The sequence below is a fragment of the Granulicella aggregans genome (assembly GCF_025685565.1).
In the GTDB taxonomy this organism is placed as follows: Bacteria; Acidobacteriota; Terriglobia; order Terriglobales; family Acidobacteriaceae; genus Edaphobacter; species Edaphobacter aggregans_B.
The window spans coordinates 1,207,903-1,265,573 of sequence record NZ_JAGSYE010000001.1; the positions used below are offsets into that span (position 1 = coordinate 1,207,903).

Here is a 57,671-nt window from a genome sequence, read left to right on the forward strand (position 1 = left end):
TGGGTGTCCAGGCTAAGAAGGGCACAGGGTCTCACCTGCCCCATTGCAGCTCACAAGCCCTTATGCATCTGATGGCACTTGAGGACAGGAGAGACCGCTCTCGTCCTTACTCTGACCCCTCCGCCCTCGTATGCTTTGAAGGCTTCACATGCGGACAAGGCTGCGATTCAACTTATGGCAAAGATGGGCGGACCTAGTCATGAAACGGCGGAAGAGCGCGTGGCCGACGACATGGATTGCGTGAACAGAATCGGCATGTAGTGTTTCTATAGACGAGGGCTTCCGTGCTCAGGACAACTTCGACGAAACGGTCTTTCAGGCAGACGATCTTTAAGATCCGGATACTTGGTCCTTCTGATCCCTCACAGACCATCGTCATTTGCCGAGTTGCCTCGGGCGCCTTCGACGTCAATATCGTCCCTGAGGTTCGTACCTGCAAGTCTTGAACCGGGACTCTTCAACCTGCAGCACGGAACATCCAGCTATAGACCTTCGTGTATCGCGGCTGGGCAGCGGCGACCGAGCTGGGCATGAATGCGAGCCTCGAAGAAGAGGCCCCGTAGAATCATTCGATCGCGAGGCAAGCTGTTCTGCTGAGATGGACATAAGACCCCGCTCCTTGCTTGAGATCGCTAGGGGCATCAACCCGTCTTCGGGCGACCAGGATCACTGCGTCAGCCTGCCTGATCTCCGTGTAAGAGTGTTAGTAGTCTCCATGGAAGCCGGATGCAGCCCAAATAAAGCGCCCGGAGCGCAAGCGATGGAGAGTCCATCGTTCGCGCCCCGGGCGTTGTGGCGAGTCTTTCGGGAAGGCTAGTTTACGGTGACCGTAATGGTTGTGTTCGCCGTCGTCGATCCGGTTGTGCCGGTTACGGTCAGGGTGTAGGCACCAGGGGTCGTTCCACCGCTAGGAGGAGGAGTGCCCGAACCTGAGCTCCCGCTGCCGCATCCGATCACAGCGCCTGCAGCCAGAGCGAACAGAAACGCCAGCGACAGCATCCGCAGTGCCCGCAGCGACTTGATCTGCTCTCTGCGACGGCGGGTGAACGGAACTCCGAAGAGTAGCAACGCTCCCAGAACCACTCCTCCGCCCGCGGTGAAGATGCCCTTACCGTTCGGCTTGAACGCGGGAAGCTCGAGCTTCGCGGTCTGCGCGGTTGTGTTGATGGTAAGGGTCGCCGTCGCTGCGGAGGTTCCGGTTATGCTCGCCGAGGCCGCCGAGCAGGTTGGGTTGTCCGCGGTCAACGCTCCACTAGGTCCTGAGGTGACCGAGCAGGTCAGGGCGACGGTGCCGGTGAAGGCGTTCGCCGGGGTAACGGTGATGGTGGAGGTTCCGGTCGCTCCTTGCGAGGCGATCGTCACGTTGGTGCCCGCCAGAGTGAAGCTGGGCGCGGCCGGGGTGCCTACGACGAGTGAGAACGGTGCGATGGCCTCTATGCTTCCAGAGGCTCCATTTACGGCTGCGGTGTAGGTTCCAGGAGTGGTTGAGGCGTCCGTGTTGATGGTGATGGTTGTGGTGACGGTGCTGGTTCCGGTGACGTTGGCCGAGGCTGCTGCACAGGTCGGATTCACACTCGTGGTCGGAGCAGAGGCGACTCCAGAGATGGTGCAGGTTAGCGCGACCGTGCCAGTGAAGCCGTTTGACGGCGTGACCGTGACCGTTGAGTTTGCGGAGGCTCCTGGTGCGGCAATGGTGACCCCGGTGGCCGTGAGGGTGAATCTTGGTATTGGCGCTGTCTGCGTCGTGATGGCCGTTAAGCCGAGGGTGTGGATGACGGTACCGGCGGCGTTCTTTCCGGTCACGACCACGTTATAGCTTCCAGGAGCGGTTACGGAGCCCGTGTCGATGAGGAGAGTTGCGGAAGCGCTTCCGCCGCTTGTAAGCGTGGCCGAGGCGGAGCCGAACGAGCACAGCACTCCTCCCGAGGCTGAGCAGGAGAGAGAGACCGCACCGGCGAAGCCGTTCGTGGAGGTCAGGTTGATGACGTCGGTCTGGATTCCAGCACCCGCTCCGGTTGCCGGCACGCTCAGGATGGTCGATACGGGCACCATCGCAAAGTCGCTCAGCGGGTTCGCAATCATCACCGTCGCCGCTGAGCTCTTGAACGCTGAATTGCTGGTAGGAATGTACTGGACCGTGATGAGGTTGGTTCCCTGGTACAGGGTTGCACTATTAAAAGTGACGGTTGCTGTGGAGTTGGTGCTGGATGTGCTCGTAAGGTTGGCGGAGCCGACAACGTATTCCGAAGCAACCAGATAAACCGTGCCCGTTGGTGCTGAGCCTGACGCAGAGACGTTCACTGTGACCGTGACCAGGCTGGTGGGCGAGGTTGAGGCTGCTGAGGCGGTCGCAGCCGTTGTCGTCGTCAAGGACCCGGCGGGAGCCACAAAATCGAAGCCGTACTGTGTTGAGGCCGCAGTGTAGTTCGCGTCGCCATTGGTGCCGGTGCCAACGTAGTTGAATATCGGCTGGTATACCCCCGATGCGCTTGCGGGTATCGTAAGAATTGCTGTGCCTTGCGGGGATTGGTTGTATGGGTCCACTCCGGCGACAAGGGTTGCCGAGGTCGTCGAGCCCGAGGGCGCCCCAGTCATGGTGACTGTTCCGGTCGGTGCCGCTGCAAGTCCGTTTGTGCTTGCCGAGTTTTCAACCTGCACGAGCAGATAGGTTACCTGGCCATTTGCCACATAGACGTTGCCATTTGGATCCGTCTGGTTATATTCATTCGGAGCGGTCACCAGGATGGTTGGCTTGTTTTGGGTGACCGTAAAGGTTGCGCTGGATGATGTGGAAGGTCCGTAGCTGCCATCCCCGGAGTACTTCGCCGTGATCGAGTGTGATCCAACCGCGAAGGGGCCGTTGTACTGCGCGTATCCGTTTGCGGTGACTACCGCCGTGTTGATTGCGGAGCTGCCATCGAGGAAGATGACGCTTCCGGTTGGGTAAGTCGTTAAGTTGCTGGCAGTTGTGGGGCCGGGAACGGCATTCAGGATCGTTGGAGCGCCGTACTGAACGGTCCCGCCTGACGAGAGCGAGGTCGGAGGATAGTTCAGCGAGTTGTAGACGCTCAAGACGGTGGCGCTGCTCTCGGGGGTGACCGTTATAGCTACTGGAGTGGAAGAGCTGGGGCCGTTCACTCCATCGCCGGAGTAGTACCCGTAGATGTTGTAGCTGCCGCCAGGAAGGAAGTTGACGCTCTGGCTGTAGGTGCCCTTACTCAGGGTGAAGAAGTCCTCGCCCTGGTTGTTCGGCTCGGTCGAGGTCGTTACCAGGGCCACATCGCCGGTTGGCGTGGAGGTGCCTGTCACCGATCCCGACATCGTCACCGCTGTGCCGTGGGTGAAGCTCGTAACCGACGGCGTCAGCGTGGTGGAGGTGGGAGCGAGCGTGATCTTGCCCCAGTTGGTGATCAGGTTGTTGGCGTCGATGGTGCCGATGCCGGTCGCAAAGTCGTAACCGATTGCGGCGTTGTACGCGGGGTTGGTGCCGTCGACGCTGATCTCTCCCTCGACGGTTTGCCCGTAGGTACTGTCGGTCACGGTGGCCGGCGAAGACACGGCGATGCACTGTTTGGGAGCGTAGGTGCCCGTGACATTCCCGTTGCTGTCGGTGGTGTAGACAGTCGTGGTGTTGCAGGGCACGGTGTTGTTGCCGACGGCGATGTCATGGAAGCTATTTGGGAACTGCGCCGCGAGCGGATAGAGGACGTAGTCCGCCTGACCCTGGCGACCGTACTTCTCGTTCACCAGCGCCATGATGCCCGCGAACGCGGGGGTCGAGGCAGAGGTCCCACCGATGCCGGTAATCTGCACCTGCTGGTCACTGGCCACCGGCTGGCAGTCAGCATCTTCCGCGCAGATGGGGTAGTAGGAGGCGTTCAAGCCGTTGGCGGCAAACAGGGACACGTCTGGAATATCGCGGACGCTATCGCCCGACCCAGTCTGCCAGGATGGTTTGGGGTAGCCACCGGTACACGTGGCCCATCCGCCGTCGGACGAGGTGCCGGTTCCAAAGGCGCAGCTGCTGGGGCCTCCACTGCCAGCATTGATGGAGCTGTACCCGTATGGGATGAAGCTGGCGAGGTCCAAACCGTACTGGCTGTTGTTCCAGGGCTGTTCGGGCGCGGGAGTCTTCAGCGAGACAGTCGGCGTGTTGTTGCTTTGGGTCAGATTCCAGTAGTTGCCCACGCTGGCACCGCCGGAGGCGTAGTCAGAGTAGTAAAAGTCGGTGCCGCCGACGGCGACGTTGTACGGAGTGGAGGCGAAGCCGCTGACTGCCTGTCCGTTTACAGCGAAGTCGGTATCGTGATCGCAGCCTGCCGATCCGCTGTCGCCGGTCGAGACCAGGACCGTCTGGCCCTGGGCCGCTGCTTGTTCCCACAAACCGCTGAGAAATGTATTAAAGCTACCCTCGATCGCCTCGCAGTCGCCGAAGCTCAAACTGACGATCGGAGCGACGTTCGTGTAAACGGCATGCTCCATGGCCAGCGTCAGGCCGCTATCCACTGCCGTGTCGTTCGCAATGACAAGGTCGATCTGCGCGTTGGGTGCCACCGATCCGGCTATCTCTACGTCCAGGTAGGCTTCGTCAGAAGCGCCGTTCGGCCCAAACGGGCTGTTGATTCCGTCCACTCCCGGATCACTGCCGTCGATGATGACCTGCGGAGGATTCGCAGGCAGGCCGAAGAGTGTCCGGTAGTTGCTGACGAGCGCCACGTTAATGTTCGATTCGTTGACGATCGCGATGGTCTGGCCATCGCCCTTGGTGCCAGCCGCGTAGACGGGATTGAGGTCGTACTGCACCGCGAAGTCGCCGGGCGCGAAGACCAGGTCAGAGCCGCTTCCGTCCGCAATCGTCCATTCTGCTTTCGCTTCGTGCGTGGTGGCGTTCATCTGCGCCTTGCCCATGACCTTCGCGTGGCTCTTGAAGCGGAAGTTGTTCAGCGAGACGAATCCACCAAAGACAGGCGTGAGAGCGGTTGGAACATCAGGCGCATTCGCGTTGGCATAGCGAGTTACTCCCTGCACGGAGTACTGGTGCATCTCAGTATGGAAGGTGCTCTTCAACTGCCCCGCAGTGCCGGCGATCTCCAGTACCTGACGGCCGGGAGTCAGGCTTGTGATAGTGAATCCCTTTGACTGGAGCCAGCTTTCGAGCTTGGCGACGTCATCGTCCGACGGCCCGAACTGCTTGCCAAACTGCTCCGGCGTCAGCCACTTGTGATAGCTCGGAGATCCGGCGGAGTGCATATCGTTCAGCAGTCTCTTTAGGGAGCTCTCCTGCTCGTCGCTCCGCTTCAGGACGATCTGCATCCGCTCCAGCTTCGTGCCGTCCGGGAGCGCTCCGCGGTCGTTCGCCTTGTTCGCCAGGGGATTGACGGCACCCTGAAGGGTGACCCGCGAGCCTTCGACGATGGGTGAGGTCAGACGGCTGGCAACACCCGTGGCCAGGTGCGCTGCGTCCGTAGTCGCAGTTTGGGCCTGCGCGGCAGCTGCAAAGGCCAGACCGGAGAACAAAATCGCGGATGCGAAGAGTTTCCGTGAGGAAACTCGAAACGAAGAAGCAGCGGCGGAGACGAGGTTCTTAAGCAGCATGAGTCATCCTGATGGGTGGAGGGGAGAATAGAAAGAGACTGCCGTCCGATCAGGTCAGTCTCCGCACGCAGGGCCGAATGGTGAAAGCAGACTATCACCGGGGCGCGGAACGAAGCATCCTAATTCGCTTGCCTCATTCAACTTAGTGTTCGCGAGATTGTATTGAGGAAGGGGAGCCCTGGCGTCTCGGAGCCACGTGATCGGCGCGCCCTTGCTGAGCAGGCCTCAGTCTGCTGGCAATCCCGCGGAATGTCGTGAACCAGGGCCACGTACCAGACATTTGTTGACCCTCTTGTTCGATAGGTCTTCGTTGGATCTTCTGGTGCGTCGAGGATAAATTCTTCAACTATTCTCTGCACTCATTGCGCGGCTTACGGAGCCTGCTTGCGTTAGGGAAGAGTTGCCAAGATGGGGAAATTATTTCCCGTTGTGGAATGTGTGTGCAGCCGATAGCCTTCAGGAACAGACCAATCACCTAACCCCGATCGTTGGTGGGAAAAACGCTGGACGCAAGTCGTCCGGTTTGCGCGAAGTTGCGTCTCGCGTCGCTCTTCCCGCCACAACGCCTGCCGTATCCCGAATCAGGCTAACAATTACTCGGAAGTTGTAGAGGTATACCGCAAGGTAGGATGTCGGCGGTTGCCGTCCATCTGTAGAACTTGGGTACGGGCTGCCAGGTAGAGAGCACCGGAAGAGCTGGATGCACGCGATCAGCCCTGTACCACTAAGTTTCAAACCTTAACTTTTTTTGATCTCGATTTTTTGGAGATACAGATGATTGCTACGCTGAATCGCTTTTCTTTTTCTTTTTTCTTTGGGCTCGTTGTGTTGTTGGGCTGTGGCAGTGGGGTTCTACAGGCAAGCGGGGCATCACCCGCAGCGGTACAGACTAGTGGCGCATCGTCCGCGATCGCTATCTCTGTAGCTGGATCCGCGGTAGCGGCCATCGGAACGCCCGTGCAGTACGCGGCTTCCTTGACCGGAACGACCAATACTGGGGTGAGCTGGTCGATCCGAGGCACCTCCACCAGCGAGAACTACGGCACAATTTCGGCTTCAGGTGTGTATACGCCGCCTGCTACGGTGCCAATCCATAACATCATCTCCATTGTCGCGACGAGCACGGTCGACCCGACCAAGAGCACAGCGACAACTGTCACCATCATGAACCCGGTCCCGGTCGTCTCCACAGTGACCGCGACACCCGGATATCACAGCACCTTTCTGGTGAATGTGATGGGCAGCAACTTCCTGCCATCGTCCGTGATTCTGTATGGAAGCTACGGTGTCCCGACGACTTACGTAAGTTCAACGAATCTCCAGTTCACACTGTCGAGCCCACCGGCCGCGGGCACGCTTGTGTCCATCGCTGTCGCGACCCCGGCCCCTGGTAAGACCGTATCCGGCAATTACAGCTTCGCCGTTCCCGCGACCGTAGGCGTTACAGTAACCGGCCCGGCTCAATCGACAGTCAATGTGTCGTCCCAGTTCAAGGCTGCCGTGACTGGAACGGACAATCAGGCTGTTACCTGGGCGGTTGCGAGCGCCGCCCCCAGCGAAAACTACGGCACGATCAGCGCCTCGGGTGTGTACACGCCTCCGGCCATCGTTCCCGCGCACAACATCATCGCGGTGATTGCCACCAGCGTGGTCGATACGACCAAGACCTCCACGATGACAACGACGCTTTCTACTGCGGTGCCTACCATCTCTTCGGCGACGCTTACGGCAGCCGCGAAGAGCACCTTTCTGGTAGACATCAAAGGCTCGAACTTCATTCCGACCTCCTATGTTCAGTACCTCGGCTACGGTGTCCCAACGACGGTCGTCAGCGCGAACGAATTGCAATTTACGCTGACCTCTCCGCCGGCTGCCGGAAGCTCGATCTCTTTGATCGTGGTCAGCCCAGGAACGGGAAAGACGCAGTCTACCGCTTACAGCGCTGTCGTTCCCTCTGCAGTCGCCGTACAGGCCACTGGAAACGCGACGGTAACGACGGGCCAGCCCTCCCAGTACACAGCGACGGTGACGGGTACCACGAACACCGCCGTGACCTGGAGCATCGCCGGGGCATCGACGAGCGAGAACTACGGAACCATCTCCTCGGCCGGTCTCTACACGCCTCCGGCGACTGTACCGGTACACAATGCCATCTGGATCAACGCTACCAGCCAGCTCGATCCGACCAAGACATCCGCAGTCGCTGTGACCATCTCCAACCCGGTCCCGGCGATCACGGCAGCGAACCTTACCCTCACCAGCAAAGGTGGCTATCTGGTCGATGTTCTGGGCAGCAACTTCACCTCGGCGTCGACGGTCATCGACGGTTCAGGCGTTCCGACGACCTATCTGAGCTCTTCGCATCTTCAGTTCTCGATCGCCACCCCGCCAGCTGCGGGAACCCTGGTGCCGATCTCGGTTATCACTCCCGCTCCGGGAAGAACTCAGTCCGCAACGTACAGCTTTGCGATACCCGGTGCCGTGGCCGTATCTGTAACAGGGTCGTCGACAGTGGCTACCGGAACACCCGCGCAGTTCACCGCCGCTGTGACCGGCACGACGAATACCGCAGTCACCTGGCAGATCACGGGTGCCTCAACCGCCGAGAACTACGGGACGATCTCCGCCGCGGGGCTCTACACGCCTCCGCCAGCAGTGCCAGTCCACGGTCAGATCTGGATTACTGCAACCAGCAAGGCTGACACGACCAAGAACAACGCGATCAGCGTAACGATCAGCAACCCGGTTCCGGCCATCACCTCCGCAACCTTGACAGCCGGCAACAAGAGCACCTTCCTGGTGGATGTGTTCGGTACGAACTTCATGTCCGCTTCAACAGTTCTCTACGGCGGATACGGTGCGACGACGACTTATGTGAACTCCGGCCATCTGCAGTTCACCATCACGAACAATCCCGCTGCCGGCTCGGTTGCCGTCCTTGGCGTCATCAACCCGGCCCCCGGCAGAACGCAGTCGGCAAACTTCAACGTGACGATTCCGGGAGCGGTCGCCGTCGCGGTCACCGGGAATACGACAGCCTATCTCGGTACCCCGGTTCAATACACGGCAACCGTGACCGGATCCTCGAATATAGCTGTGACCTGGTCGCTCACGGGAGCCTCGGCGACCGAGAACTACGGGACAATCTCTGCGACCGGTCTGTATACACCGCCTGCCACGGAGCCTGTCCATACCGGCGTGACGATCATCGCGACCAGCCAGGCCGACACGACCAAGAAGGCGTCGATCGGGGTCGGGCTGCTCAATGCCGTTCCGCTCATCACCTCAGCCACCGCAGCCACCAGCGGTAAGAACATCGCCCTCACGGTGAACGGCAGCCACTTCATTCCCACGACGTTCCTGCAGTTCGAGGGTGTGAACCTTGTGACCACGTTCGTGAGTTCGACCCAGCTGACCGCTACGGTCACCACCACGCAGACTGCGGGTGGAACGGCACCTGTCATGGCGATCACGCCGAATCCCGGTATGACGCAATCTGCCACCTACACCGTGCAACTGCCTGGCCAGGTTGGCGTCACCGTCATCGGGGCAAGCCAGGTGGCCGCCGGCGAGACGGCTCAATATGCCGCCACGCTTACGGGAACGACCAATACCGCAGTGACGTGGTCGGTGACGGCTGCCAACGGAGCCAACCCGGGCACCATCTCATCGACCGGCCTCTATACACCTCCGACGACAGTAGGGTCTAACCTTCCCGTGACCATCACGGCAACCAGCCAGATCCAGCCAAGCAGCTCGGGCTCGGCGACAGTGAACGTGGTCGGTGTCTCGGTCGTGGCTGCGGGACGCCTGCTCGATCAGAGCACCTTTGGTCCGACTGAGGACCTGGTCGCGCACGTCCAGACCATCGGCCTGAGCAACTTCATCGATGAGCAGATCGCTATGCCGGCGAGCTATCTCCCGCTGCAAAGCCAGATGCCGGCAGCCTGCGCAAGCAATCCTTACATCTGCATCGACGAATACTGGTGGCAGGATGCGATCACCGGACCGGACCAGCTTCGTCAGCGCGTCTCGATGACGCTGACAGAGATGCTGGTAGTGAGCTATGAAGAGGCGAACACCGCCATGGTTGGTGCCTACTCGAACCTTATGACGAAGGATGCCTTCGCCAACTGGTCGACCATCCTGAAGGACATGACGCTGTCGCCTGCCATGGGACGTTACCTGAACATGGCCAACAGCGGTAAGCCGGCAGCGGGGGCCATTGCGAACGAGAACTTCGCTCGCGAGAACATGCAGCTCTTCAACCTCGGGCTGTACATGCTAAACCAAGACGGTACGCTGCAGACCGACAGCAGCGGCAACCCGATTCCGAGCTACACCGAGGCTCAGGTCGAAGCCTTCGCCCGCGTCTTTACGGGATGGACCTATGACATGGGAGCGGGACAGACGACCTTCCCCAACTGGAGCGGAAGTCTCTACAACCCGATGGTGGCCGTCGAATCGGCGCACGACACTACGGCCAAAGTGCTCCTGAACACCACGCTTCCGGCAGGACAGACTGCGGAGCAGGACCTCGATGCGGCGATCCAGGATGTCTTCAATCATCCCAACGTAGGACCGTTCGTCACCAAGCAATTGATCCAGCACCTGGTCAAGAGCAATCCTTCGCCGGAGTACGTGGGTCGCATTGCAGCAGTCTTCGCAAACGATGGCAACGGAGTGCGCGGAAATATGGCGGCGGTGGTCAAAGCGCTGCTGCTCGATCCGGAGGCCCGCGCGGGTGACACGACAGAGTCGGCGACCGACGGCTATCTTCGCGAACCGATTATCTGGACGGCAAACATCCTGCGCGCTCTGAATGCGGTGCCGAAGGCGGCTTACAACGACTACACCGCCTATACCTCGATTGACAGCTTTGCCAACAGCCAGGGGCAGCGGGTCTTCAACTCTCCGACCGTCTTCAACTTCTACCCCGCCGAATGGACGCTGATGAACACGGGGCTGAATGGTCCTCAATTCGCTCTCGAGGACACGGCCACGATCATGCAGAAGCTGACCCTCTCGAGCAACGTAGTGAACAACCAGCTCGGCAGGCTGACGATCGACCTGACAGCGACGGGCCGGTTGGGCACGATGGCCGCGGCCAGCAACGATGTTCTCCTGCAGGAGCTGAGCAACCTCTTCCTGCATGGAAATATGTCGACGCAGATGCGCACGACCATCATGAACGCGATCTCCAGTACGACCGATCCTGCACAACGAGTGCGTACCGCTGTCTACCTGATCATCAGCTCGCCGCAGTACAGAGTCATCCACTAGAAACGCGTTGCCACAACTTGCAGCTTACTTGTCCGTAGTTTTATCGGGAGGATCTGAATCATGAACATCCAGCGCAGGAGCTTCTTACGTTACATCTCACTTGCCGCCGCCGGCTCAGCGGCAGGAATCGGGCCATTCGGCGCACTCAACGCGTTCGCGCAGTCCGGCTCGTCGGACTACAAGGCGCTGGTCTGCATCCAGCTCGATGGCGGCAATGACGGCAACAATCTGATCGTACCGTCCGATAGCGCTGGATATCAGAACTACGCAAAGCTGCGCGGTCCCTTGAGCCTGGCGCAGGGCAGTCTGCTTCCGCTCAACGGTCTGAGCTACGGACTGAACGGAAATCTTCCCGGCATTCAATCCCTCTTCAACAGCGGCCACGCCGCGGTGCTCGCGAACGTTGGAACGCTCGTTGCTCCCACGACGAGACAGCAGTATCTCAGCGGGACCGCAGTGACTCCGCACAATCTGTTCTCGCATATCGACCAGGAGACGCTCTGGCAGAACTCCGCCCAGGATGTCACTGGAAGCACGGGATGGGGCGGTCGCATCGCGGACCTGCTTCAGGGCGGCAACTCCCCGGCGCAGTATCCCGTGGTCACCTCCGTGACCGGGTCGCACATCTTCTGCAACGGCTACAACACCTCCTATGCTTCTGTCATCCCCGGCAACACCGGCAGCGTGTTGTGCACCGAAAAGTCCGGCTGCGATACGCGGCTTCAGGCAGCTCAGGACCTGCTGACCTTCAACAGCGGTCTGACGCTGGTGCAGGCGGATGACACGCTGACGCAGAATGCGTACAGCTACTCCAAGGTGCTGCAGGACGCAGTCTCCTCAGCGCAACCCATCTCCACCGTATTCCCGACAGGCCCCGTGACCTCCCTCGCCGCTCAGCTCCAGCAGATCGCCCAGATCATCCAGGTGCGTTCGGCTTTGGGAACGGGCCGGCAGATCTTCTTCGCGACCCAAACCGGATACGATCTTCACGCCGACCAGGTCTCGCTGCACCCAAGCCTGCTGCAGGACATGAACGCCGCCATCAGCGCGTTCTATCAGGCAACTGTGGAACTCGGCGTCAGCCAGCAGGTGACGACCTTCACCACCTCGGACTTCGGTCGCGCGTTGCAGCCGAACTCTGCTACCGGCAGCGATCATGCCTGGGGCGGTCACCACATCATCGTTGGCGGAGCAGTCAAGGGCGGCAAGCTCTACGGGACCTATCCCACGCTTGCTCTCGGTGGTCCGGACGACGCTGGAGTCAACGGCCGCTGGATTCCAACCACGTCGGTTGCCCAATATGCGGCGACTCTCGCCAGCTGGTTCGGTGTCGCTGATGCAAACCTCAACAGCGTGCTTCCCACGCTCCCGAACTTTGAAACCCGGAATCTCGGGTTCATCTAGACGTAGGCCCCTCCCCCGTACCAAATCAAAGGCCGCATTGATTGCGAGAGTTTCGCAATCCTTGCGGCCTTCAGCCTTTAAGTCGCTGGACATCTCCCCATTGCTGAAGGAGAACGCTTTGAGAACTTGTCAAAACTTCGACGTTGGATTTCTCCAGCTTCAGAAAGACAGCAAAGACAAGAACAAGAACGAAATGCGGGGGTCTCTCCACTGCGCATCGCGATAAAGCTGCGATGCTCCGGTCGAGATGACGAATTCAAAGGGAGCTTCGATCAAGATGACGAGTTCAAAGGGAGCTTTGATTGTGAGGACGAGTTTTTAGAAGGTTTCCGGGGCTTTAGTGGAACGGGCAGTCCGTCCGATAGAGCGAGGTGGCCGTCACAGGCACTACGATCAGCTTGTCCGGATACTTCGCCGCAACGTCCCCGCGCATGAACAGCGCCCGGTCGAGATCGCCATACGGAGCGTTCTTTACGAAGACGTAGTCCTTCTGGAAGATAGGGTCGGCCTTCATCTCGTCGATCATCTGTGAGCGGTCGTTGTTTTCGAGAGGACACTGCCCGTCGACGATCTTCTGGCCGCTGATATAGCCATCGATGAACTGCGGATGCCGTGACATCACGTAGCCCATGTCGGACTTTGAGTCCACGATGCCGCTGGTCAGCTGCAGGTGGCCGTGTTTCGCGATGTAGGAGTCGTTCAGGCCAAGGTTATCGATGTAATTTCCTGGCACGTAGAAGGGCCACTGTCCGGCCAGGGCTACTGAAGACAACGCATCGGGTGCAGCGAACTGCCTTAGCCACGCGTAGAAAGGGCTGGGTGGCTCCAGCTTGAACGGCCCATACTCAGTGAGCAGCTTCTCCTGCCGGGGGAACAAGAGCGCATGTCGCGTCGCGATCGTCTCCAGGTCGGTCAGCGCGATCAGGCCGACCGCGAAGATCAGCGCCTTGCGCTGGTCGGGAACCAGGAGCGCGAGGGTCACGGTGAGGTAGAGAATCCAGATCGGCGCAATGTGTGCGAACTGCCGCGAAAAAGGAAACGCAGTCTCCGGATCTCCACCTACCTTCAGGATGTAGAAGGCGTACAGCGCGAAGAACCCGAGCAGAAAGACATGGAGGCTCAAAGTGAACTTGCGTCGTGCTGCTGCTACCAGGCCTAGAGCGAAGACGATTGTGAATGGAGCCACCGCGATAAAGAAGTGCCGCACGTATCGCATCCCGAGCAGAAGCCGGTGCGAGAGCGTGCCGCCGGTCGCCTTGGCGAAGTAGGTATTCGGCACCAGCTCACCGAAGTGATGGAGCCGGTAGGCGGTCATTGCAGCCAGCATAGCCACAGCGCTCGCAATGGCGAACGCGGGCCAGCGGCTCTTACGGCGGAAGGCGTACAGCCAGTAGCCGTTGACCAGAACCGCGATCACGATCCCCTCTGGCCGAGTGAATACGAGTGACAACGCCAGCAACGACGACCAGATTGCTCGAATTCCATTGCTGCGCCAGAGAAAGGGCGTCAGCAGCGTGGCGGCAACTTGTACGCAGACGAAGGTCACCTCCATGCCGGTCATGGAGTAGTAGAGCAGCGGGATGTAGAGGGCGGAGATGATCGCAGCGAGAAAGAGCGGCTGTTCGAAGTTTTCGGCGAGAGCGCTTTCGTTGCGCTCACGAAGCGAGGCGACCAGGAAGAGCAGGGAAGTAAGCGCGTAGCTGAGATATCCCGCCAGCTTCGAGACGAAGAACGGCGACAGCCCAACCTTCTCCCCGAAGCCAATCAGGAACATCCAAAGGCTGCTGCTGAATCCTTCCACTGGCGGCTGGCCGACGTTCCAGGTGCCAATGCCGTCACCCACGGCGAAGGCATGAGAGTAGTGGAACGTGATGTAAGCGTCCTCGAGCGTAATCGGATAGAAGAAGATCACCGCGAGCGTGCCTGCCAGCAGGCAGGCGAAGTAGAGCAACAGGGGATTGGCGCGGGGGCGTTCTACAGCTTCCATCGGGGTCTCCTGCAATTTTAGGATGTCTTTTGCGCCCTTCTTTTGGGCAATCGGTTGGTTGTGTTAAGCGTATCGCAACGGAGCAGAACGAAAGCAGAAGCGGACAGGTCTAAGGGTCTGTGAACTGCTTCACTGAGCGATCGATGCTGCTTCCATCGATTCGCGAGGGCGCTTGTCGAAGCTCGCGAGGATCCACCGGCGCAGCGGCGCCTCGACGAAGTAAAAGCTGAGGACGCTCAATGTGATGGTGAGCGCCAGGTACAGGGCATACGCCCACGGCTGCGCGATCGAATGGATCGATTCGAAGATGTGCAGCATGGGGATGTGAAGAAGATAGAGCCCGAAGCTGGCCTCGCCCAGCACCACGAGCCAGGGGACGCTTAGAAGCCGCGCGAATACGGTGGAGCTGCTCGATAGCGCCCAGATCAGCAGCATGAAGATCGGAGCGAGAATGCCGTCGCCCAGATTGTGCAACGGTACCCAGGGCGAGATCTCGACGACCGCAACCGTTGCAATGGCCGCAGCTGCCAGCGCCGTGTAAGCCTGCCAGGACTGCGGACTCTTACTTTGCGAATCAAACTGCCAGCTCGCAAGAAGAATGCCGAGAGCGAAGGTTGAGAGATGCAATAGCGGAATAGGTTGAAAGGGGGAGAGATCAAAGAAGGTCGACCAGGCGAAGACGATCGCCTGTCCCCCAACAAACAGCAGTACCACCGCCGTCCAGCGCGCGGTTCCTCGAAGCCGCCACAAAGCCGGCCCGATGAAGGGGAAACTCAGGTAAAACAAGGTCTCGGCTGAGAGCGACCAGTTGGGAAAGTTGATGCCTGCAAACTTCACCAGCCACGCGTGCAACATCAGAGTCTCCACCACGAAGTTGAGCGGAACCTTCAACAGGGCGTGATGCACGCTGGAGAGCCGCGCCAGGCCACGGAAGGCGAAGGGAAGATCCATCAGGAGGGTGATGAAGAAGAGCGGATACACCCGGGCGAAGCGCGCTATGAAGAACTTGCGCCGGTCGATCGGCTTTTCTCTTCGCAGATAGACGATGGCGAGGATGTACCCGGAGAGCAGGAAGAAGAAGCTGACGGAGACGAATCCGAGAGAGAGAAACCGGCTGCCGAAGTTCGGCAGCGCATCCGCAGGGTGCGGGGTGTCGATGTTTCCCGGGAGGAACTGGCCACGCACCAGGTTTCCGAGCGTGTGGTAGATGACGACGAAGAAGGCCGCGAAGAAGCGAAGCGAGGTGAGCGGATGAATCTTTTCGGCACTGGAGTTCGGCGCGGCGCTCATACGGATTCCTCTGGGCTCCCAAGGAGTGCGCGTTAGTAGCTTGCGCTGCGAAGTTCGGCGCGTCACCCTGTGATCGAGCGACGCGCCGGTAAGCCTTATTTCACCGATTTGAGCGCCTTGAGAACGATCGGGGGTAGAAGATCCTTCGCGAGGCGGCGACCGAGCGGCTCTTTTTGCTGATAGAAGGTGGGAGCGTAGATCGAGCTGTGCGCCTTGAAGTCCTTCTCGCCGACCGTGTGATAGTAGGTGGCGAAGGACATCCGCGAGCGTGTGTCGGAGAGGACCGGTCGAACGGCATGGAAGTTCTTGTCGCCAATCTCCATGATGAGCGTCCGGTTGAAGATCGGCTCCACGACCTTCTCGCACTTCGTCGCATCGTCGTTGTAGAGCTCAAGCTGTCCGCCGAGCGCGGGGTCCCAGTCGTGGTTCAGGTAGGTCAGCATGGCCAGACGCCGGAAGAGTCCGGTATTCATATCGGTGTTGCGGTCCGCGTGAATCTCGAACTTGCCACCTGCCGGAACGACGTGGTATCCCGCGCCTCCCAGGTAAGGATCGCCCAAGAGCCCCCAGATGCCGGTCATCTCCGAGAGAAGGTAGAGAAATCCGGCAGAGTTCAGGAAGGCCGCAAACTGATATCCCTTCGGTCCCAGGTCGACGGCGGAACGAAAGTTCGATTTGACCGACTGGGCGTTCCGATCGTGGACCCACTTATCGTCGGTCAGAGGTGGCAGCTCTTCGAGCATGTCCTCGAGGGTCTCCGTCGGGAAGAGGTTGTCGATGACCAAGTGGGGGAAGGGAACCGCGTTCTTGTACCGCGAGTACATCTCAGAGGTCGGTGCGGGGAGACTGACTCGATCGGTAAGCATCGATGCAATCCCTTCAATATGACCAATGTGCGTTGTTTTTACAGCGGTCTCTGTCTGCATGAGTCACCCCCGGTCGAATCTATGTTGCCAAAGGATTCCCGGAGCGATTTCGGCCTTCCGCTCGGTCCGGCACCCGCTAACTAATTGTAATTGCAGAAGATGTTGGATCTCACCAACGGTTGGCCGCACTCTCATTCTAGCAATTGGGAAAAACTTTGACAATCTGATGAGGCATGCTTCAATCCATGTCGAGATCGTCCGAGATCCTTGGAAAGCAAAGATTGGAAGCGAGTAGAACGGCGAAGAGAAGATTGAGCCAGAGATGCCTGTAGAGGAGCCGGACCGGATAGGTCAAGCGCATCTCCAGGGTATGTTCGTCCGAGGGGCGCTCGGGCTCAGGGGTGGAGAAGATGGACATAGGGTAAGGAAAAGGTAGTCGAAACGCTCTTCAAAGGAAGCAGGAAACTTCGATTTCCCATCTTTCATCTTGTAGAGTCCGCCGGATCCGCGTTCTTTCAACCGGCATACATAGAGGTGTGCGGTGAAGGGAAGAGCGGCTAAACCGAGTCCATTGCCGCAGTTGCCCCGGAGTGTATTGCCTTTCTCCTGAAGAATCGTTGCCGCTCCATCCAGAGCGCGGCACCGATCGCATCCTGTCGCTCAATGGAGTACTTGACGATGGAGGCGGCGGCGTTTGCGGCCGCTTCGAAGAAGCGTGCCCGCCAGGTCGGTGCGCAAAGAATGCGTTGCAGAGTCAGATCATCCGAGTGCTTCTCAAACCGGGGAGTGGTCATTAAAACTCCGAAAGTGATGCAGGATTCAAATTGATATAAGTCGTTCTCGTTGGTAGCCTGAAACAGACGACGTCTGGGTCGCACTATTCGTCAGGCTTCCTGATCTTAGATGCCAGCGCATGGCTGAGTACATGGCGCGTTGGTTGTACCGGATTTGATGCAAATGTCTCGCTCGCCGCGCCCTTCCCCTCTCGGAAAGATTCGCGTGGCGCGCATAATCTCCAATCGAACGCCTGGAGCAACCGTAAGGGGTGAAAGGCACCCGCACTCGATTGCCACGCCAAGAAGAGTAGACACGCTGGACCGAAGAGTCCAAACAGTGATCTGGACTGAAAGACCTGGGTGACAGCCCGGAACAAGGAGAGTCTTCTGCCTACGATCAAACGCATCATGGATATAAAGCCTGGAGAGCTGTTCCACAGGCTTTGGCTGAAACTTGCCTCTGAGGATGTAGGAAGATCAAGGTTCCTGCTGAGGCGGCTCGAAAATCGCAATGCAGCGTCGCGCGAGCCGCTCATCGCCGCCGGAGGACCGGTCGTATCCCTCACCACCTACGGAAAGCGAGTGGATACGGTCTATCTGACCCTGGAATCCATCGCATTGGGCTCTCTTCTCCCCAGCCGCTTGATCCTCTGGCTCGATGAGATCGACAGGCTGGAGAACCTCCCTGAAACGCTTCGCAGGCTCCAGGCGCGGGGGCTTGAGGTCCGCCAGACTCCGAATTATGGGCCACACAAAAAATACTATCCCTACCTCGAGTCCAGTACCTTGCTCGATGCTCCTTTAGCGACTGCGGACGACGACGTAGTCTATCCTCATGGCTGGCTCAAAGGACTCGCAGATAGCTACGCAGAGTTCCCTTCGCTGGTTAGTTGCTATCGCGCCCATGTCGTCCGTTTTGAGGGGGGGCGATTTGCCCCCTATGTCACCTGGAAGCGATGCCGGTCGACTCAGCCCAGCTTCCTGCACTTCGCAACGGGAGTTTCAGGCACCATCTACCCGCCGGAGTTGCAAGAGAGGATCAAGGCGGCCGGGCGGGGATTTGAAGACCTTTGCCCTCGCGCAGACGATGTCTGGCTTCACCAGCAGGCTTTGCGCGGAGGATATCGCATCAGGCAGTTAAAGGCGTGGGAGCAGAGCTTTCCAGAGTTACCAGGAACCCAGGACATCGGGCTCGTTGTAGAGAACGTACATGGATCACAAAATGACCTTCAGATTGAAAAGACATACAGCGCTGAGGACATTGCGCTGCTTAAGTCGCAGATTCAGCCGGAATAGATGACGTCTTCATTCCAGAAGCGGTGTTTTGCGCCTGCATACTCGCGAAATCCGAATCCAAAGCGTCCATGAAGAGTCAACCACAACATCCTTGGGTTGAAGGCTTAAAACGAGCTGAGAAGGAAGGGGGGCCTACTGCCGTATCGCGATGCAAATCCGGGGCTTAGCCCAGGCGCGGTCTCCCACCGGCTCTGGCTCGAACTGGCCGGTCTGGACCTCCGCAGCACCGGCTTCTGCCTGCGACGCCTCAAACGTCGCAACCGCATCGAGACTGCATCGGTTATCTCAGCAGAAGGCCCGGTCGTCTCCATGACCAGCCACGGGAGCCGGGTTGAGACGGTCTATCTCACCCTGGAGTCGATTGGCAGGGGAATCCTGCTTCCAAGGCGGCTGATCCTCTGGCTGGACGACGAGGTGGCCTTCAGGAATCGTCCGGAATCGCTGCGAAGACTTGAGGCCCGGGGTCTTGAAGTAAGGCTCGCCGGCAGCTACGGCCCGCACACAAAGTACTATCCCTACATCGAAACCCAGACTGCGCTGAACGCTCCTCTGGTCACAGCCGACGACGACACGCTCTACCCAGCCGGATGGCTCAAGGGGCTTGCCGACGCATTCATGCGTCATCCCACGCTGGTCTCTTGCTGTCGCGCCCACAAGATCCTGCTCGAGGGCCCTGGATTCGCCCCCTACGTGACCTGGGAGAGGTGCGGCTCGACTGCTCCGAGTATTCTCAACTTTGCCACTGGCGTCTCCGGCGTCATCTATCCACCGGCGCTGCAGCGACAGCTAAAGGCCGCCGGTCTGGACTTTGCGGAGCTCTGTCCCAAGGCCGACGACGTATGGCTGCATCTGCAAGCTTTGCGCGGAGGATTCCAGGTGCGCCAGATCAAACCCTGGGAACAAAGCTTCCCAACACTGCCTGGCACCCAGGGAACAGGCCTTATCCAGGGTAATGTGCATGGCTCTCAGAACGATGTCCAGATCCGCAGAACCTATACGGCTGCGGACATCGCCTTGCTCCAGGCGGCCTACGCAGTCCAGGATTCCGCGGCTGCATCCTGGGTAGACTAAAGCCGATTCAAAAGCAAAATGCGGAACCGAAGTTCCACATTTTGCTTTTGATCTGTAAGTAGGCCGGAAAGACAGGTTGCTTATACGTCGTCAGCGTCAACCAGCAAGCGACGCTTTTCAATTGCGCTGAAGTCGCCGATCAGAGCTGCCTTCATGTATCCACGGGTCAGGCCGCGCGCATGGGCGAAGACGATCGAAGCGTCGTGCATGCGACCGCGGCAGGCAACCAGAGCCGCGCGGAGAAGGTCGTAGGCCAGCAGGGCGACCCATAGCACGATGGTCGCGTGACGCCGAACCAGCACTCCCATGCCGCTGCCATACTTCACGGCGCGGTCGGCGGTGACGGTGCCACTCAGCATGTCGCGCACCGGGTGATAAATGTTCATCTTCGAATCGAGCCTGCCCTTGACGCCCGTCTTCAACTGGCGAAGGCAGAAATCAGTGTCCTCGCCGTAGTTGAGCGACTCGTCAAAGAAGACTGCGCGCATCTCTTCGGTGCAATCGAAGAACATGGTGGGGCACATCGTGGTGCGCAGGGAGTTAGATACCTTGAGGTCGCACTCTTCCTGGAACCACCGGTTGCCGCTGCGAACACCGTCTTGATCGGTGCAACCGACAGCCAGAATCTTATAGTCGGAGTGGTCATTGAACCAGGCCTCAACGTCCCGCACCAGCGTGGACGGATACCAGCAGTCGTCATCGGGAAAACTCACGATACGGCCGCGTGCAGCGCGGAAACCGGCGTTGCGGGCTGCGGAGACTCCACGCGGCTCCATGCGTAGATGGTTTATGTCGAGACGGTCGCGAACCGCTTCGATGATCGGCACCAGGCGATCATCCTGGTTCTGATCAACGATAATTACCTCCATCGACGCATGTTTCTGCGCGACGAGGGAGTCCAGCAACTGCTCCACTTCTCCGGTCCGTCCTTTGGTAGCGCACACCAAGCTAATGATCGGCATATTTGGATTAGATCACGAATTCATGCAAGAGGTTTACGCTAACGCATCAAAAAAAATATCTGCGGGAGGATTTTTAGTGCTGGAAGATGAAAAAGATGGGGCCAAGTATTTGATAAAGCAGCCAAGAGTGTTGCTGATCGACCTGGGAGCGCACTTTGGAGGCGTGGAAAACTACCTGGTGAGCCTCACGGCTCTTCTCACTGGCAAGGTGGAGTTGCATGCCCTCTGCGTTTTGCCCGAGCTGGCAAGGCGCCTGGAAGCGGCGGGAGCGAAGACTACCCTTCTGCCCACTCTAGGAGGATCCCTGAAGCCGCTCCGTTTTCTGTTGACCGCATTGATTCTCCCCATCATTCTTCTTCGGGACCGAATCGACATCATCCAGGTAAACGGATTTCTTGAGGCGACTCTCATGCTCGAGGCCCGGCTCCTGGGCCGCCGTGCCGTCTACACCCGGCATGGCCCGTTTGAGATGGAGCTCTTCCCCTGGTATCGCGCCCCGCTCAAGTTTCTTCCTCGCGCGCTGGCGCGAATCAGCGTCCACCTGGCCACTCAAGTGGTCTGCGTCTCCGAGACAGTCGGAATCGGCGTGAAAAAGATCAGGCCTGCGGTGCCGACCGTGGTTATCCCGAACTGGCTGGCCGGGCAGGGTTCTCCGCAACTGGTCCGCTGCGAGCCCGGACGCGAGATCACGATCGTATGCGCGAGCCGCCTCGAACGATACAAGGGAATACAGCTGGCCATTGCCGCCATCCGCGGGGTTCCCGGCGCGAAGCTGGTTGTCGTGGGAGATGGCCCTTACCGGGGTGCGCTCGAGGAGATGTCGACCGACCTGATCGCCTCGGGAAAGGTCGAGTTCGCCGGCTTCCAGAAAAATATGCAACCTTATTATGAGTTGGCGGACATCTTCTGCATGCCATCGCTCGGCCCGGAGGGCCTGCCGATGTCGAGCCTGGAGGCGATGGGCCGGGGTCTACCGTGCATCCTGAGCGACCTGCCGGTGCATCGGGAGATTACAGACGACGGCGTGGGCGCGGTGCTCTTCGCGTCGGGGGATGAGAGTTCGCTGCAGCAAGCCATGATACGAGTAGCAACAGATGTCGCAGTGCGAGCGAAGTTCGCCAGGGAATGCTATCGCATCATCGGCGAAAGATACACCGCAGAGCGGGTGAGAGTGGCGTATCTGAAGGTCTTTGCCTGAAGCCATGTAAGCGTGGCTTTGGAAGTGGCCGCACGACCTTTTCCGTAACGAATTAAAAGGAGAGAGCTTGGAGAGCCGCGATAAGAAGGTGCTGGTCTTTGCAGAGCGTATGCTGCCCTCGACGCAGACGTTCATTCCCTTGCAGGTGAATGCACTTACGCGATATCAACCCCAGTACATTGGGCTGATTCCCGCGGAGAAAAACTACCCGATGGAAGATCCGCCGATCATGTTGACATCGGAGCGAACGCGGGTGGCGCGCGTCCGGCGCGAGGCGTACCGCTGGACCGGGGTGGCTCCGGGATTCCACTCCCAGGCGCGGGCGGTGAAGGCGGACATCCTTCACGGACATTTTGCCGAAGGAGGGCCGGCGGCGGTATTCCTGGCGGAGGCGACGAAGCTTCCGCTGATGCTGCATCTTCGTGGCGGGGCAGAGCTTATGGCTGACGAAGACCTGCAGAAGCAGCTCTTTCAGCGACCCTTTCTGGCCTGGCGGGAGCGCCTCTGGAAGCGCGCCTCCATGTTCCTATGCGTCTCCGAGTTCATCAAGGGCAAAGCCATCAAGTCCGGATTTCCCGAGGCGAAGCTGCGCGTCCACTACACCGGGATGGATCTGAGGAAGTTCACCCCCGTGCTTCCGATCGTGGAGATGGATCCCAAGCTCGTGCTCTACGTTGGCCGGCTCGTGCCTTATAAAGGGTGCGATTACCTGCTGCGGGCGATGGCGCAGGTTCAGCAGCGCCAGGCGGAGGCCCATCTCGTAGTTATCGGAGATGGCACCTTCCGGTCGGAGTTGGAACGTCTGGCGGGAGAACTCGGCGTACGGTGCAAGTTCCTCGGAGAGCAGCCGCAGGCGGAGATTCACAAGTGGCTGGATAAGGCCCGCGTCTTCTGCGCGCCCAGCGTTACTCTTTCCGATGGCATGAGTGAGGCCTTCGGCAACGTCTTCTCCGAGGCCCAGGCGATGGGTGTGCCTGTCGTTAGTAACCGGCACGGTGGTATCCCGGAGACGATGATGGAGGGTGTGACCGGCTTGCTCGCCGAAGAGCGCAACGTCGAGATGTTGGCGGCGCACCTGCTGCGCTACCTCGAAGACGACGGTTTCTGGGCAGCCTCGCGGGAAGAAGGACTGCGGTGGGTCCGGTCACGATTCGACGTACACACGCAGACGGCTCGCCTGGAAGAGATCTACGACGCCGTGCGGGCAAACTTCCGGCCCGGAAAGGCATCACAGAATAGTGTTGCCTTCGAAACCAACTAAATTAATTGGGTAGGCCCCGAGCCGGTTCGAACCGGCGGGTCTGCCTCTTCCAGCGGTCGTAGAGCGCAGCTCCTCCATGCGTGGTGTGCAACCCGCGTTGCGATGGTAAGTTGCTGTAGATTCAAAGGTTCCTTCTGCTTCCGAGACGTACCACGAAAGTGTTAGACGGTAGTTTCTAAGTGGGTGCACAGGGCTTGATTTTCTTGACACTCAAAACCCCGAATGGTAACTTTCGGTCAAGTTCGCTTTTGCTGAGAAGAGAGAATCCTTACCCGAGAAGTTGCATCGGGCAGGGCTAGGGGTGTCTCCATTCGCGCGGTTTTCAACCAGGCAAACCGAAAGTTCGAGGGATTTCCCTCCGAGCGAACAACCATCCGAACGTCCAGACACAAAAGAGGCGAGTCCAAGCTAGATAGTCCGATCCCACGGATCTTCAGACACATCGCACTGACCCAAGTGTCGTAATGAAAGAGGAAAATGGCAAACTACGCGCTCGACACACCGCAGGCAGTTGAAGCGGGACTTACTGTAAACGATCTTGTCCGGGTGCTTCGCAGGCGCCGGAATGTTGGGCTGATCATTCTTGGGGCATGCTTTCTTTTGGCCCTGCTGTACTGCATCACCGCGACCAAGCGGTATGCGGCTGTCGCTCTCGTTCAGGTTCAGAAGGAAGGCGCAACCCCTATCGATCTCACTGATCTGGGTGCCCCTGCAGCGGGCCTTGGTGCAGACGCGGCGGCGACGAGCATCAATCTCGAGACGCAGACTCAAATCCTGCAGTCGGACACGCTTGCCCTGGCCGTCATTCGCGACCTGAACCTGGAGGCAACCCCCGACTTCAAGTCTCACTGGAACCCTATCAGCGCGGTCATTGGCCTCTTCACTCCCTCCGGGAAGCCCGATCCTCAAGGTGCTTCGCTCGAAGATTCGCCCGCCCGGCGAACCCGTGCTATCCACAAGTTCGAGAAGAATCTTACCGTTAAGGTTCTTACCGGGACCCGCTTGCTCCAGGTCAGCTACGCTGATCCCGACCCCAAGCTCTCAGCCGCGGTTGTGAACAAGCTCGTCCAGAGCCTGACCGACTTCTCTTTCGAGTCGAAGACCGCGTCGTCCTCCGAGGCGAGCGACTTCCTCCAGAGCCAGCTCGCCGACCTCCGCAAGCAGAGTGAGGAGGACCAGGCCAAGCTCGCGGCGCTACAAAAAGGGACTGACATGTTCAGCCTCGGTACCGACAGCAACGGCCACGAGCAGCTCTATTCGAGCGTTCTCGATAAGTTGCAGCAGTCAACCGCCGCGCTCTCCGCCGCCAATCAGAACCGGATCGTCAAGGAAGCTGTCTACAAGGCGGTCAGAACCGGAAACGCTGAATTGATCTCCGAGCTTAGCGGTACGGCAGGCGCAGCAGGTGGAGCTCCTGTCGCCAACTCGCTCGTATTGATTCAGAACCTTCGGCTGCAGCAGTCGACCCTGCAGCAGCAGATCGCGGACGGCGAACTAAAGTACGGCACTGCTTACCCGAGGATGGCCGAGCTTCATGCGCAGCTGGACCATGTGAACACAGCGCTGAACGACGAAATCGCGCGTGTGGCCACCAGGGCGAAGAACGACTACGACATTGCCGTGTCGAACGAGAACCAGATTCGTGTCGAGAATGAAGCAAACCATCGTGCGGCTGACGCCCTGAAGGACAAGGCTGTCGACTACACCATTCAACGCGACGAGGCCAACCAAAGCCGGACCCTCTACGAGGACCTGCTGAAGAAGTTGAAGGAGACGGGCGTTCTCAAGGGGCTGAAGGGCGGCGACCTTTCGATCGTTGACCCGGCGCGCGTTCCCGCCGCTCCCTCCAAGCCGGACACCCTGCTTGTGTTAGCTGGATCTATCGCTGTCGGACTGCTCTTTGCGTTTGGCGGAATGCTGATCGCGGAAGGGCTCGATCGCAGCATCCATACGACGTCCCAGATCGAACAGATGGGGCTTCCATTGATCGGCATCCTTCCCGAGTATGGGAACGGACAACCCGCGATCGAAGGTATGCGCGGACTGCGTACGCTGGCGGCTCCCCGGTCGGCATACAGCGAAGCGGTTCGTAGCATTCGTAGCTCGCTTGTCACGGTCGGCGTGGCCCAGCACCGGGTCATCGTCGTGACCAGCGCCAACGCCCATGAAGGAAAGAGTGTTACCGCCAGAAACCTGGCGGTCAGCGTCGCCCAGCAGGGCAAGCGCGTCGTGCTGGTGGATGCGGACTTCCGCAGTACGGCAGATGCGGGCCCCGAGTTTACTGCGAAGGAGGGCCTCTCGACCCTGCTTGCCGGACCTCCAGTGGCTCCCACTCTTTTGCAGGTGCCGAAGCAACCCAATCTGTTCATCCTTCCCGGAGGCGCTACGCCGCCAAACCCTGCCGAGCTGCTGAGCTCGCCGCGGATGAATCTCCTTATCGATGAACTGAAGCAGCAGTTTGAACTCGTTCTGATCGACTCTCCCCCGGTGCTTCCGGTCGTCGACGCAGCAATTCTGAGCGCGATGGCTGACTCCACTGTCCTGGTTGCGCATCAAGGGGTCACGGAAGAGGCGTCCCTCGCTCGTGCCTATCAGATTCTGGCATCGCGAGCCAAGCCAGACAGTATCGCTGTGGTCTTGAACGGTGTCAGCACCAACTCCGATCTTTACCATAGCTACTTCGGCAAGACGACCGCCAACTACTACCAGGAGGACGCGCATGAGACTGCTTAAGACTTTTTCCTTGGCGAAGATTGTGGCGATCTTCCTGTTCCTGTTTGCAGTGATCGGCGCCCGTGCCCAGGAGAGCCTGCTCATCGGCCCTGGAGACCTGGTCCATGTCGTCTACTTCGACGCCGGCGAATTGAACCAGCAGAGCCGGGTCACCGACGCCGGTGATTTCCCCTTGTTGATGGGCGGCAATATCCGTATCGCTGGCCTGACCCCTGAGCAGGCCGCGGCAAAGATCGCCGCTTTCATGTCGAGCTCGCATTACCTCGTGAATCCTCGTGTCGTGGTGACCGTCGATAGCTATGCCACGCAGTCCGTCTCCGTGCTGGGTGCGGTTCATCTCCCCGGCGCTTATCCGATCGCGACCGGCAAGACGATCTCCGAGGTCCTTGCACTCGCGGGAGGGCTGTTGCCTGATGCTGATAGGACCGTCGTGGTACAGCGACGGGTTACCGGGGAGCTGTTGACCTTCTATAACGCGAACTCTCCTCTGACCACGCCTGACTCTAGCGCGCCGGGAGTGAAGCGCACCGGGACGACGCTGCTCACCCGCGAAGTAATGGTGTATCCCGGAGACACGGTTCGGGTCGCCCACGCGGAGCTGGTCTATGTCCTGGGCGACGTCGGCAGGCCTGGCGGATTCCCCATCGTGAACAACGATGCTCCGCTGACGGTGCTTCAGCTGATCTCCTTGGCGGGCGCAACGAACAAGACGGCAAATCCGAACAGCGCCAGACTGATCCGTAAGCTGCCGGATGGCAAATTCGAAGATATCCACCTCCCTCTCTCTTCCATGCAGAAGGGCAAACAGGCAGACCGGCCACTGCAGGCGGGCGACATCATCTATGTGCCGTTCAGCTATCTGAAGAACGCTCTGCTCGGTGTCGGCAACATAGCCAGCGCCGCAGGCAGCGCCACCATCTATCGCTACTAAACGCCTGACGAGGACCGATTGGATCATCCGGTCCTCTTCAGGATGTAGTTCTCATTTGGCTTTGTTCCGCCTCTCTGACAGATAGGGCAGGCTTCGGCTCCTGGGAGCGCACCAACGGCAAACGTCTCCCCGGCGTTTGCAGGGAAGAGGAAGAATGAGCACACTGGCTGCGCCTCAGGGCGTCTTACCAAGGACCGCACCCCGGGCGGTTGAGCGGGCCAGACCCTCCGATTCCGTCTTCCGGCTGATCGTTACCTATGTGCTTCTCGGGCCGCTTCTCTTTATCGCTGCCCGCGGAGCATTTTCCGTTCAGGGTATGGGTTACAACAGCAAGATGGGCGCGGCCCTCACGCCGGAGAGCGGTCAGGGATCGACGCTACACTCCGCTGAGTTGATCGGCTTTTACGGCATCATGTTGTTGGTCATGTACCCGGTCCTGAAGCAATTGATCCGGACTTGCCGCAATCACTGGCCGCTCTTCATGCTTCCTTTCTGGGCAATCGCCTCGACCACGTGGTCATCTGAACCGAAGCGAACCCTGTCGTTTGCGATCCTTTCCCTGATCCTCACCGTCTTCGGAATCTATCTGGCCGTCCGTTTCAATCCGCGCCAGCAGATGCAGCTCTTTCTCGCGACCGGACTGGTAGCCGTCCTGGCCAGTTTTGTCCTGGTCGTCGCTCTGCCAAGGGCCGGGATCGACTATAAAAATGTGACGGTCGGCGCGGAGGGAATCTATCCCAGTAAGAATGCTTGTTCCGGTATTACCATCCTCTTGCTGTTGCCCGCCTTCTTCTACACCTTCCCCGGAAAGTGGGGCGGAGTAAAGCGCGCGATTTACATCTTCCTGAACCTGGCATTGATCGTCGCCGCCCTTGCGAGAACCGGCTGGGGCGTGTTGATTATCCTCCTGTCCTTTATCCTGCTGCTGCGCTTCATGCATCGCCTCAGGCCGATCGAGCGGATCTTTGTGGCGGGATTCACCCCGGCCCTCATCGCGTTGGTTCTATGGCTGGTATATGTAAACAGCGGGCCAATCCTGAAGTTCATCGGCAAGGATCCCACGCTGAGCGGGCGAACAGTCATCTGGGCGGTCGCCCCACTGGCCATCGTGAAGTCGCCGATCATAGGCTTCGGCTACGACGCATTCTGGACGATCACGAACCCTGAAGCTCATCGGCTCGCCCTGGCCGCCGGAGATCCCTTCCTCAACAACGCCGAGAACGGCGTATTGGGAATGCTGCTTGAACTTGGGGCCGTAGGTATGCTTGTTCTCTCCTGGGCGCTGGTGAAAGGGGTCGTGAATTCCTTCCGCAGCTTTCGGAGTAATACGCCAGATTACGTTCTCTGGTACATCGTGCTGATGTTCTTCACCCTGCTCTCCCTGGTCGATGGAAATAAATTTATGGTTCCCAATGCCATTGAATGGCCGGTATTCATGATGGCTTACGTGGGCCTCGCCGAGGAAGCGCGCAGGATCAAGTCACTCGGGGTCGCATGAACCTGAAAGCGGAGATTGCAAGACTTAAGGAAAGCCGGCTGGCCCGGAACGCCGGTTGGATGTTCCTGGGGCAGGGTCTCGGACTCATCTTTCAGACGACCTACTTTATCGTTCTGGCCCGGCTGCTGGGCAGCCGCGAGTACGGAATCTATGCGGGTACGTTCGCGCTGGTTTCGATGGCAAGCCAGTACAGCACCATCGGATCCGGAACGGTCTTCCTTCGTTATGTCAGCCCGGACAAGAGTAAGTTCCCCGTCTACTGGGGCAACATTCTTTTGATTACCTGCACCGTCAGCATCCTGGTCTCGGCGGTACTCTACTTCACTGCGCGTTTCATCCTCAATCCGCTAAGCGCCGCGTTGATCTTTCCAGCGGCCGTCAGCGTCTGCTTCTGCACCCAGATCGCAGTCGCCGCGGGACAAGTCTTCCAGGCCTTCGAGCAGCTTCGCGTCACCGCGATGATGAACCTGCTGACGAACATCATGCGCGCCATCGCAGCCGTCGCGATGCTGGTGCTGCTGCATCATGCGACGGCGTGGAACTGGGTTGTCGTCTCCCTCTTCGTCTCGCTCGCCGGCGCGATTATCGCGGTCATCACTGTGACCGTCCGGCTAGGGCTCCCGAAGTTCGACTTCAGCCTGATGCGACGGCATTGGGCTGAGGGTCTGCAATACTCCTTCTCGCAGTCGACCTCCTCCGCCTACAACGATGTCGATAAGACCATGCTCAGCCACTACGGGATGAACGTGCAGAACGGCATTTACTCCATGGCTTACCGCGTCGTCGAGATCGCCAGCATCCCGGTCTTCTCGGTGCGCGACGCGGCCACCCCGAAGTTCTTCCAGCAGGGCGCCAAGGGAGTCACGCACTCGGCCGCGCTGGCAAACTCGTTGCTCAAGCGGGCGATGCTGCTGGGAGTCTTCTCGGCTGCCTGCATCTTCCTCTTTGCTCCGATTATTCCGCACATCATTGGCAAGGACTACGCGGAGAGCGTCTATGCCCTGCGCTGGCTCAGCCTCATCCCCTTCTTCCGCAGCATCCACCAAATGACGGGAACCGCTCTGATGGGCGCAGGTTTACAGAGATATCGCACGTCAACGCAGATCGTTGCGGCCGCCGTGAACTTCCTGCTGAACCTATGGCTTATTCCGGCCCACGGCTGGCAAGGTGCCGCCTGGTCGAGCCTTCTGACCGACGCTGGCCTGGGCGCGATGAACTGGTTCATGTTGAAGTATGCCTGCCGTAAGGCGGAGCAGAAAGCTCTCGCCTCAGGCGTACTGCTGGGCGAGCAGTAGCCCTCTTACCGTTTGAACGGAGTGTGGACTTCTCGAACCTTCAACCTTGCGCCTGCAACTTTAACAAGGCCCGTGGGTTTCCTCAAACATTGCGCCGCCATCTTACAGATACCGGCGGCACTTTACTGGGCTGCGTTCCAGTCAACCGCTAAGTTAGAGCGATCGATATCCAGAACGAGGAGCTACCTTGAAGAAGAGCTTGAGTCGCAGATCCATGATGAAGACCGCAGCCGCGACAGCCGCTGCTCTGGCCGCAAGCACTCAAACATGGGCGCAGCCTTTCGCCGCATATGGCGGGCAATCAGGGCTCATCTTCGATCCACGTCGCTACGGTGCGAAAGGCGATGGCGTAACGCTCGACACTCAACCCATCCAGCAGGCGATTGACGATTGCACAGCGGCGGGCGGTGGCACGGTCCTGCTCGGCCCGGGAACATACGTCACCGGGCTGGTCCGGCTCAAGAGCAACGTGACCTTCCAGTTGCAGGCCGGAGCCAAGATCCTCGCAAGCCCCAACTACTCCGACTTCGTCCTCCCAGCCGACGCCGTGGCCATCACCAAGGTCTCCGTTGGAGCTCATCTCCTCTTCGCTCTGAACGCGCAGAACATTACGATCCTCGGCCCAGGCACCATCGACGGCAACAGCCCAAACTACATCGTCGCCAAGCCGCGTCCTCCCGTCGCTCCCCAGGATCAGTGGCGCGATGTAGCCGCCTTCGGTACGCAGCGAGTCCATCAGATATCGCCGATGGTTGAAATGGGCAATGTCACCAATCTGCACGTTGAGAACATCACGCTGCAGAACGCCGTCGGCTGGGCCCTGCGCCCCATCGGATGCAAGCAGGTGCTTATACGCAAGGTCACGGTAAGGAATCCGATCAACTCCTCCAACTGCGACGGTATCGACCCGCAGGCCTGCGAAGACGTTCTCCTCGATGGTTGCGACATCGTCACAGGAGACGACGCGATCTGCGTCAAGAGCGGCAACTTCTACCAGGGCAACCAGGCCTCCCGCAATGTAAAGATCATGAACTGCCGTGTCAGTACCTGCACGAACGGACTGATCATCGGCCCCGAAGGCCCAGCTCCCATTGTGAATACGACCTTTGAAAACTGCGAAGTTTACGGGACCAGCGGACCGGAGAACGAAAGGCCCACCGCCGGAGCGCAGGTGATGTTGTGGGACAACTCCTATGTGGACGGCGTCACCTACTCGGGCATCAAGATGACCAACGTCAGGGCTCCCATCTGCATTCGTCTGCAGACCACCGCGGGCAAAGAAAAGCTCGCCCAGGCGAACACCACTCCACTCACGGGCGCCATCCGAAACGTGACGATCACCAATGTGCAGGCCACCGGGGCGACGATTACTTCGTCGATTACTGGAATCCCCCAGCTGCAGCCTCAGAACATCACCCTGCGCGACATCTCAATCACTACCGTCGAGCCGGGCAATCTCGCATGGCTTCAGAATCCAGTACCAGAGGCGGCGACCAGCTACCCTGGCTCCACGATGTTTGGCCGGCTTCCGGCCTACGGCCTCTATGCCCATCACGTGCAGGGACTCACCTTGCAGAACGTGACCATCACCTCGCAGACCCACGACCCTCGGCCCATGCTCGTCTGCGATGACGTGAAACAGTTGTCTGTGCAGGATGTAAGCGGCACTCCCAGCGATCCTTCGCAGCCCTTTATGGATCTAAGGAACACTCAGTCCGCGCGCATCCAGGGCAACCGTGCGCCGGTCGGTACTGGGGTCTTTGTGAAAGTCTCCGGAGCCAACTCGCATGACGTGCAGATGCAGGGCAATGACTTCAGTCAGAGTAAAAGCCCGGTCATGCGCACCCTCGAAGTCCCACAGGACGGCGTAGGGTCGGTCAACTAGCGCGCAAGGTATCGCCGGTAGATGCGAAGGATGTCGAAGGCCGCGTAGAAGAAGTCGAATGGCCCCACCTTCGAGCCGGCGACATCCTCCCATGAATCCAGTGGAAACTCGTAGATGGAGTTGAAGCAGAATTCGCGCCCGCGAAGCTGAATGTAGCGGGCGATGATCTCGACGTCGAAGATCCAGCGGGAGATGAAGGGCAAAGCAAGCACCTGTGCGAGATCCGGCGTGGCCTTGAAGATCTTTGCGCCGCACTGCGTGTCGTAGATGGGCAGCGAAAGCGTCTTCGAAGCAGCGGTCGCGAAGATACGTCCCAGGTAATGCCGCGCCGGATTGCGACGAATGGTTCTGCCGAGCAGCCGGATCCGGGAACCGAAGATCATATGCAGGTGGGGATGGCCCTCGATCACCTCGAGAAACTGCGGGATCGCCGAGAGCGGTGTGGCCAGGTCCGCGTCCCAGAAGCCGATGTACTCGCAGGGTGCCTCCTGCGCTGGGCCGACCGGAGACAGCGCAGCCGCCATCCCATCGCGAATGGCCTCGCCCTTGCCGCCATTGCGCTTCTTGTCTAGGATGGCAATGCGACCGGGGTATCCCATCTTTGCGGCCTCCGACTGGAGCGATTCCAGCACGGACAAGGTTGCGTCGCTGCTGCCGTCGTTGACGAAGAGAAAATCAACCTGCCGCGCGTTGTGCCTCTCATCCGCCAGGAACGCTAGAAACGGCTGGTGGCGGAAGCGGGCCGCTTCGTTGTAGCAGGGGACGACGATGGTCGAATGACAGCGATTTGTTTCAGTAGCCGATCTCACGCTCTTTTATGGTTTCATACTTCACCGTTGGCAGGAACCGATGGAGGGCCTCGTCGCATTGCAGGACATAAATAGAACATGTTCAAAAATATCTTGACAGGTATTCTTGCTGGGCGCATTATTTGATCGTGTTCAAAAATATCGTGAGCGAGGTTGAGGCGCATGACCGGTAACGAAGAAGCCAACCAGCAGCGGGAAGAGACATTCCTGGACCCGTCCAGATATAAAGTGATCGCACTTGCAATCGCCTTTTCTGTAGGTGCATTTCTGTACCGCCTGCTGCGCCATATGCAACTCGGCCAAAGCGCGGCCATGTTCCTCGGCATCCCGGCCGTACTCGCCATTCTGCTTGCGCTGACTCCGAAGACAAGGACGGTCACCGGCGGCATCGTGAAGGGAATTACTCTCGCCCTGCTGATCGTTGCGCCCCTGCTGGGCGAAGGCTACCTGTGCATCCTGTTCGCTGCGCCGCTTTTCTACGTCGTCGGAATTGTGATCGGTCTGCTCGTCGACTGGCTCAAGATACGGAAGTCCGCGACGCTGGGCTGTGTCGCCGTCGTTCTGCTGCCGATGTGCCTGGAAGGCGTAGTCCCCGAGCTGACCTTTGATCGCGAACAGTCTGTGACGGTCTCTCGTGTTGTCCGTGCGCCGGCCGCGGATGTGGAAGCGACACTGGCCCTCAGTCCGAGGATTGCCCAACCCTTGCCGAGCTACCTAGCGATAGGATTTCCCCGCCCCTTGGCCGCCTGGGGAAGCGGTCTGCAGGAAGGCGCGACCAGGACGATTCACTTCTCTGGGGCCGAAGGCGATCCTCCCGGAGACCTTGTGATGCGCGTAACCGGAGGCGACCGCAACTCCGTCCGCTTCGAAACCGTGAGCGACGCCAGCAAGCTCACCCAGTGGCTGCGTTGGGAGAGCTCCGATGTCTCGTGGGTGCCAGTCGACGCGAGAAGCACCCTTGTTACCTGGAAGGTGACTTTCTCGAGGCAGCTCGATCCGGCGTGGTACTTCGTTCCATGGGAGCGAGCGACCGTACGCGAAGCGGTCAAGTATCTCATCACGGCCAATGCCGACCCAGACAAAGACCTTACTCCAGGGACAGAGCCATGACCGAGATAGCGTGGGCCCGTGCCGCCGCGCTCTATCTTCCGCTGATGGCCGCCGTGCTGTCGGGTCTTCTTACGGCCCGACGTTCACGTCAGTTCGCCGCTCTGCTCTTGAGTTTTCTGTGGGCAGCGGTGACGCTCCTGGCGGTGCAACGCCTGAACCAACTCGAAGGCTGGTGGACGTTCCCAGATGCCGGCGTCAGCCTCTGCGGCATGCCGCTCGAACTCTATCTCGGCTGGGTCATTCTGTGGGGAGTGGTGCCGCAGATCGCGGTCTCCCGTTTGAAGATCGGGTGGGTCCTGGCGATCTTTGCCCTGGTCGACCTCATCCTGATGCCGCTCTGCAACTCAGTCGTGCAGCTCCAGCCGGCCTGGCTCCTGGGTGAGACACTCTGCGTTGGACTCGTCCTTTTGCCTGCGATCTGTCTCGCCCGCTGGACCGAGCAAGGCATTCATCTCAAAGCGCGGGCGGCTTTGCAGACCGTCACAGCGGGTCTGCTCCTCCTCTTCGTGGTCCCGGAGATCGTCTTCGTCTTACGCCCGGGCGATGGCTGGACGCCCTTGCTGAAACTTCCACGATGGCAGCTTCAGCTAAGCCTCCAGGCGGTGTTTCTCCTGGCCCTGCCCGGAGTCGCCGCCGTTATGGAGTTCGCTACGCGCGGCGGCGGAACTCCGATCCCTTATGATCCGCCAAAGCGCCTGGTCAGCAGCGGCATCTACCGTTACCTTGCCAATCCGATGCAGGCGTCGTGTACCCTCGTCATGGTCTGCTGGGCTGGTCTGTTGCATAATGGCTGGTTGGTGTCGGCCGCCGCCATGTCCGTCATCTATAGCGCCGGTATCGCCGATTGGGACGAACGCCGGGACCTTAGACTTCGCTTCGGCGACCAGTGGCAAGAGTATCGCGCTCAGGTCCGCAACTGGTTCCCGCGATGGCGTCCTTTCCATACCGGTACGCCTGCAACCCTCTACATCGCCGCTAGCTGCAGCCCGTGCAGCGAGCTGCGGCAATGGCTGGAATCCCGCAACCCGATTGGATTAGAGATCGTCGATGCGGAGCGGCTGCCACGGGGAACGATCCGCCGCATGCGCTATCGGCCGCAGGACGGTTCCGGCAGCGTAGACGAGGTCCGGGCGCTGGGCCGAGCGCTCGAACACCTCCATCTCCTCTGGGCAATCGCTGGTGCCGCGATGCGTATCCCGCTCATCTGGCACGGTATACAGCTTGTTATGGATGCAAGCGGCCTGGGCCCACGGAGTATCCCCGCATCCTCCTGCATTACGGAAGGTGGCCCTCCCGAGGAAGGAGAAATACCTCAGGGAAAGGCGGCTGTGCTAGTATCTGCCTCAACCCCGAACGACAGATAAGTTGTACCTCCGGAGAGCGCACGATGGCCGATCAGGCTTGGTTCACAGCAGATGGATCGGGCGGAGAGGGCTACATCGCAGCTCCTCCACCGCCGGCTATTCCTACACCATCACGGTATGAGCTTCGCCCCTTGACGACCGGCGAACTACTCGACCGGACCTTCTATCTTTACCGCTCAAACTTCTGGCTCTTCGTCGGCCTGGCCTCGATTGCGGCCGGGGCGAACGTTGTCATGCAGTTGCTGAAGCTGCTTTACCAGCACTTCTTCGGGATCTTCACGTTGGCGCATATGACTGGCCCCGCAGCCGACCCGCACAGCATCATGCTGGGTGCAGTCTTTGTCGCGCTCTCCCTGGTCTCGAGCATCCTCTACTTCGCAGTGTACGGGGTCACGCACGCTGCCACGACCTCTGCGGTCTCCGCTATCTATCTCGGCGACGTTACCTCCATGAAGATTGCCTTCCGTGCCGTCTCCGCGCGCTGGGCGAGATTCTTCGGTATCTCGCTATGGCAGTTATGGAGCGCCGGCTGGATCTTCACGCTGCTGATCATTCCGCCCATCGTCATCTTTAGCCTGGGAATGCAGAGCAAGATGTGGATCGCTGGAATCATGTTCTTTCTGGCCTCGCTCAGTCTCCTCTACGGCATCATCGCGTACATCCGCAACTCCTTCGGCGTGCCTGCCGCTGTGATGGAGGACCTCAAAGTGCGAGCGGCGATGCGTCGCAGCAAGGTTCTGACCGCCGGAAGCAAAGGCCGGATCTTCCTGCTATTCCTCTTCATTACCGTTCTCTACTTCGTCGTCCTCGCCATCGAGAGCCCGCTCCTGATTCTTCTTGTCCGTGCAAAAGGTGCCCCACAACTGTTGCTGGGACAGGCGCTCGGCCTCGCCGTTGGATTCGTCGCCAGCGCCGTGCTCGGCCCGGTAGGCGCGATTGGACTCTGTCTCTTTTACATCGACCAGCGGGTGCGCAAGGAAGGCTTCGACATCGAGTTCCTGATAGAGCGTTCTGGCCCCGCACCTGCGGTGACCCCCATCTCGATTCCCGTCGAAACAGTTCCGTTCGTAGACCCGGTTGCCGCAGCGGTTGAATCTCCGGAGCATCCCTGACCGCATGCGTCGCCTGCTCTCGCATCGTTTTCGGATCGAAGTGATCTTCGCGCTCTGCCTTGCGGTTTCGGCTGGCATCGCGCAGACATCGTCCGCGCAACAACCCTCTGCGGGCACCCTGGAAGGCTATAAGGCGCACCTGAGTTTGCTGAGCGAACTCGTCTCTGCCTGCAATCAGAACCCCTCTGTGTGCGACCCCGCCAAGGTAGGCGGCAACGACCGCGTTCCGGCACGCGATGGGAAAGCGGCGTTCGAGGTCCATTGGAGCTGGCTGTGGGACTTGATTCTCAAGGCCAAAGACCCGAAGCTCGCGGATCGCGAGAAGCTGCTTCGCGCGGCGGGGGAGCGGCTGCAAGAGCAGATGCGCGAGGCCGGAGTGGAGAAAAGCGCTCCACGGGTCGACTTCAAGAACGCCCGATCCAGCGCCGACAAGGTGCTCGCGGCCTCGGAGTTTCGCCGCGTCACTGGAAACGGTCTCCGCGACAGACTGGTCGCCAAGTTCTTCGACTGGTTCAGCCGCATCTTCGGTGGTGTCTCGACCTTCGCGCGTGGTGCCCCATGGCTCGGGCCGGTGATCATGTATGGATTTCTCCTGCTCGCGTTTGCCGGGCTTGTGGTGTGGATCTTTCGTATCCTGGATCGCCAGCGGCTCGCGGTGCGGATGGAGCCAGGAGCTGCCATCACCCACTCGCAGGAGACCTCAAGAAGCTGGGCAAAGCTGGCCGAAGCTGCCGCAGCCTCGGGCGAGTGGCGCGAGGCGGTACACGCCTTGTACTGGGCCAGCATCTCCGAACTGGAGGCCCGCCGAGTGTGGCGAGCCAACAACGTTCGCACGCCGCGCGAGTACCTGCGCCTCGTCTCTCCGGACGCGCCGCAGTATCGTCCCCTGCGCGCCCTTACGCGTTCGCTGGAGCGCATCTGGTACGGTTTCGCACCGGCGGTCCGCGAGGACTATGACGCCGCTCTTGCGGTCTACGAAGAACTGAGGTCCGCTTGAACGTGGCGACGGCGAACCAGCAGCACTCCGATGTTCGCATCGGCCGGACCGAGAGGCGGTTTGTCCTTATTCTCGCGGGGTCGATGCTGGCGGCGATCCTTCTCGTCAGCTTCTTCGCGCCCTCGGCTGAAGATGACGATCTGACGCCCTCCTCGTATAACAGCGGATCAGCCGGGGTGAAGGCTGCCTATCTGCTCTTGCCGCAGCTTGGATACACGGCCGAGCGATGGACGGACACGACGCAGGCGCTCGCCGATGTCGACGCTCCCCATACCACTCTCGTACTCGCGAATCCGGTCGTTCCGCCCGAAGACGTGAGCGAGGTGAAGAGTGCCATCGAGGAGTTCCTGAATCGCGGCGGCCGGGTCCTCGCCACAGGTGTGCAGGGCGCGTACCTGATTCCTGGCGGCGCCACTGCGGAGCCTGAGCAGATCAATAAAGGTCTCTGCCTCACGACTCCTGAAGGCCAGGGTTTGATGGCTCTCGCTGGCCAGGTGTCGATGGAGGACCCAGTTCGATGGCAGGACGATAACGTCACCACCCGAGTTCAGCAACGATGCGGATCGGACGCGGTCGCGGTGGAGGTACACGTCGGCCTTGGCAAGGCCGTCTGGTGGAGTAGTCCACTGCCCATGACCAATCGGGGCTTGAAAGAAGATGCGAGCCTCAAGTTGCTGCTCGCCAGCATTGGAGCGCCCGGACAGCGCGTTCTCTTCGATGAGTCTTTGCATGCCGGCGAAGCTTCGGTGTGGGACCAGGCGCGTGGCCTGCCCATTCGTTCGCTGGTCGTCCAGTCGGCGCTCGTGGCAGTTCTGCTGGTCCTGAGCTTCGGTCGCAGGAATGGCCCGGTGCGCCCGCTCCTCCAGGCTGTCCGCAGCTCGCCGCTTGAGTTCGCCGAGTCAATGGGCCATCTTTATGCCAAGGCGGGTGCCACCAAGGTTGCGGTCGATGGCGCAAACCGCCGTCTTCTTCGCTATTTGAATGAGCGTTGCGGTCTTCCGCTCGATCTCTTGCGCCGATCGCCGCAGGAGATTGCCGATGCGACGCACACCAGGCTTGGCGGCGATTGGTCGGCGATGGCGGAGCATCTCTCCCAGGCCATGGAAGACCGCGACAAATCCTTGTCGTCGAAGACCGCGCTTGCCCTGGTGAAGGCGCTGGACAGCGACCTCGAATCGCTCAAGAAGAGACTCGAATTCAAGCAAACATGACAAGATGAGAGACAGGAGCGGACTAGGTGAGTGAGTTTCAGCAAGGCGGAGTGAAGGCGGCGGAACAGCTCTTCGAGCAAGGGAGGCAACAGATTGGGCAGGTCATCGCCGGGCAGCATGAGATGGTCGATCAGGCGCTGCTGACACTGCTTTGCGGCGGCCACGCTCTACTCGAAGGCGTGCCTGGGGTAGCTAAGACGCTTGCGGTCAAGACGCTCTCGCGCTTCCTGGGGCTCGACTTCAAGCGCGTCCAGGGAACGCCCGACATGATGCCCGCCGACATCCTGGGTACGTCTGTCTTCTCGCCTAAGACCAACGAGTTCTCTCTTCATAAGGGCCCCGTCTTTACGCAGTTTTTGCTTGCCGACGAGATCAACCGGATGCCTCCGCGAACGCAAGCGGCGCTGCTCGAAAGCATGGAAGAGCGGCAGGTCACGATGGACGGCGAGGCGCATCCGCTGGACGAGTACTTCACCGTCTTTGCGACACAGAACCCGCTGGAGTTCGAAGGAACGTATCCTCTGCCCGAGGCGCAGCTCGACCGGTTCCTGCTGAAGATCCGCGTCCCTTATCCCACCCTTGCCGAGGAGCGCATGGTGCTGGAGCGCCACCATGGCAGCGTCGCGCCAAAAGACCTCGAACTGACGCCAATTGTGGCCGTCGATTCCGCCATGCTTGCGGAGGCGCGTCGCGAGATTCGCGCAGTCCGCGTCGAGCCGGAGCTCTTCGACTACGTCCTGGCGTTGGTCCGCCGGACGCGCGAATGGCCGACTATAACGCTGGGTGCATCGCCACGCGCATCGGCGAGTCTGCTGCTTGTGGCCAAGGCTCTTGCTGCAAAAGAGGGCCGCGACTTTCTTATCCCCGACGACGTAAAAGATGCCGCGCGGCCTGTCCTGCGCCATCGCCTCGTGCTGCGCCCGGAGGCCGAGCTTGAGGGCTTCGACACCGACCGCGTCGTCGCCGACCTTCTCGCCGCTACGCCGGTACCGAAGTAGACCGCGATGCAGACGCTTATTCCGCAGCAGATCTCGGCGACTGGCCGGACGTTCGGCCGCATGGGCCGCGTCGTGGGCTATGGCATCACCGCCCGGGGCCTGTCGCTCCTGCTCGCGGGGCTGCTGTTCTCCGTGCCGGAGTTCTTTCACCCGCACAGGTTGTGGATCATGCTTGCCTGGGATGGAGTGGTTGCGCTGCTGATCCTTGTCGATGCGATGCTTCTCGTCACGCCTGCGAAGATCAACATCATTCGCAGGTTCCTGCACTCGCCGGCGATCGGCCAGCCGGTGGAGATTGAGTATGAGATCAGCCAGCTCTCGAACGGAATTGTAACGATCACAGTTACAGATGATCTGCACCCCGCCCTCATCGAGATGCCCAGACCGGTGACGCTGACCGCCTTTCCTCGCGAAGCGGCCAAGGCGTCGCTTACCGTCTCTCCACGAGAACGCGGCGATGTCGAGCTCGGCAAGATCTATCTGCGCTACAAAGGCGCGCTGGGCCTGGTCGAGCGATGGGCGGTCTGCGACTGCGAGCAAGAGATCCGCATCTTTCCCGCGTCGGAGCAAGGCACCTCCAACACCGAACTCTATCTCATGCGCGCGCGGCAGATAGACCTGCAGAAGCGCCGCCTGCGTCTGCGCGGCATTGGACGCGAGTTCGAGAGCCTGCGTGACTATCAGCGTGGCGATGAGTTGAGAAACATCTCATGGACCGCGACGGCGCGGCGGGCCAAGCTAATTACGCGCCAGTTCACGACCGAGCGCAGCCAGCAGGTTTGGGTTGTCATCGATGCGGGACGACTCTCGCGAACCGCATTTGAGTTGAAGCACGCGGCATCCGATCCCGGCCAGCAAGACCTCATCGTCACGCAGCTCGACCAGGCCGCCACCGCCGCGCTCATGTTGGCGCAGGTCATCGGAAGCTCAGGTGATAAGTTTGCCTTGCTCACCTACGGCCGCGCCATCCAGCAGCAACTTCTGCCGGGAAACGGCGCACCCCATCTGCGCATCATGGTCGACCTGCTCTCGCAGACGAAGAGCGAGCGTTCGGAGGCGAATCACTTGAACGCGGTCTCGCGCCTTAAGAACCTGCAGCGCCGCAGAGGTCTCGTTCTCTGGGTCACGGAGATGGCGGACAGCGTTGGCCGTCCGGAGGTCGTTACGGCGGCCTCCGAGCTCGTCCGTCACCATCTCGTGGTGCTTGTGCTGCTCCAGCATCCGGAACTGGAAGCACTCAGCACACGCGAGCCTGCGAATGCCGAAGAGATGTTTGCATCAACCGCAGCACAGGAGATACTGGAGCGCCGCAGGGCATCGATCGTGAAGCTGCGTCAGCAGGGTGTGCTGGTGGTCGAGACTACGCCAGGGGAGGTTGGCGCAGCCGCGATCACGAAGTATTTAGAGATAAAGGCGCAGGGGCTTATCTGAACATTAGTGCTGCGCTAGTTTGCGAAAGCCTGCTTTATAGCAGCCTCCGCAAGCGGCCCCATAATCGCATAGCCCGCCGCCGTTGGATGCACGCCGTCTTTGGCCAGCCCAGGCTTCATCGCGCCTTTCTCATCGGCCATCGCCGAGTAGTAGTCGAGGTACACCAGCTTCTGCACCGCGCAGAAGTCCCTCAGCCATCCGTTCACTTCACGGATCGTTGCGGCCGGGGCGATGCCCGGCTTCCAGGGATAGCTGAATGCAGGCGTGATCGAAGCCAGCACCACCTTGATGCCGTTCTGCCGGGCAATCGCCGTCATCGCACGAAAGTTGTCTTCGATCATCGCCGGTGTCGAAGGGCCAGTGTTTCCGGCGATATCATTCGTTCCTGCAAGGATGACGACCGCTGCCGGGTGCAGATGAATGACGTCCTGCTCGAAGCGCACCAGCATCTGCGGCGTGGTCTGGCCGCTGATGCCGCGATTCACATAAGGCTTTCCAGGGAAGAAGGTTCCCGTGTCCTCGATGCGTCCCCAGCCGTCGGTAATCGAGTCGCCATAGAAGACGACGCGCTGTTCCCCAGGCGCGGGAGGTGCAAGGGCGGCATTGTCCGCCCGATAACGCGCCAACTGCGGCCAGTCGGAAGAGTTCGCCGGAGTCTGCGCAAACAGTTGTCCAACCATCAGGCCCAAGCCGACTCCCACAGCGATCTTACAAACGATCCGCATGAATACTCCTTGGTTTGAATAGAGGTTCGAGATATTTTGAGACTCACGCCGTAGCTTCAATGGGTTTGGTTAACTCCGCGCGAACCGGTGCTTCCCGTCCACCCTCGCTCAGCCAGAACGAAAGCCCAACCAGTAGAAATCCGCAGACGGAGAACTTGAGAGCTACCGGAGCACCCGAAGGAGAAAGGAATGCCTCGAGGATGCCGGCTATGGTGAGCATGGGAACCGTACCTGCGAGCAGGCGGATGGCCTCACCACCGGCCAGTGCCAGCGCATCCTTGCGCCGCAGCATTCCTGGAAACAGAAGGCCCGTCGCTAGCCTTAGCCCTGCTCCGCCAGCGATGAAGATGCTCGGCAGTTCCAGCGCGCCGTGCGCCGCGACGAAGCTCCAGATGTTCAGCGCCATATGGTGCTGACCGCAGGCTGTGCTGATGACACCCATCGATAGGCCGTTCTGAAAGAGCAGCCAGACCGTTCCCAGTCCCGCGAAGATGCCTGCCGCAAAGGTGGTGAAGCAGACGGAGATGTTATTGGTCATGATGGCGCTCGAGGCCTGCGGCTTGGCCGACAGAATTGAGTCCGTCCACATCTTGTGGTGCTCGATAGTGTCCACCATCTGCGGCCCGAGCATGGCGTGCATGAAGTTCGGCCGGACGACAGTGAGGATCGCTCCCAGCACGCCGCCCGCAAGGAAGATCAACAGTGCCACCGCCGTATAGGGCAAGAGCCGCCGAAAGAGCCGGGGATAATCGACCGCGAAGAACAGCCAGATCGCGCGGCCATTCAACCTTCGTCCGGAGTAGACAAAATTATGTGCCCGGCTCACCAGCTTGTTAAGGTACGCTTCGAGTGTGCGGGAGGCGTCGTCGGCGCGGGCAGCGGAGAGATCGGCCGCGGCCTGGCGGTAGAGCAGACCGAGGTCGCGTAGTTCGTCCCCGGACAGCATCTTCAGGCCGCCCGATTCGACCTGCTGCAGCAGCAGTTCCAGGCGGCTCCAGTTTTCCTTGCGCAGCGCAATCCAGCGGTTCGAGATCATAGGGGATGGACGTTTCGCGATGAGCCAATACGGCAGCTTTACCGATCAGCTTAACATCGAAACGCCGGAGCAGGTGGAGCTTCGGTTTCCTGTGGCCGGAATCGGCAGCCGCTTCCTCGCGATCCTGATCGACTCGATCATCCAATTTGTCGCGGTGATGGTTCTGTTCCTTTTGTTCTTTGTCGTCGTTACGGTCGCGACCAACGGCGGCCAGACGGCGGCACCGCAAGCGTCGAACGTGAACCCCGAGACCGCAGCCAAATGGTTCATCGCTGCCGTCATCCTCTTTTACTTTCTCCTGTATTGGGGCTACTTCTCGCTCTTCGAGGCTTTCTGGAATGGACAGACTCCGGGGAAGAAGCTGTTCAAGATCCGGGTCATCAAAGACACCGGCAGGCAGGTCACGCTCTTCGAGGCCCTCGCGCGGAACCTTCTCCGCGTCGTGGACTCTCAGCCGTTTTATCTTATTGGCGTGATCACGATGCTCTGCAACAAGCAGCAGAAGCGACTGGGGGACTTCGTCGCGGGTACGCTTGTCGTTCATGATCGCCTGGAGGACCAGCCGCTCCTTGCCCACAACAGCCGGACATTCACCGCGGCGCTTTACGCTCCTGCGCCGTTCCAGGAATTCCCGCAGCCCGAGCGTTCGGGCCAGATACCGCTTCCCGCCGATGCGGTTGCGCGCCTGCAGGTACAGGACCTCAACGTGATCGATGCCTTCCTCGCTCGCTCGCTTGATCTGGAGATCGCAACGCGCGAAGAGATGGCGGCAAAGATCGCGACCCGCATCGCGGCCAAGATGCAGATATCGATCCCCGCAGGCACAAATCCGGAACGTTTCCTCGAAGCGGTCGCCTTCGATATGCGAGCCGCTGCGCGAAGGTAGCCTCCCGAGCTCACTTGGCGAAGTGTTTCGCACAAGCGATGGAAGGATCGCGTCACGTCTGATCCCGATGGTTCAAGAACTCAACTTCCTGTGTAGCGTGTTGAAACTTGCTGCTCACGGAATGGACTTCCCTGGCCGATCTTACATAGAGATCAGTTTGTAGTGGGAGGGCGAGGAAATTTCAGTCCGATTAGCACATTTCAGCTACCCCAACGGTACGCCATGGACTGCCTAACCATAAGCCGACCAATGCCAGCTCGGCTATAGCTGAAAGGGTCTCGCTAGATCAGGCCGCCATAAACTTCGCAGCGCACCCTACAACAATTCCGAGAACCAAGGGTGGTACCAACAAATGTTGTAGAAGCCTATGTACGAAAACATACAGACGTAACTGGCTAGAAGGCATAGCGTGACGAACTAGGAAGCAAATGCAGAAGTCTCTATCTATAACGCGGAGTAAAGAGACATGATAGAACCCAGTAAGCCCACCCAGGTCGTCAACAGAGTCGTCCTCGGGACAGCATAGTGAGCAAAGCAGCGAAAAGTCCGGAGGTGAGCAGGTCACGCTGTCTGATGTGGATCGTCCTGTCGATGCTGGTTCCCATGGCGTCCTCTACAGCGCAAACGCAAGCACAAAGTACTCTTGCACAGGCATCCGAGACCTCGCCCCCGCTAAGTAGCGCCGGCCAGGTTCGCGCACTTGCAAGCGGCCACAAAGCGATTGGCGGGCGCGTTCACATCGTCGGCATCGTGACGGCGGTATCGGGATACCCCCGGTCGTTCTTCATTCAGGACTCCACCGCCGGGATCGATGTGGAGCAAAGTGACACTGAAGTACACGTAGGCGACAGGGTCGATCTCTCTGGATTCACTGGACCTGGCCACTTTGCTCCCATCGTTGTCGCAACCCGCGTTAAGGTGCTGGGAACCGGTCCGCTGCCGCCTGCCCGTCGCGTGGTTCATGCGGATCTCATGGGCGGCGAACAGGATAGCCAGAGGATTGAGGTCGAAGGAGTCGTCCGGGTCGTAAGCAGTCTGACCGTATACGGCAGGCCCGAACTTGTGCTCATCCTCGACATTGGCGGCGGCACGGTACGTGTTCTGCTCCTGGACAATGGAAAGGGTCTTTCCGGGAACCTGGTCGACGCAACCGTTCGGCTACAGGGCGTATGCATCAGCGACTTCAATGAGAGACGTCAGTTCGTCGGAGCCGGACTCCTCGTGCCGTCCTCGAACGACCTCAAGATTCTCCAACCAGCCGTGGCTGATCCTTTCTCGCTCCCGCTATCTTCCATCCGCAGTGTCCTCCAGTTCGGCAGGACCCGTCACAGAGTCAGGATCTCCGGCGTCGTCACCTATCAGGACTCTGGACACTTTCTCTATCTTCAGGAAGCTGGCGACGGTATTCGCGTTCAGACCTCTTCAACCCTCAAGATCATCCCCGGCCAGCGGGTGGAAGCGGTCGGTTTCCCGCTCATGGGAGACTACTCGCCTGTGCTCTCGGATGGGTACATCCGGGTCATTGGCGGCCAGCAACCAGTCACACCCGCCGCCATCGACGCTTCAAAGGTACTCGACCGTCCCGGTGAGTTTACTCACGTCGAGTTCGACCAGCAGCTCGTTCAACTGCAGGGAAAGGTCATCGAGAGCCGAATGCAGGTGGGCCAGCGAATCTGGACGATGGTCTCGAACGGCAGTGTCTTCGATGTACTCCTGCCCCGGACTCCCGGTCGTGCGGATTCAAAAGAAGATCTTCGTATCGGAAGCGTTCTTCTGGTGACGGGAATCTGCGCTGTCAACGTCGGATTCGACCGCAACCCAACCTCCTTCAGCATCCTTTTGCGATCACCGCGGGATATCGTGGTTCTCAAAACTGGCTCATGGTGGACTGCCGGCCACCTGCTTGTTCTCAGTGCCGCGCTCTTCTCGGCGATCGTCCTTGCCGCTATATGGGTATCGATGCTCCGGGTCCGGGTTCGTCAGCAGACTCGCATCATCGTTGAAAGCGAACAGAAGTTCCGCTTTCTCGCGACCCACGACGGGCTGACTCAACTCTTGAACCGAAACACCGTCATCGCCGAACTCGCCGCCATCGTCGAAGCCGCGAAGGACAGGTCTGCGGACTTCGGTGTCCTCATCGTCGATCTCGACCACTTCAAAAGTATCAACGATACCTACGGCCACCCTGCCGGAGATGTGGTTCTGCGGGAGTGCGCCGGGCGTCTTGCAGCGTCCATCCGGAAATCGGATGTCATCGGCAGGTACGGCGGCGAAGAGTTTCTGATCGTGCTCTCTGGTCTGAAAGGCACAACCTCTTCGGAGGCGTGCGAACGCGTCCTGCGAGCAGTCTCAGAGTCTCCTATCCTGCTCGCCGACCGCGAGATCACCGTTACGTGCAGCATTGGCGTTGCCATCTGGTCAGGCGGGCCGGTTACACCAGAACATCTCATCGCAGACGCGGACCAGGCCCTTTATCGCGCCAAGGCGAGGGGACGAAACCGGGTGGAGTATGGTGCCGAAGACCCATCTCACGTGTCGTTAGAGCTCAGCGCCTGAGGGATACGCGCGCATTTGGAATACCGATGCCGCAACCACTTGGCGGGGTGATCTAAAACGTGTAGCTTGCCTAGCAGGAGAATTTCTTTGGCCCCCTTTATTTCCAGAAGATCATTCGCGCGCCTGCTCAGCGCGGCCGCAGGAGCGTTGTCTCTACCCGCCGGAGCTGCGAAGCTCGATCCGAACGCCCAACATGCAGCGCTTGGCGCGGCCATGGGTGTGACGGAGAAGAAGTTCCCGGCCGGTTTTCTCTGGGGATCGGCGACGGCCTCCTACCAGGTGGAAGGTGGAGTGAACGAGGGCGGCCGCGGCAAGACGATCTGGGACACCTTCTCGCACACGCCGGGCAAGGTCGCTAACGGCGACACCGGCGACGTATCCACCGATAGCTACCATCGCTATAAAGAAGATGTAGCCCTTATGAAGTCTCTGGGCCTGCGCGGCTGCCGCTTCTCCGTCGCCTGGTCGAGGATCTTCCCCAGCGGCGTCGGTCAGCCCAATCAGGCAGGCGTCGACTACTACAACCGCGTCGTCGATGAACTGCTCGCCTCCGGAATTCAACCCTTCTGCACGCTCTTTCACTGGGATCTTCCGCAGGCGCTTGAAGACAAGGGCGGCTGGCAGAATCCCGACACCGCGAAGGCCTTCGCCGACTACGCAGGCTATATGGGCGGCAAGCTCTCCGACCGCGTGAAGAGCTTCATGACGATGAACGAGATTCGCAGCTTCACCGAGCTCGGCTATCAAAACGGCATGCACGCTCCCGGCCTCCGCGTAAGCGCACAGAAGTTTGCGCAGGTGAACCATATCGCCGTGCTTGGTCATGGTCTCTCCGTGCAGGCACTTCGCGCATCGACGAAGCCCGGAACGAAGATTGGCCTCGCCGACAACGCGCAGGCGACCTGCCCCGTGCTCGAAACGCCCGAGCACATCAAGGCAGCAGAGATCGGGATGCGCGAACAGAACGCGCAGTATCTGACCGTCATCATGGAGGGCAAGTACACGGACGCTTACCTGAAGCGCCTCGGTCCCGATGCCCCGAAGTTTACCGCGGAAGAGTTGAAGATCATCGGCAGCCCGCTGGACTTCGTCGGCCTCAACGTCTACCAGCCCACATGGGTGCGGGCGGATTCAACAAAAGAAGTTGGCTACTCGGTCGTCCGCGATCCGGCGTCGTATCCGCACATGCTCAGCCCGTGGCTCACCATCGGTCCGGAGGCGCTCTACTGGTCTCCCAAGCTGGTATCGAAGCTGTGGAAGCCAAAGGAACTCTACATCACGGAGAACGGCTGTTCTTCTTCCGACGTGCTCAACGACGAAGGCCACGTGCTGGACACCGACCGTGTGATGTATCTGCGCAACTACCTCACGCAACTCCATCGCGCCCTCTCGGAAGACGTGCCAGTGAAGGGCTACTTCCTCTGGAGCCTGCTCGACAACTTCGAATGGGCTGACGGGTATGGCAAGCGGTTCGGCATCACCTATGTCGACTTCAAGACGCAGAAGCGAACACCCAAGCTGAGCTCGGAGTTCTACAAGGCCACGATCGCGAAGAACGCCATCGCCTAGGCGCGCAACGTGCAACCGTAGCCGCGCTCAGCCAGCGCGGCTTACTGAGCGACCCGCCGGACTGCCTTGCGTCGCGAGGCTTTTCCCGCAGACTTCTGCGCCGCGATCTGCTCGGTGTAGGCCTTTAGAATCGACGCCAGCAGGCCAGGGAAGCGCTCATCGACCTCGCTGCAGCGGGACACGTTCTGCATCTCCACCCCATGCCGCTCGCTGCGGATCAGCCCTGCCTCTCGCAGCGCCTTGAAGTGTTGCGAGAGCGTTGACTTGGGGATCGAGCGGTCCCCTATGCTCGCAAAATTCGTGCAGTTCTGAGAGCAGTTCGACATGGCGATGTCGGTAAAGATCGCCACTCGAACCGGGTCGGACAGAACGTGGAGAATCCCCTCGACCGTAATGTCTTCAATCGATGGATGGAGCAGGGGCCTCATACATCAAATCCTACCCTGCTATATCGAATTGTTCAATAGTTCATTGTTGCGGAACTTATGAATCTTCTGTGGAGACTCTTCCATCTCATGGACAGCTACAGGTTGAGGCCAGCCGATCGGGCCGCCGGGCAAGAAGAGAGATCTACAGGAGATTGGAAATGAGCAAGCTTACAGGTAAGGTCGCCGTCGTCACCGGCGCATCGAAGGGTATTGGCGCTGCCATCGCGAAGTCGTATGCTGCCGAGGGTGCTTCGGTCGTCGTCAACTACGCATCGAGCAAGGCCGGCGCGGACGCGGTCGTTGCGGAGATCACCAAAGCTGGCGGCAAGGCGGTCGCTGTAGGCGGCGATGTTTCGAAGGCTGCTGAAGCTCAGGGAATTATCGATGCCGCCATCAAGGACTTCGGCAAGCTCGACATCCTCGTCAATAACTCCGGCGTCTATGGCTTCTCCACTATCGAAGAGGTCACCGAGGAGTCCTTCCACAAGCACTTCAACATCAACGTACTCGGCCTGCTCCTCACCACGCAGGCGGCGGCCAAGCACATCGGTGCGGGTGGAAGCATCATCAACATCGGCTCCATCATCAGCCGCCTCAACCCGGCCGGCACCGTGATCTACACGGCGACCAAGGGCGCGGTGGACTCGATCACTTCGGTGCTTGCGAAGGAGCTTGGCCCGCGTAAGATCCGCGTCAACTCCATCAACCCCGGCCTGGTCGAGACCGAAGGCACCCACGCTGCTGGCGTGATGAAGTCGGACTTCGAGACCGGTATGGTCGCACAGACCCCGCTTGGCCGCGTCGGAGCTCCAGACGATATCGCCAAAGTTGCTGTCTTCCTCGCGTCTGACGACTCCGGCTGGGTGACCGGCGAGTTGGTAGGTGTAGGCGGCGGTCTGTAAGCCGGAAACGCCTTGCCTGCCTCAAAGACGGCGCCCCGTTCCTTTGCGCCAAACTCGCGCGGGGACGGGGTGCCGTTCCTTTTTGCGGCCACAAATGTTTTTACCTAGGCGGGAACATTCCAGTGCAATCTGCGGTCTAAGCTAACAGAGCTTTACCCGGAGAAGACACTCTTGCGCGCATCCTTCGTTCTCCTCGCCTTCGCTGCCTCGGCCGTCGCACAAACGAACCCCCAAGCCCGCAAGCTCCTCCCAAAGTCCGAAGCTCGAACCGAAGCCCACAGCAACGAGCTTCCCATCACTCGGGTGGCGCTCTACAAGAACGGCGTTGGATTCTTCGAGCACGTCGGCCATGTCGCAGGCGATCAGTCGGTGACCATCGACTTCACCTCCGCTCAGTTGAATGATGTGCTGCAATCGCTGACCGCCATTGACCTGAACGGTGGCAGGATCTCAGGCGCCGGTTACAACTCTACGACTCCGCTTGACCAGCAGTTGAAGACGCTCCCACTGGCGTTGAATGGCGATCCCTCCGACGTTGACTTCTACAACGCCATCCGCGGCGCTCGTGTCTCGGTAACGGGAGCCGGCGCAGCCATTACGGGCCGTTTGCTCTCTATCGACCTCCGCGCTGCAAAGTCGAAGGACAGCGATGCCAGCTCTTCCGCCAACGATGACCGCCGCTTCGTCACCGTCATCTCCGAGAGCGGCCAGGTCCGCACCCTTGAGTTGACCCCGGCGGTCTCTGTCATGCTCCTCGATACTTCGCTGCACACCGATGTCACCCGTTACCTTGAACTCCTCGCCAGCACCCGGAACCAGGGCCTTCGCCATCTGACGCTGCTCGATCGCGGAACCGGCGCGCGCGAACTACGCGTCTCCTACATCTCGGAGGTGCCGGTCTGGAAGTCGACCTATCGCATTCTCTTCTCGCAGAACGCTACGGATGCGACGTTGCAGGGCTGGTCTGTTGTTGACAACACCACTGGCTCTGATTGGACCAACGTGCATCTTGATCTGATCGCTGGAGCGCCGCAGTCGTTTATCCAGCCGCTGTCTACGCCGTACTACACACGCAGGCCCGAGATTCCTCTGCCCGCGGAAGCGCAATTGAGCCCGCAGACGCATGAGTCGGGCGATATCACGCCACAGGATGTAGTTGCGCCAGCACCACCTCCGCCTCCGGGAAGCGCTAACGAGAGCGTCACAGTTAGTGCTCAGGCAGTGCAGGGGCGGAACTTCGATCGTCTCGACAAATTTGCAAGGATCTCGAAAGGCGTAGCCGGCTATGGCTATGCAAGCGGGGGCGGGGTTGGCTCCGCCGGTGTCATGGGCGGCGTTATGGGAGGCATCGGCACTCCCCCGGTACCTAACTACGAGCAAGCCGCCGCCGACTCCACCTCCCCGCAGACCACCACCTCCGCCTTCGACGACTTCTTCGAGTACTCCCTCACCGACCCCATCACCATCCGCAAGAACGAGTCCGCCCTCGTCCCCATCCTTCAGACCAAGCTTCCCGTCGAGCGCGTCACCCTGTGGTCTCCGTCCGAGCCCGTCGCGCTCCGTGCCCTCTGGCTCACCAACTCCTCCAATCTCACCCTCGACCGCGGAAGCTTCTCCATCGTCGAGAACGGCAGCTTCGGTGGCGAAGGCTTGCTTGACCCGATCCATCCCGGCGAGAAGCGCCTGCTCTCCTATGCCGCTGATCAGGCCGTGCGCGTCACCACGGACTACTCCCACAACACCCGTCGCGTCATCCATCTCACCATCAAGAACGGCATGCTCACCGAGTCCTCAACCGATGTCGCCGAGGTTGAATACCTCGTTCACAACGCCGCTCCCGATCCGCGCCTCGTGATCGTCGAGCAGCCCGTTCGCCAGGGCTGGACGCTTGACTCCGACCCCAAGCCTGCCGAGACCACGTCCACCGTCTACCGCTTCCGCGTCGCGACCAAGCCGCAGGAGACGGTGCGGCTGCACATCGGCGAACGCCACACCAACTACGAGTACATCCGCCTCGTCGACCGCTCCATCGAGCAGATTACCTTGCTCATCAAGAACGCCAAGGCCAGCCCTGCTGTCCTCGCCGCGCTGCAACCGGTCTTCGACATCCATAACAAGGTGGTTGGACTGGACGACCAGATTCGCGCCCGCGAGTCCGACGTGGCTGAGATCACGAAGGATCAGGACCGGCTCCGCGAGAACATGAAGGCGCTCAAGGGCAGCGCGGAGGAGCGCGATCTTCTCAAGCGTTACACCGGTGAACTCAACGCTCAGGAGGATAAGCTCGCCGCGCTGCGCAGCGAACTCGCATCGCTGCATACGCAAAGAAACGCCGCCGACGCGGAGTTCCAGGCCAAGCTCGGTGCAGTCGATATCGACGAGGCGATTTAGAGGCTGATCGCGCCCACTGCTGCGCGTTGTGTCCTGTTCTCTGTGCCCCATTCATCGCGCTTTTGTTTTATGCGATGAGTGGGTATTCGCGGGAGCGAACGGTCTTTGTTCATTGCGGAGTTACCCTGCCCTGGGGTAGATCCGTGGTGGTTCACCCTCTCATCGCGGTAAGACTGCGATGAATGGGGCACAGGGCGGTAGACATCGACGAGGCATTTTATTCTAGTTGATAGATGAGCTCTAACGGATAACGCTGCCCCGCCGCTAACTCTACGGTGATTGTTTCTCCGTTTCCAGTGGCTCCAACGACTGGGGTACCCTCTGGTACGCGAATCGTATGCGTACCCGCCCGCGTTGCGAAGAGTTCTGCATCGACGAGGCGGCCTTCCTTCCAGCGGAGCGACACCTCCACGCCACCTCGCGCCCTCAGGCCGCGCACGCTGCCATCCTTCCACGCAGCGGGCAGCGCAGGCAGCAGCGATATCTCTCCATCATGGGATTGCAGTAAGAGCTCCGCCATGCCTGCAGTCGCGCCGAAGTTGCCATCGATCTGGAAGATCGCTCCGCCCTCGGCAGGATGCGTATCGAAGAGGTTCGCCCCGGTGCTGTGCTCCATCAACAGCTTCAGCGACTCCCACGCCTTGTCGCCATCTTCGAGCCGCGCCCACAGGCAGATCGCCCACGCGCGGCTCCATCCTGTGTAGGCACCGCCGTGGTCGAGCCGCCTCTGTAAAGAAGCTCTTGCCGCAGTCGCAAGCCTTGGGTTGTTGCGCGGTGTGATCTCCGCTCCCGGATAGACCGGGTAGAGATGCGACATATGCCGCTGGTCCGGCTGGTCTTCTTCGAAGTCTACCGACCACTCCTGCAGTTGATTCCATCTGCCAATCTTGTACTCGGGCATACGCGCTTCGGCGGCGGCCAGCTTCTCGGGGAATGCTGTCTCCACGCCAAGTATCTTGCTGGCTTCGGTCACCGTTGCGAAGATCTGCTTGATCACCGCGAGGTCATAGGTACAGCCCGCGCTTACTTGCGCCGATTTTCCATCCGGCGCTCGAAACGTATTCTCTGTCGAGACCGAAGGGCACGTGATCAGGTGGCCCTGGCCATCTTCGATCAGCCAGTCGAGGCAGAACTCGGCCGACCCCTTCAGGATCGGATACGCGGCCGTGAGGAAGCCTCTATCGCCGGTGAAGAGATAGTGCTCCCAGATATGCGAACACAGCCACGGGCCGCTCATTGCGAAGTTCGCCCAGGTAGGGTCGGCAAAGTCCATACCCATGCCCACTGGTGCGGACTGCCTCCAGATATCGATGTTATGGTGCGAGACCCAACCCTTCGCGCCGTAGTTGATGCGTGCGGTCTCCGCGCCGTTCTTGCTCAGGTCGGCGATCATATCGAAGAGTGGCGAGCCAAGCTCGGTGAGGTTGCAGGTCTCGACGTGCCAGTAGTTCATCTGGATGTTGATGTTCGACGTCCAGTTCGAACTCCACGGCGGTCGCAGATCGGCGCACCATATTCCCTGAAGGTTCGCGGGCTGCGTTCCGGGGCGCGAGCTGGTTATCAGGAAGTATCGACCAAGGTTGAAGTAGAGTACGAGCAACGATGGATCGGGAGTCTTCGCGAAGCTGCTGACGCGCTTGTCCGTAGGCAGCGCGGGAGTATGGATCTCCTTGCCAAGATCAAGCGCGACCCTGCGATAGAACTTGCGGTGGTCCGCGATATTCTCCGCTAGCAGAGCGCTATAGCTCTTTGCCTTTGCTGCCGCGATGGGCTTCGCCGCTTTGGCGAGAACCTCCGCCAAAGGCATATCCGGCGAGACACCATAGCCTTTGTATCCAGTCGCCATCCCCACCAACAGGACGACAGAACTAGCGCCTTCGATGACAAGACTGCCATCGGGCTGCGACTTGATCGACCCGCCGACAGCCTTAGCATCGAGCGCGGCGGCGAAGCGCATGCCTTCGCCTTCCACCTCGCTGTAGCGAATCGGGTTCTTGCTGTCGAGATAGTTGGGGACAGACTCGCAAGGTGCCTTGCCGGTGAGATGGATCGCGTTCGGGCTGGGACACGTGCTTGTCGCTCGAAGCTGACTCTTCAGCCGAATCGTAGCGCCCAGTCCGCCCTTGCGGCTACACGTCAAACGGACGACCATCACCTGCGCCGGGGTGGATACAAAAGTCTCCCGGGTGAAATGCTCGCCATCGAGGTCATAACTTACGCTTGCGAGAGCGGTGTCAAGGTCAAGATCGCGCTTGTAGGCAGTCACGGTCTCGCCGTGATGCATCTCGATCTCGAGGTCTCCGATGGGCTCGTAGGACTGGTTGAAGGGCCCTTGCATCTTGCGGGCCTCGCGGTCTGCCGCGTGATAGTCCTTCTCCTCGAGCACCAGCGTGCGCACCTTCTGCAGGTGCTCTTTGGCGTTCGGATTGTTCCAGTCATCCGGCCAGTTGGAGACGCCGGGGCGGTCGCCACTGCCGGGCTTCTCGGTGTTCTCGAAGCCGCCCTTGTTGCGAGGGAAGCCCGACCACAACGTATCTTCGTTCAGCGCGATGCGCTCGACCTTGTGGTATTCATACACCATCCCGCCGATGCGTCCGTTCCCGACGGGAAGCGCATCAGCCCACTGCGCCGCGGGCTCCGTAAACCAGAGATAGTGGTTGGTGTCCGGCGGTGTCCCTTTCTTTTGCGCGAAACCCTTGACCTTGCCTGCGGCGAGAGCCGAGCCAGCGAGCGTGAGGAAGGTGCGGCGGGTAGATCTGAATTTCATCAAGTTCTCCAAAGTGGACTTATGCCATAGTGAGAGTCCGAAGCCCCAAATCGAAGCGACGGCAAAGTGGAATCAAGCTTCCTTCGGCCTCGGCGCGAAGAAGCCGTACAAGGACACGCCGGCGAACCCCGTGAGTGGCACCAGGTATCCGAGAGCGAGGCTGCCTGTCTGTCGCGCGATCGCGCCAAGGAAGAGTGGAAAGATAGCGCCGCCAACAATCGCCATCACCAGCAAGGAGCCTGCCAGCTTCGTGTTTACGCCAAGGCCCTTCAGTCCAAGCGCAAAGATCGTCGGAAACATGATGGACAGGAAGAAGCTTGCGATGACAATGGCATACGCTCCCAGCATCCCGGGACGAGTGACGGCCAGCCCCATCAAGACAACGTTGATGAGCGCATAAAGACCAAGAATACGGTTCGCGGGAAAGTACTTCATCAACGGAGTAGTAGCAAAGCGCCCAATCGACATGACGATCAAAGTTGCCGTCAGATAGTGTGCCGCGCTTCGCTCGGTCACCGGCGTGTATTGCTTCATGTACGGGATCAGGTTGCTCCACATGCAGATCTGCGCGCCGATGTTGAAGACATTCGCGACTACGGCAAACCATAGCTGCGGATAGTGCAGCAGTTCGACAAAGCTTCCTGTGTCTTCAGCGCCACTTCCCGGGCCCGCGTTCGGATCGCTCGATACAACCGGAAACTTCATTCGCGACAGGACCAGCGCGAACAGCAGCACTGCCGACCCAAGCGCAAGATACGTCGGCACGACACGCATAATCTCGCTGTGCAGATAGCCTGCATAGGTTCCCGCAGCCTTCATCTTCGCGACTTGCGCTGCCGTCAGCTCGACGCCAGAGAAGATGAACTGGCCACCGATGATGACGCCGAGAATCGTTCCCGGAGGATTGAACGACTGCGCGAAGTTCAACCGCCGCTCCGACGTCTGCGGCGGCCCGAACTGCGCCATGAAGGGATTCGCCGCAGTCTCCAGCACCGAAGCTCCACAGCCCACTGCGAACAGCGCGATCAGGAAAGGAATGTACTGTCCACTCACGGCTGCGGGCCAGAAAAGCACCATACCTGAGCCGAAGAGTAGGAGCCCCATCACCATGCCGGTCTTGTAGCCCCAATGGCGCATAATCAATGCCGCCGGAATCGCCATCACGAAGTAGCCGGTGAAGTTTGCCGTCGATACGAGCTGAGCTCCAAAAGGCGACAGCTCGAAAGACTTGCGAAACTGCTGCACCAGGATGTCGGTCAGGTTGTTCGACATACCCCATAGGAAGAACAAGACCGTAACAAGGACAAACAGAGCGATCTGCTCTGGAAAGACCGGGATGTCGCGTGTGTCCTGCCTTGATTGCTTCGAGGGTACGGCTGCCTGCATGTGTGTTCCTCTGACTTAAGACGAATCCAGCCTATGCTACGTCGCAGGTCCGCTTCGAAGCTACATCTCCACCATGATCTTGGTGAATCGCCCCGGCGACGCGGACCACTCCGCAAGATACCGCGCAGCCTCGTCGATAGGGATGATCGCGTTCACCGCGTCTTCGACCGGAAAGCTTCCGGCCTCAAGCATAGCGATCACCTCGCGAAAGTCTCCTGGCAGAGCATTGCGGCTACCCATGATGTCGAGCTCCTTCTGCACAAAGAGGCGCGTCTCATAGGCGACCGTCTCTTTCGCGTAGCCGATATAGACGACACGCCCCGTAAAGGCGACCTCGTCGACCGCAGCCCGGAAGGTCGCAGGCAGACCAATCGCTTCGATCATCACGTCGGGTCCGCGACCGTTCGTGATCTCCTGCAGGCGTGTATGCAGATCTTCTTTACTCGTGTTGATCGTATGTTTCGCTCCGGCGCGACGGGCAGTCGCCAGCTTCACATCGTCCATATCGATCGCGATCGTCTCCGCACCGCGAAACGCGGATGCTGCAATCGCTCCAAGGCCTACGCCGCCGCATCCGAAGACCCCGGCGATATCTTCGCCGGTCACTCGTCCGCGCGCCGCGGCATGAAATCCGACGGTGAGCGGCTCGACCAAACAGAGCTCTTTGATCGACAGCTTCGCCGGGTAAAGCTTCTCGCGCGGAACGCGGATGTACTCAGTCATTGCGCCATCGCGCTGCACGCCCATCGTCTCGTTGCGCTGGCACGCATTCATGCGACCGCGCAGGCACGCCGGACAGATGCAGCAGCTTGTATACGGAGACATCGTGACGGCAGTGCCGGCGGCAAGATCAACACCATTCTCAACGACTATCGCCGCGACCTCGTGCCCCAGGATGCGCGGAAACTGCACCATCGCATTGCGTCCGCGATAAGTGTTTAGGTCCGTCCCGCACATACCCACCATCTTGACCCGCAATAGTACGCCTTCGCCACTTGCTGCTTCGGGAACGTCGACGACTCCGGCACTCTCTGCCGCTTCAACCTGGAACGCCTTCATGGACGCATTGCTCCGCCGAACGAGATGCGGAACGCATAGGCAGGAGCATCCGCTGGCTTGGCTGGAAGCTGGATATGCAGCCCATCGGCCGCCTGCGTGAACTGCAGCGTCGCGTCCGATCCAAGCAGATGCACCGCTTCGATCTTCCGCATCTCCGGCCTGCCCGTGCTGCTCAGGGTCTTGATCACAGCCTCGTTGCCCGCCGGCCACGCCAGCTCAATGGCGAACAGGTCGCTACCTTTCGTAGTAAAGCGGAAGTCCTCTGCCGTGTAGTTCAACGTGTCGGTGTCGTGAAAGGCCCCTGGCTGCACCTTGGTCGGACCTTCTCCATACACGGTCCACGCCCGCGTCCCATAGATCGCATCCCCATTGACCTTCAACCACGCACCCACCCCAAGCAGCGTCTGCTGCACTTCATTGGGGATGGTGCCATCGGAACGCGGGCCAATGTTCATCAGCAGGTTTCCGTTCTTGCTCACAATGTCGACAAGCTGATGGACGATGAAGCCAGAGGTCTTGAACGTGTCGTTCTCAATGTATCCCCAGCTCTTGTTGCTCACCGACGTATCGGTCTGCCAGTAGCCTGGCCGGATCTCCGACAACTGGCCGCGTTCGATGTCGAGCACGCCCGAGTGCTCCTCCATCGCCTTGTACTTGAAGTTGATCAGCCCCTGCTGGCCGTGTTTCGCGCTCTCGTTGTAGTAGAAGGCCGCAAACTTCGCGAGGTAGGGCCGCACCGAAGCCTGCCCGATCCACCAGTCGTAGTACATGATGTCGGGATGGTACTTCTCGACGATCTCCGCTGACCGTGCCAGCCAGTCCTCGGCGTACTTCGGACTCACGTAGGTCCAGTCGTCAAAGAGGTCGTTGCCGCCGGGCTCGGTCGGGTCCTTCTTCTCCACCTGCGCCGGACCATAGAACATGGCGTACTTCGGGTCGTTCACGTCAGACGGCTGCGCTCGTCCGCCATCGAGGAACCAGTCATGCTCCACGCGATGTGACGACGCCCCCAGGTGCAGCCCCTCGGCACGCACAGCCGTCGCCAGGTCGCCCACCAGGTCACGCTTCGGTCCCATCTTCGCCGCTGTCCAGTCGGAGAGCCCGCTCGCGTACATGGTGAAACCATCGTGATGCTCGAAGACCGGAACGACGTACTTTGCTCCAGAGTCCTTGAACAGACGAGCCCACGCTTCTGGGTCGTACTTCTCCGCTTTGAACTTCGGGATGAAGTCCTTATAGCCAAACTCCGTCAGTGGCCCGTAGGTAGCCACGTGATGCTGGTTGATCTCGCTGCCCTTCCGGTACATCTCGCGCGGATACCACTCGCTGCCGAAGGCAGGCACGGAGTACACACCCCAGTGGATGAAGATGCCGAACTTGGCATCTTTGTACCACTCCGGCACCTCGAAGGCCGAAAGCGAGTTCCAGTCCGGCCTGAACTTGCCCTCGTGCCCTTCGCGCTCCACGTCCGCCAGCAGCCGGTTGCGCTCGCCATCGTACTTCGAGCTCGCCTTGATCCAGTCTTCTGCCAGAGCCTCGGGGCGTTCCGAGGCGGTCGGGGCCGTCGCCTGCGCTTGAAGCTGCGTCGCGCACGGCATCGCTG

General features: G+C 59.8%; 37 protein-coding genes (1 of these 37 running past the window's edge). 23 read left to right on the top strand and 14 right to left on the bottom strand.

Annotated features, from left to right (window positions below; genetic code table 11):
• Positions 1–813: 813 nt before the first annotated feature.
• A complete protein-coding gene (locus OHL18_RS04865) occupies positions 814–5,595 on the bottom strand; it encodes a protease pro-enzyme activation domain-containing protein (protein WP_263373698.1) in 4,782 nt (1,593 codons plus the stop codon).
• A 774-nt stretch (positions 5,596–6,369) separates the two neighbouring features.
• Between OHL18_RS04865 and OHL18_RS04870 the strand changes: the two genes are divergently transcribed.
• The gene (locus OHL18_RS04870) at positions 6,370–10,878 is read left to right on the top strand and encodes a DUF1800 domain-containing protein (RefSeq protein ID WP_263373699.1); all 4,509 of its coding nucleotides are present in this window, start codon (positions 6,370–6,372) and stop codon (positions 10,876–10,878) included.
• Between the two features lie 60 nt (positions 10,879–10,938).
• Positions 10,939–12,282: a DUF1501 domain-containing protein gene (locus tag OHL18_RS04875; RefSeq protein ID WP_263373700.1), complete on the top strand. Its 1,344-nt coding sequence runs from the start codon at positions 10,939–10,941 to the stop codon at positions 12,280–12,282.
• A gap of 337 nt (positions 12,283–12,619) precedes the next feature.
• Here OHL18_RS04875 and OHL18_RS04880 read toward each other — a convergent pair whose 3' ends face one another.
• The 4 genes from OHL18_RS04880 to OHL18_RS04895 form a co-directional block, all read right to left on the bottom strand.
• Positions 12,620–14,269 (bottom strand): hypothetical protein, encoded by a 1,650-nt coding sequence (locus tag OHL18_RS04880; RefSeq protein WP_263373701.1) that lies wholly within the window; start codon positions 14,267–14,269, stop codon positions 12,620–12,622.
• 129 nt (positions 14,270–14,398) lie between these two features.
• A complete protein-coding gene (locus OHL18_RS04885) occupies positions 14,399–15,559 on the bottom strand; it encodes an acyltransferase family protein (protein ID WP_263373702.1) in 1,161 nt (386 codons plus the stop codon).
• Between the two features lie 95 nt (positions 15,560–15,654).
• Positions 15,655–16,425: a 2OG-Fe(II) oxygenase gene (locus OHL18_RS04890; RefSeq protein WP_263373703.1), complete on the bottom strand. Its 771-nt coding sequence runs from the start codon at positions 16,423–16,425 to the stop codon at positions 15,655–15,657.
• A gap of 557 nt (positions 16,426–16,982) precedes the next feature.
• Positions 16,983–17,219, bottom strand: coding sequence for a hypothetical protein (locus tag OHL18_RS04895; RefSeq protein ID WP_263373704.1), 237 nt, complete (start codon positions 17,217–17,219; stop codon positions 16,983–16,985).
• 390 nt (positions 17,220–17,609) lie between these two features.
• Between OHL18_RS04895 and OHL18_RS04900 the strand changes: the two genes are divergently transcribed.
• Positions 17,610–18,497 carry a hypothetical protein gene (locus tag OHL18_RS04900; protein WP_263373705.1) on the top strand — a complete coding sequence of 296 codons (888 nt, stop codon included), beginning with the start codon at positions 17,610–17,612 and terminating at the stop codon, positions 18,495–18,497.
• A gap of 309 nt (positions 18,498–18,806) precedes the next feature.
• On the top strand, positions 18,807–19,568 hold the full coding sequence (locus OHL18_RS04905; protein WP_263373706.1) for a hypothetical protein: 762 nt from the start codon (positions 18,807–18,809) through the stop codon (positions 19,566–19,568).
• 80 nt (positions 19,569–19,648) lie between these two features.
• On the opposite strand, the gene OHL18_RS04910 is transcribed toward OHL18_RS04905, so the two are convergent.
• Positions 19,649–20,530 carry a glycosyltransferase family 2 protein gene (locus OHL18_RS04910; RefSeq protein ID WP_263373707.1) on the bottom strand — a complete coding sequence of 294 codons (882 nt, stop codon included), beginning with the start codon at positions 20,528–20,530 and terminating at the stop codon, positions 19,649–19,651.
• 76 nt (positions 20,531–20,606) lie between these two features.
• Between OHL18_RS04910 and OHL18_RS04915 the strand changes: the two genes are divergently transcribed.
• From OHL18_RS04915 to OHL18_RS04945, 7 genes are all read left to right on the top strand, one after another.
• Entirely contained in the window at positions 20,607–21,728 is a 1,122-nt protein-coding gene (locus OHL18_RS04915; protein WP_263373708.1) for a glycosyltransferase family 4 protein, read from the top strand.
• 67 nt (positions 21,729–21,795) lie between these two features.
• Complete coding sequence (locus OHL18_RS04920; RefSeq protein ID WP_263373709.1) at positions 21,796–22,989, top strand: glycosyltransferase; 1,194 nt, start codon at positions 21,796–21,798, stop codon at positions 22,987–22,989.
• A 477-nt stretch (positions 22,990–23,466) separates the two neighbouring features.
• Positions 23,467–25,722 carry a GumC family protein gene (locus OHL18_RS04925; protein ID WP_263373710.1) on the top strand — a complete coding sequence of 752 codons (2,256 nt, stop codon included), beginning with the start codon at positions 23,467–23,469 and terminating at the stop codon, positions 25,720–25,722.
• The gene (locus OHL18_RS04930) at positions 25,709–26,653 is read left to right on the top strand and encodes an SLBB domain-containing protein (protein WP_263373711.1); all 945 of its coding nucleotides are present in this window, start codon (positions 25,709–25,711) and stop codon (positions 26,651–26,653) included. Before OHL18_RS04925 ends, OHL18_RS04930 begins: the two co-directional genes overlap by 14 nt.
• 154 nt (positions 26,654–26,807) lie before the next feature.
• Positions 26,808–28,151: an O-antigen ligase family protein gene (locus OHL18_RS04935; protein ID WP_263373712.1), complete on the top strand. Its 1,344-nt coding sequence runs from the start codon at positions 26,808–26,810 to the stop codon at positions 28,149–28,151.
• Positions 28,148–29,446, top strand: coding sequence for a flippase (locus tag OHL18_RS04940; protein ID WP_263373713.1), 1,299 nt, complete (start codon positions 28,148–28,150; stop codon positions 29,444–29,446). Before OHL18_RS04935 ends, OHL18_RS04940 begins: the two co-directional genes overlap by 4 nt.
• 199 nt (positions 29,447–29,645) lie before the next feature.
• Positions 29,646–31,331, top strand: coding sequence for a glycoside hydrolase family 28 protein (locus tag OHL18_RS04945; protein ID WP_263373714.1), 1,686 nt, complete (start codon positions 29,646–29,648; stop codon positions 31,329–31,331).
• Here the strand turns inward: OHL18_RS04945 and OHL18_RS04950 are convergent.
• Complete coding sequence (locus OHL18_RS04950; RefSeq protein WP_263373715.1) at positions 31,328–32,140, bottom strand: glycosyltransferase; 813 nt, start codon at positions 32,138–32,140, stop codon at positions 31,328–31,330. The two genes, OHL18_RS04945 and OHL18_RS04950, sit on opposite strands and share 4 nt — an antisense overlap.
• A 162-nt stretch (positions 32,141–32,302) precedes the next feature.
• On the opposite strand from OHL18_RS04950, the gene OHL18_RS04955 reads away from it, so the two are divergent.
• Genes OHL18_RS04955 through OHL18_RS04985 form a run of 7 tightly spaced genes read left to right on the top strand, consistent with a single transcriptional unit; the run spans position 32,303 to position 40,363 of the window.
• Positions 32,303–33,250, top strand: a complete 948-nt coding sequence (locus OHL18_RS04955) for a hypothetical protein (protein WP_263373716.1) — start codon at positions 32,303–32,305, stop codon at positions 33,248–33,250.
• On the top strand, positions 33,247–34,614 hold the full coding sequence (locus OHL18_RS04960; RefSeq protein ID WP_263373717.1) for a methyltransferase family protein: 1,368 nt from the start codon (positions 33,247–33,249) through the stop codon (positions 34,612–34,614). Before OHL18_RS04955 ends, OHL18_RS04960 begins: the two co-directional genes overlap by 4 nt.
• 23 nt (positions 34,615–34,637) lie before the next feature.
• Positions 34,638–35,726 carry a hypothetical protein gene (locus tag OHL18_RS04965; protein ID WP_263373718.1) on the top strand — a complete coding sequence of 363 codons (1,089 nt, stop codon included), beginning with the start codon at positions 34,638–34,640 and terminating at the stop codon, positions 35,724–35,726.
• A gap of 4 nt (positions 35,727–35,730) precedes the next feature.
• Positions 35,731–36,723, top strand: a complete 993-nt coding sequence (locus tag OHL18_RS04970; protein WP_263373719.1) for a DUF4129 domain-containing protein — start codon at positions 35,731–35,733, stop codon at positions 36,721–36,723.
• Between the two features lie 2 nt (positions 36,724–36,725).
• Complete coding sequence (locus OHL18_RS04975; RefSeq protein WP_263374594.1) at positions 36,726–37,934, top strand: DUF4350 domain-containing protein; 1,209 nt, start codon at positions 36,726–36,728, stop codon at positions 37,932–37,934.
• A gap of 26 nt (positions 37,935–37,960) precedes the next feature.
• The gene (locus OHL18_RS04980; protein WP_263373720.1) at positions 37,961–38,932 is read left to right on the top strand and encodes an AAA family ATPase; all 972 of its coding nucleotides are present in this window, start codon (positions 37,961–37,963) and stop codon (positions 38,930–38,932) included.
• Between the two features lie 6 nt (positions 38,933–38,938).
• The gene (locus OHL18_RS04985; RefSeq protein WP_263373721.1) at positions 38,939–40,363 is read left to right on the top strand and encodes a DUF58 domain-containing protein; all 1,425 of its coding nucleotides are present in this window, start codon (positions 38,939–38,941) and stop codon (positions 40,361–40,363) included.
• Positions 40,364–40,377: 14 nt separating this feature from the next.
• Here the strand turns inward: OHL18_RS04985 and OHL18_RS04990 are convergent, their stop codons facing one another.
• Positions 40,378–41,088 carry an SGNH/GDSL hydrolase family protein gene (locus OHL18_RS04990; RefSeq protein WP_263373722.1) on the bottom strand — a complete coding sequence of 237 codons (711 nt, stop codon included), beginning with the start codon at positions 41,086–41,088 and terminating at the stop codon, positions 40,378–40,380.
• 43 nt (positions 41,089–41,131) lie between these two features.
• Complete coding sequence (locus tag OHL18_RS04995) at positions 41,132–42,124, bottom strand: stage II sporulation protein M (protein ID WP_263373723.1); 993 nt, start codon at positions 42,122–42,124, stop codon at positions 41,132–41,134.
• Between the two features lie 19 nt (positions 42,125–42,143).
• Here OHL18_RS04995 and OHL18_RS05000 point away from each other — a divergent pair, with 19 nt between their 5' ends.
• The 3 genes from OHL18_RS05000 (at position 42,144) to OHL18_RS05010 (ending at position 47,135) form a co-directional block, all read left to right on the top strand.
• On the top strand, positions 42,144–43,010 hold the full coding sequence (locus OHL18_RS05000; protein WP_263373724.1) for an RDD family protein: 867 nt from the start codon (positions 42,144–42,146) through the stop codon (positions 43,008–43,010).
• A 573-nt stretch (positions 43,011–43,583) separates the two neighbouring features.
• Positions 43,584–45,566, top strand: coding sequence for a diguanylate cyclase (locus OHL18_RS05005; protein WP_263373725.1), 1,983 nt, complete (start codon positions 43,584–43,586; stop codon positions 45,564–45,566).
• An 87-nt stretch (positions 45,567–45,653) separates the two neighbouring features.
• Positions 45,654–47,135 (top strand): GH1 family beta-glucosidase, encoded by a 1,482-nt coding sequence (locus OHL18_RS05010; RefSeq protein ID WP_263373726.1) that lies wholly within the window; start codon positions 45,654–45,656, stop codon positions 47,133–47,135.
• 41 nt (positions 47,136–47,176) lie between these two features.
• Here the strand turns inward: OHL18_RS05010 and OHL18_RS05015 are convergent, their stop codons facing one another.
• Positions 47,177–47,563, bottom strand: a complete 387-nt coding sequence (locus OHL18_RS05015; protein WP_263373727.1) for an ArsR/SmtB family transcription factor — start codon at positions 47,561–47,563, stop codon at positions 47,177–47,179.
• Positions 47,564–47,721: 158 nt separating this feature from the next.
• Here OHL18_RS05015 and OHL18_RS05020 point away from each other — a divergent pair, with 158 nt between their 5' ends.
• Positions 47,722–48,465: a glucose 1-dehydrogenase gene (locus tag OHL18_RS05020; protein WP_263373728.1), complete on the top strand. Its 744-nt coding sequence runs from the start codon at positions 47,722–47,724 to the stop codon at positions 48,463–48,465.
• A 171-nt stretch (positions 48,466–48,636) separates the two neighbouring features.
• The gene (locus OHL18_RS05025) at positions 48,637–50,856 is read left to right on the top strand and encodes a DUF4139 domain-containing protein (protein WP_263373729.1); all 2,220 of its coding nucleotides are present in this window, start codon (positions 48,637–48,639) and stop codon (positions 50,854–50,856) included.
• Positions 50,857–51,073: 217 nt separating this feature from the next.
• Here OHL18_RS05025 and OHL18_RS05030 read toward each other — a convergent pair whose 3' ends face one another.
• The 4 genes from OHL18_RS05030 to OHL18_RS05045 all read right to left on the bottom strand — a co-directional run.
• On the bottom strand, positions 51,074–53,623 hold the full coding sequence (locus OHL18_RS05030; protein WP_263373730.1) for a glycoside hydrolase family 95 protein: 2,550 nt from the start codon (positions 53,621–53,623) through the stop codon (positions 51,074–51,076).
• Between the two features lie 72 nt (positions 53,624–53,695).
• Positions 53,696–55,009 (bottom strand): L-fucose:H+ symporter permease, encoded by a 1,314-nt coding sequence (gene fucP, locus OHL18_RS05035; RefSeq protein WP_263373731.1) that lies wholly within the window; start codon positions 55,007–55,009, stop codon positions 53,696–53,698.
• Positions 55,010–55,069: 60 nt separating this feature from the next.
• The gene (locus OHL18_RS05040) at positions 55,070–56,068 is read right to left on the bottom strand and encodes a zinc-binding alcohol dehydrogenase family protein (protein WP_263373732.1); all 999 of its coding nucleotides are present in this window, start codon (positions 56,066–56,068) and stop codon (positions 55,070–55,072) included.
• Positions 56,065–57,671 carry the 3' portion of an alpha-L-fucosidase gene (locus tag OHL18_RS05045; RefSeq protein WP_263373733.1) on the bottom strand. 58 nt of this gene lie beyond the right edge of the window, so 1,607 of the gene's 1,665 nt are visible here — the last part of the coding sequence; its start codon lies beyond the right edge, outside the window; the stop codon is at positions 56,065–56,067. The genes OHL18_RS05040 and OHL18_RS05045 overlap by 4 nt, the downstream gene beginning before the upstream one ends.

Excerpts from the sequence above, each read along its gene's own strand:
- OHL18_RS05005 (WP_263373725.1), top strand. The coding sequence starts at position 43,584 with ATGTGGATCGTCCTGTCGATGCTGGTTCCCATGGCGTCCTCTACAGCG.
- OHL18_RS04865 (WP_263373698.1), bottom strand. The coding sequence starts at position 5,595 with ATGCTGCTTAAGAACCTCGTCTCCGCCGCTGCTTCTTCGTTTCGAGTT.
- OHL18_RS05015 (WP_263373727.1), bottom strand. The coding sequence starts at position 47,563 with ATGAGGCCCCTGCTCCATCCATCGATTGAAGACATTACGGTCGAGGGG.
- OHL18_RS04960 (WP_263373717.1), top strand. The coding sequence starts at position 33,247 with ATGACCGAGATAGCGTGGGCCCGTGCCGCCGCGCTCTATCTTCCGCTG.
- OHL18_RS04895 (WP_263373704.1), bottom strand. The coding sequence starts at position 17,219 with ATGACCACTCCCCGGTTTGAGAAGCACTCGGATGATCTGACTCTGCAA.
- OHL18_RS05020 (WP_263373728.1), top strand. The coding sequence starts at position 47,722 with ATGAGCAAGCTTACAGGTAAGGTCGCCGTCGTCACCGGCGCATCGAAG.
- OHL18_RS04990 (WP_263373722.1), bottom strand. The coding sequence starts at position 41,088 with ATGCGGATCGTTTGTAAGATCGCTGTGGGAGTCGGCTTGGGCCTGATG.
- OHL18_RS04925 (WP_263373710.1), top strand. The coding sequence starts at position 23,467 with ATGGCAAACTACGCGCTCGACACACCGCAGGCAGTTGAAGCGGGACTT.
- OHL18_RS04875 (WP_263373700.1), top strand. The coding sequence starts at position 10,939 with ATGAACATCCAGCGCAGGAGCTTCTTACGTTACATCTCACTTGCCGCC.
- OHL18_RS05030 (WP_263373730.1), bottom strand. The coding sequence starts at position 53,623 with ATGAAATTCAGATCTACCCGCCGCACCTTCCTCACGCTCGCTGGCTCG.
- OHL18_RS04900 (WP_263373705.1), top strand. The coding sequence starts at position 17,610 with ATGGATATAAAGCCTGGAGAGCTGTTCCACAGGCTTTGGCTGAAACTT.
- OHL18_RS04880 (WP_263373701.1), bottom strand. The coding sequence starts at position 14,269 with ATGGAAGCTGTAGAACGCCCCCGCGCCAATCCCCTGTTGCTCTACTTC.
- OHL18_RS04965 (WP_263373718.1), top strand. The coding sequence starts at position 34,638 with ATGGCCGATCAGGCTTGGTTCACAGCAGATGGATCGGGCGGAGAGGGC.
- OHL18_RS04885 (WP_263373702.1), bottom strand. The coding sequence starts at position 15,559 with ATGAGCGCCGCGCCGAACTCCAGTGCCGAAAAGATTCATCCGCTCACC.
- OHL18_RS04935 (WP_263373712.1), top strand. The coding sequence starts at position 26,808 with ATGAGCACACTGGCTGCGCCTCAGGGCGTCTTACCAAGGACCGCACCC.
- OHL18_RS04970 (WP_263373719.1), top strand. The coding sequence starts at position 35,731 with ATGCGTCGCCTGCTCTCGCATCGTTTTCGGATCGAAGTGATCTTCGCG.
- OHL18_RS04985 (WP_263373721.1), top strand. The coding sequence starts at position 38,939 with ATGCAGACGCTTATTCCGCAGCAGATCTCGGCGACTGGCCGGACGTTC.
- OHL18_RS04955 (WP_263373716.1), top strand. The coding sequence starts at position 32,303 with ATGACCGGTAACGAAGAAGCCAACCAGCAGCGGGAAGAGACATTCCTG.
- OHL18_RS04910 (WP_263373707.1), bottom strand. The coding sequence starts at position 20,530 with ATGCCGATCATTAGCTTGGTGTGCGCTACCAAAGGACGGACCGGAGAA.
- OHL18_RS04995 (WP_263373723.1), bottom strand. The coding sequence starts at position 42,124 with ATGATCTCGAACCGCTGGATTGCGCTGCGCAAGGAAAACTGGAGCCGC.
- fucP (WP_263373731.1), bottom strand. The coding sequence starts at position 55,009 with ATGCAGGCAGCCGTACCCTCGAAGCAATCAAGGCAGGACACACGCGAC.
- OHL18_RS04930 (WP_263373711.1), top strand. The coding sequence starts at position 25,709 with ATGAGACTGCTTAAGACTTTTTCCTTGGCGAAGATTGTGGCGATCTTC.
- OHL18_RS04905 (WP_263373706.1), top strand. The coding sequence starts at position 18,807 with ATGACCAGCCACGGGAGCCGGGTTGAGACGGTCTATCTCACCCTGGAG.
- OHL18_RS04940 (WP_263373713.1), top strand. The coding sequence starts at position 28,148 with ATGAACCTGAAAGCGGAGATTGCAAGACTTAAGGAAAGCCGGCTGGCC.
- OHL18_RS05040 (WP_263373732.1), bottom strand. The coding sequence starts at position 56,068 with ATGAAGGCGTTCCAGGTTGAAGCGGCAGAGAGTGCCGGAGTCGTCGAC.
- OHL18_RS04870 (WP_263373699.1), top strand. The coding sequence starts at position 6,370 with ATGATTGCTACGCTGAATCGCTTTTCTTTTTCTTTTTTCTTTGGGCTC.
- OHL18_RS05000 (WP_263373724.1), top strand. The coding sequence starts at position 42,144 with ATGAGCCAATACGGCAGCTTTACCGATCAGCTTAACATCGAAACGCCG.
- OHL18_RS04890 (WP_263373703.1), bottom strand. The coding sequence starts at position 16,425 with ATGCTTACCGATCGAGTCAGTCTCCCCGCACCGACCTCTGAGATGTAC.